This is a genomic window from Novosphingobium jiangmenense, from assembly GCF_015694345.1.
Lineage (GTDB): Bacteria > Pseudomonadota > Alphaproteobacteria > Sphingomonadales > Sphingomonadaceae > Novosphingobium > Novosphingobium jiangmenense.
The window spans coordinates 1-56,993 of record NZ_JADQDC010000016.1 but is presented as its reverse complement, the minus strand read 5'-3'; the positions used below and the strand labels follow the sequence as shown (position 1 = coordinate 56,993).

At 65.7% G+C, this 56,993-nt stretch carries 53 protein-coding genes (1 of these 53 running past the window's edge); 30 read left to right on the top strand and 23 right to left on the bottom strand.

The genetic code is table 11. From position 1 onward, the window contains the following. The 6 genes from I2488_RS17730 to I2488_RS17705 form a co-directional block, all read right to left on the bottom strand. Window positions 1-843, bottom strand: the 5' portion of a protein-coding gene (locus I2488_RS17730; protein ID WP_196277113.1) for a M1 family metallopeptidase. 1,824 nt of this gene lie to the left of the window's left edge; only the first 843 of its 2,667 coding nucleotides appear in the window; it begins with the start codon at window positions 841-843; its stop codon lies beyond the left edge, outside the window. Window positions 844-979: 136 nt separating this feature from the next. After that, window positions 980-2,371, bottom strand: a complete 1,392-nt coding sequence (locus tag I2488_RS17725; RefSeq protein WP_196277112.1) for an ATP-binding protein — start codon at window positions 2,369-2,371, stop codon at window positions 980-982. Between the two features lie 5 nt (window positions 2,372-2,376). Continuing rightward, window positions 2,377-3,114 (bottom strand): response regulator, encoded by a 738-nt coding sequence (locus I2488_RS17720; RefSeq protein ID WP_196277111.1) that lies wholly within the window; start codon window positions 3,112-3,114, stop codon window positions 2,377-2,379. A 6-nt stretch (window positions 3,115-3,120) separates the two neighbouring features. After that, complete coding sequence (locus I2488_RS17715) at window positions 3,121-3,735, bottom strand: EF-hand domain-containing protein (protein WP_196277110.1); 615 nt, start codon at window positions 3,733-3,735, stop codon at window positions 3,121-3,123. Window positions 3,736-3,959: 224 nt separating this feature from the next. After that, window positions 3,960-4,328 carry a VOC family protein gene (locus I2488_RS17710; protein ID WP_196277109.1) on the bottom strand — a complete coding sequence of 123 codons (369 nt, stop codon included), beginning with the start codon at window positions 4,326-4,328 and terminating at the stop codon, window positions 3,960-3,962. Window positions 4,329-4,383: 55 nt separating this feature from the next. Further along, entirely contained in the window at window positions 4,384-6,183 is a 1,800-nt protein-coding gene (locus tag I2488_RS17705) for an aminopeptidase P family protein (protein ID WP_196277136.1), read from the bottom strand. Window positions 6,184-6,246: 63 nt separating this feature from the next. Between I2488_RS17705 and I2488_RS17700 the strand changes: the two genes are divergently transcribed. The 10 genes from I2488_RS17700 to I2488_RS17655 all read left to right on the top strand — a co-directional run bounded on the left by I2488_RS17700 (window position 6,247) and on the right by I2488_RS17655 (window position 19,493). Beyond that, entirely contained in the window at window positions 6,247-8,322 is a 2,076-nt protein-coding gene (locus I2488_RS17700) for a S9 family peptidase (RefSeq protein WP_196277108.1), read from the top strand. Next, window positions 8,319-8,714: an acyl-CoA thioesterase gene (locus tag I2488_RS17695; RefSeq protein ID WP_196277107.1), complete on the top strand. Its 396-nt coding sequence runs from the start codon at window positions 8,319-8,321 to the stop codon at window positions 8,712-8,714. Before I2488_RS17700 ends, I2488_RS17695 begins: the two co-directional genes overlap by 4 nt. Window positions 8,715-8,786: 72 nt before the next feature. Beyond that, the gene (locus tag I2488_RS17690; protein WP_246465749.1) at window positions 8,787-9,551 is read left to right on the top strand and encodes a TonB family protein; all 765 of its coding nucleotides are present in this window, start codon (window positions 8,787-8,789) and stop codon (window positions 9,549-9,551) included. A 177-nt stretch (window positions 9,552-9,728) separates the two neighbouring features. After that, a complete protein-coding gene (locus I2488_RS17685) occupies window positions 9,729-12,116 on the top strand; it encodes a glycosyltransferase family 4 protein (protein WP_246465748.1) in 2,388 nt (795 codons plus the stop codon). A gap of 31 nt (window positions 12,117-12,147) precedes the next feature. Further along, window positions 12,148-13,395 carry a glycoside hydrolase family 130 protein gene (locus I2488_RS17680; RefSeq protein ID WP_343071109.1) on the top strand — a complete coding sequence of 416 codons (1,248 nt, stop codon included), beginning with the start codon at window positions 12,148-12,150 and terminating at the stop codon, window positions 13,393-13,395. Between the two features lie 47 nt (window positions 13,396-13,442). Further along, complete coding sequence (locus I2488_RS17675; RefSeq protein WP_196277105.1) at window positions 13,443-14,483, top strand: mannose-1-phosphate guanylyltransferase; 1,041 nt, start codon at window positions 13,443-13,445, stop codon at window positions 14,481-14,483. Continuing rightward, window positions 14,480-15,283 carry a cupin domain-containing protein gene (locus tag I2488_RS17670; RefSeq protein WP_196277104.1) on the top strand — a complete coding sequence of 268 codons (804 nt, stop codon included), beginning with the start codon at window positions 14,480-14,482 and terminating at the stop codon, window positions 15,281-15,283. The genes I2488_RS17675 and I2488_RS17670 overlap by 4 nt, the downstream gene beginning before the upstream one ends. 139 nt (window positions 15,284-15,422) lie before the next feature. Then, complete coding sequence (locus I2488_RS17665) at window positions 15,423-17,537, top strand: TonB-dependent receptor domain-containing protein (protein ID WP_196277103.1); 2,115 nt, start codon at window positions 15,423-15,425, stop codon at window positions 17,535-17,537. A 76-nt stretch (window positions 17,538-17,613) separates the two neighbouring features. Then, complete coding sequence (locus tag I2488_RS17660; protein ID WP_196277102.1) at window positions 17,614-18,543, top strand: alpha/beta hydrolase; 930 nt, start codon at window positions 17,614-17,616, stop codon at window positions 18,541-18,543. Window positions 18,544-18,698: 155 nt separating this feature from the next. Then, on the top strand, window positions 18,699-19,493 hold the full coding sequence (locus tag I2488_RS17655; RefSeq protein ID WP_196277101.1) for a hypothetical protein: 795 nt from the start codon (window positions 18,699-18,701) through the stop codon (window positions 19,491-19,493). Between the two features lie 37 nt (window positions 19,494-19,530). Here the strand turns inward: I2488_RS17655 and I2488_RS17650 are convergent, their stop codons facing one another. The 4 genes from I2488_RS17650 to I2488_RS17635 form a co-directional block, all read right to left on the bottom strand. Next, complete coding sequence (locus I2488_RS17650) at window positions 19,531-20,649, bottom strand: ATP phosphoribosyltransferase regulatory subunit (protein ID WP_196277100.1); 1,119 nt, start codon at window positions 20,647-20,649, stop codon at window positions 19,531-19,533. 195 nt (window positions 20,650-20,844) lie between these two features. Next, complete coding sequence (gene serA, locus I2488_RS17645) at window positions 20,845-22,431, bottom strand: phosphoglycerate dehydrogenase (protein ID WP_196277133.1); 1,587 nt, start codon at window positions 22,429-22,431, stop codon at window positions 20,845-20,847. 194 nt (window positions 22,432-22,625) lie between these two features. After that, window positions 22,626-23,765: a phosphoserine transaminase gene (locus I2488_RS17640; RefSeq protein ID WP_196277099.1), complete on the bottom strand. Its 1,140-nt coding sequence runs from the start codon at window positions 23,763-23,765 to the stop codon at window positions 22,626-22,628. A 96-nt stretch (window positions 23,766-23,861) separates the two neighbouring features. Then, window positions 23,862-24,419, bottom strand: coding sequence for a TlpA family protein disulfide reductase (locus I2488_RS17635; protein ID WP_343071108.1), 558 nt, complete (start codon window positions 24,417-24,419; stop codon window positions 23,862-23,864). Window positions 24,420-24,444: 25 nt separating this feature from the next. Here I2488_RS17635 and argH point away from each other — a divergent pair, with 25 nt between their 5' ends. Genes argH through I2488_RS17615 form a run of 4 tightly spaced genes read left to right on the top strand, consistent with a single transcriptional unit; the run spans window position 24,445 to window position 28,146 of the window. Continuing rightward, window positions 24,445-25,854: an argininosuccinate lyase gene (gene argH / locus I2488_RS17630; protein WP_214652445.1), complete on the top strand. Its 1,410-nt coding sequence runs from the start codon at window positions 24,445-24,447 to the stop codon at window positions 25,852-25,854. Continuing rightward, on the top strand, window positions 25,851-26,102 hold the full coding sequence (locus I2488_RS17625) for a hypothetical protein (protein ID WP_196277098.1): 252 nt from the start codon (window positions 25,851-25,853) through the stop codon (window positions 26,100-26,102). The genes argH and I2488_RS17625 overlap by 4 nt, the downstream gene beginning before the upstream one ends. Window positions 26,103-26,111: 9 nt before the next feature. Next, window positions 26,112-27,371, top strand: a complete 1,260-nt coding sequence (lysA, locus tag I2488_RS17620; protein WP_196277097.1) for a diaminopimelate decarboxylase — start codon at window positions 26,112-26,114, stop codon at window positions 27,369-27,371. Between the two features lies 1 nt (window position 27,372). Continuing rightward, the gene (locus I2488_RS17615) at window positions 27,373-28,146 is read left to right on the top strand and encodes a precorrin-2 dehydrogenase/sirohydrochlorin ferrochelatase family protein (protein WP_196277096.1); all 774 of its coding nucleotides are present in this window, start codon (window positions 27,373-27,375) and stop codon (window positions 28,144-28,146) included. 55 nt (window positions 28,147-28,201) lie between these two features. On the opposite strand, the gene I2488_RS17610 is transcribed toward I2488_RS17615, so the two are convergent. Together I2488_RS17610 and I2488_RS17605 are read right to left on the bottom strand one after the other, a co-directional pair. After that, window positions 28,202-28,723, bottom strand: coding sequence for a hypothetical protein (locus tag I2488_RS17610; RefSeq protein ID WP_196277095.1), 522 nt, complete (start codon window positions 28,721-28,723; stop codon window positions 28,202-28,204). Between the two features lie 122 nt (window positions 28,724-28,845). Next, window positions 28,846-29,754, bottom strand: coding sequence for an SDR family NAD(P)-dependent oxidoreductase (locus tag I2488_RS17605; protein ID WP_196277094.1), 909 nt, complete (start codon window positions 29,752-29,754; stop codon window positions 28,846-28,848). A gap of 204 nt (window positions 29,755-29,958) precedes the next feature. Here I2488_RS17605 and I2488_RS17600 point away from each other — a divergent pair, with 204 nt between their 5' ends. After that, the gene (locus I2488_RS17600; RefSeq protein WP_196277093.1) at window positions 29,959-31,398 is read left to right on the top strand and encodes an OprO/OprP family phosphate-selective porin; all 1,440 of its coding nucleotides are present in this window, start codon (window positions 29,959-29,961) and stop codon (window positions 31,396-31,398) included. A 48-nt stretch (window positions 31,399-31,446) separates the two neighbouring features. Here the strand turns inward: I2488_RS17600 and I2488_RS17595 are convergent, their stop codons facing one another. Further along, window positions 31,447-32,130, bottom strand: coding sequence for a spermidine synthase family protein (locus I2488_RS17595; protein ID WP_196277092.1), 684 nt, complete (start codon window positions 32,128-32,130; stop codon window positions 31,447-31,449). Between the two features lie 75 nt (window positions 32,131-32,205). Here I2488_RS17595 and I2488_RS17590 point away from each other — a divergent pair, with 75 nt between their 5' ends. The 5 genes from I2488_RS17590 to I2488_RS17570 all read left to right on the top strand — a co-directional run bounded on the left by I2488_RS17590 (window position 32,206) and on the right by I2488_RS17570 (window position 37,320). Beyond that, a complete protein-coding gene (locus tag I2488_RS17590) occupies window positions 32,206-33,204 on the top strand; it encodes a hypothetical protein (protein WP_196277091.1) in 999 nt (332 codons plus the stop codon). 29 nt (window positions 33,205-33,233) lie between these two features. Continuing rightward, on the top strand, window positions 33,234-33,797 hold the full coding sequence (locus I2488_RS17585; RefSeq protein ID WP_196277090.1) for a fasciclin domain-containing protein: 564 nt from the start codon (window positions 33,234-33,236) through the stop codon (window positions 33,795-33,797). A gap of 139 nt (window positions 33,798-33,936) precedes the next feature. Next, window positions 33,937-35,487, top strand: coding sequence for an AMP-binding protein (locus I2488_RS17580; RefSeq protein WP_196277089.1), 1,551 nt, complete (start codon window positions 33,937-33,939; stop codon window positions 35,485-35,487). 14 nt (window positions 35,488-35,501) lie between these two features. Continuing rightward, on the top strand, window positions 35,502-36,794 hold the full coding sequence (locus I2488_RS17575) for a cytochrome P450 (RefSeq protein WP_196277088.1): 1,293 nt from the start codon (window positions 35,502-35,504) through the stop codon (window positions 36,792-36,794). 40 nt (window positions 36,795-36,834) lie between these two features. Continuing rightward, window positions 36,835-37,320: an NUDIX domain-containing protein gene (locus tag I2488_RS17570; protein WP_196277087.1), complete on the top strand. Its 486-nt coding sequence runs from the start codon at window positions 36,835-36,837 to the stop codon at window positions 37,318-37,320. On the opposite strand, the gene dinB is transcribed toward I2488_RS17570, so the two are convergent. Continuing rightward, window positions 37,299-38,417 carry a DNA polymerase IV gene (gene dinB / locus I2488_RS17565; protein ID WP_281390108.1) on the bottom strand — a complete coding sequence of 373 codons (1,119 nt, stop codon included), beginning with the start codon at window positions 38,415-38,417 and terminating at the stop codon, window positions 37,299-37,301. The two genes, I2488_RS17570 and dinB, sit on opposite strands and share 22 nt — an antisense overlap. An 86-nt stretch (window positions 38,418-38,503) precedes the next feature. Beyond that, complete coding sequence (locus tag I2488_RS17560; protein ID WP_196277086.1) at window positions 38,504-38,818, bottom strand: hypothetical protein; 315 nt, start codon at window positions 38,816-38,818, stop codon at window positions 38,504-38,506. A gap of 9 nt (window positions 38,819-38,827) precedes the next feature. Between I2488_RS17560 and I2488_RS17555 the strand changes: the two genes are divergently transcribed. Then, a complete protein-coding gene (locus tag I2488_RS17555) occupies window positions 38,828-40,096 on the top strand; it encodes a multidrug effflux MFS transporter (protein WP_196277085.1) in 1,269 nt (422 codons plus the stop codon). Window positions 40,097-40,105: 9 nt separating this feature from the next. Here I2488_RS17555 and I2488_RS17550 read toward each other — a convergent pair whose 3' ends face one another. The 3 genes from I2488_RS17550 to apaG all read right to left on the bottom strand — a co-directional run bounded on the left by I2488_RS17550 (window position 40,106) and on the right by apaG (window position 43,406). Continuing rightward, the gene (locus I2488_RS17550) at window positions 40,106-42,106 is read right to left on the bottom strand and encodes a putative bifunctional diguanylate cyclase/phosphodiesterase (RefSeq protein WP_196277084.1); all 2,001 of its coding nucleotides are present in this window, start codon (window positions 42,104-42,106) and stop codon (window positions 40,106-40,108) included. Between the two features lie 76 nt (window positions 42,107-42,182). After that, a complete protein-coding gene (locus I2488_RS17545; protein ID WP_196277083.1) occupies window positions 42,183-42,995 on the bottom strand; it encodes a LysR family transcriptional regulator in 813 nt (270 codons plus the stop codon). Window positions 42,996-43,007: 12 nt separating this feature from the next. Further along, entirely contained in the window at window positions 43,008-43,406 is a 399-nt protein-coding gene (apaG, locus tag I2488_RS17540; protein ID WP_039336501.1) for a Co2+/Mg2+ efflux protein ApaG, read from the bottom strand. A gap of 98 nt (window positions 43,407-43,504) precedes the next feature. Here apaG and recO point away from each other — a divergent pair, with 98 nt between their 5' ends. Genes recO through I2488_RS17520 form a run of 4 tightly spaced genes read left to right on the top strand, consistent with a single transcriptional unit; the run spans window position 43,505 to window position 46,978 of the window. Then, window positions 43,505-44,113 carry a DNA repair protein RecO gene (recO, locus tag I2488_RS17535; RefSeq protein WP_196277082.1) on the top strand — a complete coding sequence of 203 codons (609 nt, stop codon included), beginning with the start codon at window positions 43,505-43,507 and terminating at the stop codon, window positions 44,111-44,113. A gap of 23 nt (window positions 44,114-44,136) precedes the next feature. Next, complete coding sequence (gene leuB, locus I2488_RS17530; RefSeq protein ID WP_196277081.1) at window positions 44,137-45,195, top strand: 3-isopropylmalate dehydrogenase; 1,059 nt, start codon at window positions 44,137-44,139, stop codon at window positions 45,193-45,195. Between the two features lie 12 nt (window positions 45,196-45,207). After that, window positions 45,208-46,332: a glycosyltransferase gene (locus tag I2488_RS17525; RefSeq protein ID WP_196277080.1), complete on the top strand. Its 1,125-nt coding sequence runs from the start codon at window positions 45,208-45,210 to the stop codon at window positions 46,330-46,332. Between the two features lies 1 nt (window position 46,333). Beyond that, window positions 46,334-46,978 carry a DUF2238 domain-containing protein gene (locus I2488_RS17520; RefSeq protein WP_246465747.1) on the top strand — a complete coding sequence of 215 codons (645 nt, stop codon included), beginning with the start codon at window positions 46,334-46,336 and terminating at the stop codon, window positions 46,976-46,978. Here I2488_RS17520 and I2488_RS17515 read toward each other — a convergent pair. Then, window positions 46,951-48,273, bottom strand: coding sequence for a phospholipid carrier-dependent glycosyltransferase (locus tag I2488_RS17515; RefSeq protein WP_196277079.1), 1,323 nt, complete (start codon window positions 48,271-48,273; stop codon window positions 46,951-46,953). The genes I2488_RS17520 and I2488_RS17515 overlap by 28 nt on opposite strands. A gap of 83 nt (window positions 48,274-48,356) precedes the next feature. Between I2488_RS17515 and I2488_RS17510 the strand changes: the two genes are divergently transcribed. Then, a complete protein-coding gene (locus I2488_RS17510) occupies window positions 48,357-49,565 on the top strand; it encodes a trans-sulfuration enzyme family protein (RefSeq protein ID WP_196277078.1) in 1,209 nt (402 codons plus the stop codon). Window positions 49,566-49,647: 82 nt separating this feature from the next. After that, complete coding sequence (locus tag I2488_RS17505) at window positions 49,648-50,991, top strand: PAS domain S-box protein (protein ID WP_246465746.1); 1,344 nt, start codon at window positions 49,648-49,650, stop codon at window positions 50,989-50,991. A 4-nt stretch (window positions 50,992-50,995) separates the two neighbouring features. Here I2488_RS17505 and I2488_RS17500 read toward each other — a convergent pair whose 3' ends face one another. The 4 genes from I2488_RS17500 to I2488_RS17485 form a co-directional block, all read right to left on the bottom strand. Continuing rightward, complete coding sequence (locus I2488_RS17500; protein ID WP_196277077.1) at window positions 50,996-51,277, bottom strand: hypothetical protein; 282 nt, start codon at window positions 51,275-51,277, stop codon at window positions 50,996-50,998. Window positions 51,278-51,352: 75 nt separating this feature from the next. Then, entirely contained in the window at window positions 51,353-51,604 is a 252-nt protein-coding gene (locus I2488_RS17495; protein ID WP_039336498.1) for an accessory factor UbiK family protein, read from the bottom strand. 85 nt (window positions 51,605-51,689) lie between these two features. Next, window positions 51,690-52,244 (bottom strand): TspO/MBR family protein, encoded by a 555-nt coding sequence (locus tag I2488_RS17490; protein ID WP_196277076.1) that lies wholly within the window; start codon window positions 52,242-52,244, stop codon window positions 51,690-51,692. Window positions 52,245-52,380: 136 nt separating this feature from the next. Then, window positions 52,381-53,148 carry a TlyA family RNA methyltransferase gene (locus I2488_RS17485; RefSeq protein WP_196277075.1) on the bottom strand — a complete coding sequence of 256 codons (768 nt, stop codon included), beginning with the start codon at window positions 53,146-53,148 and terminating at the stop codon, window positions 52,381-52,383. A gap of 25 nt (window positions 53,149-53,173) precedes the next feature. Between I2488_RS17485 and I2488_RS17480 the strand changes: the two genes are divergently transcribed. The 3 genes from I2488_RS17480 (at window position 53,174) to I2488_RS17470 (ending at window position 56,684) form a co-directional block, all read left to right on the top strand. After that, a complete protein-coding gene (locus I2488_RS17480; RefSeq protein WP_196277074.1) occupies window positions 53,174-53,716 on the top strand; it encodes a hypothetical protein in 543 nt (180 codons plus the stop codon). Between the two features lie 437 nt (window positions 53,717-54,153). Next, window positions 54,154-55,254 carry a branched-chain amino acid aminotransferase gene (locus I2488_RS17475; protein WP_196277073.1) on the top strand — a complete coding sequence of 367 codons (1,101 nt, stop codon included), beginning with the start codon at window positions 54,154-54,156 and terminating at the stop codon, window positions 55,252-55,254. 887 nt (window positions 55,255-56,141) lie between these two features. Continuing rightward, window positions 56,142-56,684 carry a hypothetical protein gene (locus I2488_RS17470; RefSeq protein WP_214652444.1) on the top strand — a complete coding sequence of 181 codons (543 nt, stop codon included), beginning with the start codon at window positions 56,142-56,144 and terminating at the stop codon, window positions 56,682-56,684. Window positions 56,685-56,993 lie beyond the last annotated feature (309 nt).

Genomic DNA, 56,993 nt, shown 5'->3' with positions numbered 1-56,993 from the left:
CTGGCCGAAGTATTCCGAATAGTACGGGATCAGCGGTGCAAGCTCGTCAAGCGCGAAGCGGGCCTGTTCGCCGCTGCCCTTGGGAGCGACGATGCCGGCCTGGACGCCGGGCATGGCTTCCTTGGTCAGGCGCTCCCAGTCCCCTAGGCCGAAGAACAGGAGGTAGGACGACATCTTCGGGCTGGTGCCGAAAGTGACGCGCTTCATGCCGCCCGCGAGCGGCTCTTCCTTGGCGATCGGCATGTTGCTGACGGCCATCTGCGTGGCGGGGACGACTGCGGAAAGATCGAACGTGGCCTTGTAGATCGGCTCGTCGAACATCGGGGCAAAGCGGCGGGCGTCGGGCGCTTCGAACTGGGTGAACAGGCCGCGCACGTCCTTGCCGGTGACCTTGTCCGGGTAATCGAGCGCGAAGAGGCCGTTGGCCTGGGTGTTGATGATCCCCGAATAGCTGGTGTCGAGGCGGTACTTGCCGGGCTTGAGCGGTGCGGCGGCGGTGAAGGTCGCGGTCTGGCTCTTCTCGTCCATCGTCACGGTGACGGGCATGGTGGCGCCGCCCTCCGGCGTGAGCGTGGCGTTGGCGATCTTGAGGTCGAGCGCGTGGAGCGTCAGCGCGGGCGTGGCTTCGGTGACTTCGAGATCGACCGAGGAGGTACCGGTGAAGGTCAGCGCCTTGGCATCAGGGGTGATCGCAATGGTGTAGTGCGAGGGGTGCGCGACGCGGGGCAGGTCGGTGTGGACGCCTGCTGCGGCCGAGGGATTGAGCTGCGCCTGCGCCGTGGCGGGCGCGGCAACCGTCGCAACGGACAGGGCAAGAGCGGAAACAAGTGAAATGGTACGCATGCCGAACATGACTCCCCGGCGCAATGAAGATTGGTTGCACTAGCAACCGGTCGACGGACAAGCGACTCCTTTCGACGAACGACAGGCGCGCTCCGACGAGTGTCGGTTGACTATTTGTCCGGGGATGAGCGGTGGCTTAACCGACCGGCAGGCGCAATGTGGCCGTCAGGCCAGTGATGGTGCCGCGCGGCCCGCGTCGATTGCCGAGGGTAAGCGTGCCACCGTGCTGATCAGCGATGGCGCGGGCGAGCGTGAGGCCAAGGCCGGTGCCGCCGGTGCCGCTGTTGCGCGAGGCCTCGAGCCGGGTGAACGGCTCCATCATGCGGGCGATTTCGTGTTCGGGGATGCCGGGGCCATCGTCCTCGATGCGCAGCACTGCCTCACGGCCTTCGCGGGCGAGCGTGATCCGCGCGCGCTCGCCATAGCGCATGGCGTTGGAGACGAGGTTGCGCAGGGCACGCCGCATCCAGGTGGCGCGGACGGGGAGGACGATGCGGTCGGTATCGCCAAGCTCGACCGGCTCGCCCATGTCCTCGAACTCGCCGATCACGTCGGCGACGAGGGCGGAGAGCTCGGTGGGTTCAAGGGGATCGGACGGACGGCCGACCCGGGCGAGCGAGAGGATGTCGTCGAGCGAGCGGTTGATGTCTTCGATCGTCGCGGCCATGCGGGCGCGTTCGACATCGTCCTCGACCGCCTCGATCCGCACGCGCAGGGCGGCGAGCGGGGTCTTGAGATCGTGCCCGATTGCGCCGAGCATGACGTCCTTCTCATCGAGCATCGCCGCGATGCGCGCTTCCATGGCGTTGTGCGCCACGATCAGGCCCTGGATATCCTCCGGGCCATCGGGCTGGAGCTGGCCATCGAGCGTGCGGTTGCCGGCGAAATCCTCGACCCGGCGGGTGAGGGCCTTCAAAGGCCGTGCCATGCGGCGCAGGATCAGTGCCATGGTGCCGACGAGCACGAGGTAGAGCACGATGGTCTGGCCCACCAGCGGAGCCAGCACGCGCAACTCGCCGCCTTCGGTAAAGACGCGGGTGGAAAGCCACTGGCCAGTGCCGGTCTGGACCGAGGCAATGACGAGGCGGGGCATCGGCTCGTTCGAAAAGGCGGCAAGTTCACGCCGGTGGCGCTGCATGAACTGCAGGCTGGGGAGGTCGGTCCGGGGATCTCGCTCGAACACGATTACCTGCTTGGGATAAAGCCCCTGTGCCGCGAGGACTTCCGCCAATTCATGTTCCACGCGCGGCAGTCGCGGTTCTCCGGCGCGCTGGATCGGCTTTGCCGAGTGTTCAAGCCGGAATGGCGGCGGCACCCGCTCGTCATCGTCGCGGTGCTTGCGCCTGCCGTCGGGCATGGGGCCAAGCAGGCGGAAGGCTGCGGAGCTGACCATGTTGGATTCGCGCCGGTGGTTCTGTTCCTTCCAGATCAGCACGGCGGAGATCGTCTGCGCCACCAGCAGCGCAAGCGCGATGGCCAGCAGGACCTGGCCCTGCAGGCTGCGCGGCCAGAGGCGGATTGACTTCACCTCGGTCAGGCCTCTTCACTGGTCGGTGCGCGCTTGCGCACTTCGGCGGCGAGCATGTATCCGCCGCCCCATACCGTCTGGATCAGCTGGGGATTGCGGCTGTCGACCTCGACCTTGCGGCGCAGGCGCGAAATCTGGTTGTCGACCGCACGGTCGAACAAGTGCGCCTCGCGGCCCTGGACCATGTCGAGCAGGCGGTCGCGGTCGAGCACCTGGCGGGGATGGTCGAGGAAGGCCATGAGCAGGCGGAACTCGGCCGAGGAAATGGCGACGTTCGCGCCTTCGCGGTCGATCAGGCGGCGCTTGAGCGGATCGAGCCGCCAGCCTTCGAATTCGTAGATCACCGCGTCCGATACTTCGCTCGACTGCTTGGTCGCGCGGCGCAGGACCGAGCGGATGCGGGCGACGAGCTCACGCGGGTCGAACGGCTTCACCACGTAGTCGTCGGCGCCGATTTCCAGCCCGACGATGCGGTCGGTCGATTCGCCCTTGGCGGTGATGAAGATGACCGGCAGCCGCTTGGCCTCGACGAGGTGGCGGCAGAGCGACAAACCGTCCTCGCCCGGCATCATGATGTCGAGCAGGACAAGGTCGCAGCCCGCTTCGAGCAGGCGGCTGCGGGCTTCGGCAGCGGTTCCGGCCTGCGTGACGACAAACCCCTGCCGGACCAGATAGTCCGCCAGGGGTTCGCGCAGCGCAGGTTCGTCATCGACCAGGAGCAGTCGGATCGGCGCTTCGTTCATTATGCGTCAGTCTGCCGGAGGCGGCGGCGGAGGTCCATCGCCCATTGCGCCCATGTGTCCTTCATGCGGGCCGCGCATCTTGCCCACCATGGCCTTCATCGCAGCGCGACGCTCTTCCGGGGTGATCTTGCCGTCCTTGTTGGCGTCGGCCATGTCGAAGTGCGCCTTCACGCCAGCATCGAATTCGGCGCGGGTGACGGTGCCGTCCTTGTTGGCGTCGGCCATCATTGCCATGTGGCCGCCCATCATCATGCCGCCCATGCCGCCGTGACGACGACCGCCGCGATGGCCCTTGTGGTCACCGTCCGGGCCTTCGGGACCCTTCATCTGCTGGTGATGGGCAATGAATTCAGCCTGGCTGATCGAACCGTTCTTGTCGGTGTCGATCTCGGCGAACTTCTCGGCCCACTTGGCGCTCTGGTCAGCCTTGTCGAGCTTGCCGTCCTTGTTGACGTCGAGCTTGGTCCACATCTCGTCGGACTTGGCCTTGGCTTCGGCCCAGGTGATGGTCTTGTCGCCGTCGGCGTCCATTTTCTGCGCGAAGGCAGGCGAGGCGGCGTAGAGCGCGAGCGAGGCCGTGGCCGTCACTGCGGCGACGGCCGCTATCTGGAATGTCTTCATTGGTCCGTTCCCGTCAGGAGAGAGGGAGGAGACTGCGGCCGCCTTGCTCAGCAAGGAGAGGGGGAGGGATGCCTTGCTCAGGGGGGACTGAAAGCCGGCGACCGCAGTTCCTGTAGTCCCTATCTAGGCGCAGCTTGTCGCGCGACTATGCCGGGGACGCGGGTTTATTGTCGCAATTTGTCGCGCCTGCCGATCGCCGTTCATGCGGGCGCAAGCGCGGGCGGTCAGCCCATCACGAAAGCGTTGAGCTTGTTGCCATCGGGATCGCGGAAATAGGCCGCATAGAAGCCGCCGCCGCGCAGGCCCGGCGCGCCTTCGCAAGTGCCGCCGTGCGCCAGTGCGATGGCGTGGAGGCGACCGACCTGTTCCTTGTCCTTCGCTTCGAGCGCGACCATCACGCCGTTGCCGACCGTTGCGGGCTGGCCATCGAACGGTGCCATCGCGCCGATGCCCGCCCCGCCACCCGGAGCGCCCCAGGCAATGCCGGTTTCGAACTCCATCATCCGGCCCACGCCCATTTCTGCAGCGATGGCATCGTAGAAGGCGGCAGCCTTCGCCAGATCATTGGTGCCGACAGTGACGTATCCGATCATCGCATTGTTCCTTATCCGTGAGTCGATAAGGAACAATACGTGAACAATGAGGCCGTCACAAGGGCGCGCAGGCGGCCTCGAGCCAAGCCAGATCGTCGCCGGACAGCTGCGGAGCGAGCACTTCGCGCACCTTGGCGTGATAGGTGTCGAGCCACTCGCGCTCCTCGGGCGAAAGCAGCGCGACATCGACCAGATCGCGGGCGATCGGCGCGAAGGTAAGCGTCTCGAAGCCATAGAACTCGCCCTCCGCTCCGGCGATGTCGCGCTTCTCGACCAGCACGAGATTTTCGATGCGGATGCCGTACTCGCCGGTCTTGTAATAGCCCGGCTCGTTCGAGAGGATCATGCCTGGCATCAGCGGCTGGCCGGTGCCCGCCTGTCCGCCGCTCGCCTTGGCGATGCGTTGCGGGCCTTCGTGGACGGCGAGGAAGCTGCCAACGCCGTGGCCAGTGCCGTGGGCGTAGTCGAGCCCTGCCGACCACAGGAACTGGCGGGCGAAACTGTCAAGCTGGCTACCCGCCGTGCCCTTGGGAAAGACGGCGCGGGCAAGCGCGATGTGGCCCTTCAGCACGCGGGTGAAGCGGTCCTTGACCTCCGCGTGCGGCGCATCCGGGCCGACCCAGACGGTGCGGGTGATGTCGGTGGTGCCGTCAACATACTGCCCGCCCGAATCGACGAGGTAGACGCTGTTGGGCTCCAGCGTGCGGCTGGTCTCCTCGCTGACCCGGTAGTGGACTATCGCGCCGGTCGGCCCGGCGCCTGAGATCGTGTCGAAGGACAAGTCGCGAAGCAATCCGCCCTCGGCCCGGAAGGCTTGCAGGCGGTCGGCTGCGGAAAGTTCGGTGACCGTGCCCTTGGGCGCCTCGACTGCGATCCAGCGCAGGAAGCGGGCGATGGCCGCGCCATCGCGGGCCTGGGCGGCGCGGTGCCCCGCCTGCTCGACCGGGTTCTTGATCGCCTTGGGCAGGACGACCGGGTCGGTCACCGCAACGGCTTCGGCGCCTGCCTGATGGAGCGCTTGGAAGATCGCGGCGACCGAGCGTTCGGGATCGACGGCGACCTTGCGGCCTTTCATCTCGCCAAGAGCATGAAGGAAGGCGTCGCGCGGGTGGACACGCACGGCATTGCCCAGATGCGCAGTCAGTTCAGGCGTGACCTTCTCGGGCGCGATGAACAGATCCGCCGTGCCATCGGCATTGGCGATCACGAACGACAGCGCAACCGGCGTGCGATCGACGTCCGACCCGCGAATGTTGAGCAGCCACGCCACCGAATCGAGCGCGGTGATCACCGCCGCGTCATAGCCGTTGCTGCCGAGCCATTCCGCGACGGCTGCGCGCTTTTCGTGCGCGGACTGTCCGGCGTGTTCATCGGCATGGGGCACGGCCACGGCAAGCGAGCGTTGGGGCTGATCCTCCCACACCGCATCGACCGGATTGTGCGCCACCGGGACCAGCGTCGCATCACGCTTGTCGAGCGCGGCGCAAACGGATTCGACCCAGCCTTCGGAGTGCAGCCAGGCATCGAAGCCGATCTTCGCGCCTTGCGGCACGTGAGCGGCCAGCCATTCGCCGACGCTGGTCTGCGGCACCGACTGGTACGACCACAGCTTGCCATCGACCTGATCGCGCACCTGCAGGGTATAGCGCCCGTCGACGAAGATCGCCGCCTCGTTGGCGAGGACAACTGCCGTGCCCGCCGAACCGCCAAAGCCGGTCAGCCATTCCAGCCGCTTGGCATAGGCGCCGACGTATTCGCTCATGTGCTCGTCGGAGATCGGGATGACGAAGCCGTCGAGGCCGTCCTTGGCAAGCTGCTTGCGCAAGGCGTCGAGGCGGGCTTCGTGAGTCTGCATCAGCATGGGATAAGGTCCTGAATGTGGGCGGCCCGCCTTGCGGGCATCATGTGCGCAACATAGATGCGAGGGATGAGCATTGCCACACCTCCTGTCGCCGCCAAGATCCCGCACAGCTTCTCGCACCACGGCCTGACCGTTTCCGACGACTACGCCTGGCTGCGCGATCCCGGCTATCCCGAGGTGACCGACAAGACCGTGCTTGCCCATCTCGAGGCCGAGAACGCCTGGTTCGAGAGCCGCATGGGCGAACGCAAGCCGGTGATCGACGCGCTGTTCAAGGAAATGCGCGCGCGCATCAAGGAGGCCGACAAGTCGGTCCCGCAGAAGGATGGCGATTTCCTCTACTGGATCGAATTCGAGGAAGGCGCCGAATACAAGAAGTGGTGGCGCCGTCCGGTGGGCGCGGCCGACGATGGCAGCGCGGACGAACTGATCCTTGATGAAGTGGCGCTGGCCGAAGGCAAGGACTACTTCCGCCTCGGCGCGATTGCCGTGTCGAAGGACGGGACGAAGCTGGCTTGGTCGGTTGACGACAATGGCTCGGAGCGCTTCACCGCGCGGATCAAGGTAATCGCGACCGGCGAGATCCTCCCCGACGAAATCCCCGGTACGCTCTCCGGCCTGATCTGGGTGAAGGACGACACCGGCCTCGTCTACAGCCTCGCCAACGAGAACTGGCGGACGGACAATGCCCGTCTGCACTGGATCGGCCAGCCGCTGGAAAATGACGTCGAACTCTATCACGAGGACGACGAGGGCTTCCGCGTCGGCGCTTCGCTTTCGGCGAACGAGAAGTGGCTGATCATCTCGACCGGGGACCACGAAACCGGCGAAGTGCGGCTGGTTCCGGCGGACGATCCGCTGGCCGAGCCGCTGCTGGTCAAGCCGCGGCAGAAGGGCGTGGAGTACGATGTCGATGAGCGTGACGGCGTGCTCTATATCCACGCCAACGACACGCACGAGAACTTCCGTTTGGCGACGGCGCCGCTGTCCGATCCCGGCAACTGGACCACGTTGATCGAGGGGACGGACGATTTCTATCTCACCGGGTTCGACCTGTTCCGCAATTTCTACGTCACCGAAGGCCGGGTGCGCGGGCTGGATCGCATCGAGGTGCGCTATTACGACGATCCTTCGCGGGTCGAACCGATCGAATTCCCGGAGGCGAGCTACGAAGCCTCATTGGGCGACAATCCCGAGTGGGACATGTCGGTGCTGCGCGTCGGCTATGAATCGATGGTCAGCCCGGCGTCGTCCTATGACTACCACGTGGCCACCCGCAGCCTGACGCTGCTCAAGGTGCAGGAAATCCCGAGCGGGTATGACGCCTCGCTCTACGAAACCGCGCGGCTGGAAATCGCTGCCCGCGACGGCACGATGGTTCCGGTCAGCGTGGTCTGGCGCAAGGACCGCAAGTCCGGTGGGCCGCTGCATCTCTATGGGTATGGCGCCTATGGCATCGCCATTGGCCCCGGCTTCTCGACCACGCGCCTGAGCCTCGTCGATCGCGGCTTTGCCTATGCCATCGCGCATATCCGGGGCGGCGATGACCTTGGCCGCGCGTGGTACAAGGCCGGAAAGCTGGAGGCGCGGACCAATACCTTCAACGACTTCGTGGACGTGGCGAAGGGCCTGATCGAGCGCGGCTTCACGCAGGCCGGCAAGATCAGCATCTCGGGCGGCTCGGCCGGGGGCGAGCTGATGGGTGCGGTGATCAATTCCGATCCCGAGCTGTGGGGCGCGGTCGTGGCGCATGTGCCGTTCGTCGACGTGCTCAACACCATGCTCGACGAGGACCTGCCGCTCACCCCCGGCGAATGGCCGGAATGGGGCAACCCGATTGAGGACAAGGCCGCGTTCGAGCTGATCCACTCGTACTCGCCCTACGATCAGGTCAAGGCCCAGGCCTATCCGCCGCTGATGGTGACGGCGGGACTCAATGATCCGCGCGTGACCTATTGGGAGCCCGCCAAGTGGGTGGCCAAGCTGCGCGAGGTGAAGACCGACGCCAACGAGCTGATCCTAAAGACCAACATGGGCGCAGGGCACGGCGGCAAGTCGGGCCGGTTCGAGAGCTTGAAGGAAACAGCGGAAGAGTTCGCCTTCATCCTGTGGCAGCTGGGGGTGGAGGCTTGAGCAACCGCCACACCTTGACCTTCACCGCAGGCCCCGAGCACATCGACGAGCTCGGCCATGTCAACAATGCGGTGTGGGTAAACTGGATTCAGGACATCGCGACCGCGCACTGGTCGGCGGTGGCGGCGGCGGAGCACCAAGACGCTTACGTCTGGGTCGTGACGCGGCACGAGATCGATTATCGCGGCAACATCGTCGCGGGCGAAAGCGTGACCGCCGAGACATTCATCCCCGAGCCGCCGACCGGCGCGCGCTTCGATCGGCGGGTCGATTTCCGCAACGCGGCGGGCAAGGTCATTGTCAGCGCCAAGACCACCTGGGCGATCATCGACCGCGCCTCGGGCCGCATCCTGCGCGTGCCCAAGGACGTGGCGGCGCCGTTCCTGCCCTAGGTTTTCGCCCGGGCCTTTCCATTCTGCCGGAATGGTTGCAACCATCGCGCGCCGGCACGCGTTTGGCTGCAGATGCAAGGGCAGTACGTGGAAACGACGAGTGGTGCAGTCACGCCGTCAGGGCGCTATCGCGACCGCCAGCGCAGCGGGCGCGATCGGCTTGTGCCAACTATGCTGGCTGCATTGCTGCATATCGCGGTGCTGTGGGGCGTGATCCACGGTTTCGGCGGCGTCCCGGCGATTACCGATCTCGCCAAGGAGACGTTCACCACCAGCACTTTCGACGTGCCGCTGGAAGAGCCAAAGCCCACGCCTACCCCGACCGCGCCCGAGCCAGCCGGTGCATCGGGCGAGGAGGGGAAGAAGGCCAAGCCCAAGCCGGTCGTCGCCAAGGCCCGCGTCCCCTCGCGGCAGGAGAACGCGCCCCCCGTTGCCTCGACCGGGAAGGACACGCGCTCGGGCGCCACCGCCCAGGGGCAGGGCACTGGCGGGGGTGGCGAGGGGATGGGCACCGGCAGCGGCGCAAGCGGCAATGGCTCCGGCGGCGGCCTCGCCCGCAAGGCCGAGAAGATCGCCGGCGATATCCGATCGACCCGCGACTATCCGGTAAAAAGCCAGCAGGAACGCATCGGCAAGCGCGTGGTTATCCTGCTGACCGTGGGCGCTGACGGCCGCGTGTCGGCGTGCCGTATCTACCGTGCGAGCGGGGTGCCCGAAGCCGACGCGGTGACCTGCCGTCTCGCCACCGAACGTTTCCGCTTCCGTCCGGCCACCGACGCCGATGGCAATCCCGTTTCTTCGACATATGGCTGGGAGCAGCGCTGGTTCGCGCCATGATGCTGCGCTGCAGCACTGCTTTCGGTATATCCTGTGTTATACAAGCAGTTGGATTGAAGAACTTTTACGACAACCTGCGTTATTCATACGGCGTATTTGTTGCATTGCAATGCAACCGGATTGCCCGCCCCGCGTTGGTTCATCGACAGTACAGCAACCGCGCAACGCGGCTCTGCGATGAACCTTCGGAAGAACCCGCACGCCATGACTCTCATCGACAATGCCTTTGGCACCGGCGACGCTACCGCTCCCGGAGTCCTCTCCTTCCTGCGGCGCGGCCAGAAAGCTCCGTGCCGCATTGCCCTGATTGGTGGCTACACCCCGCGCAAGTGCGGCATCGCCACCTTCACCACCGACATCTACGAGCAGCTTCGCGCGCATCATTCCGATGTTGCCGTTGATCTGCATGTGATCGACGATCCTCGCTCGCCTCTCGCCTACGAGGGTGTCCGAGGCCTGATTCGGTCTGACAGCGCAGAGGATTATCGCGCCGCCGCTCGCCGCATGAACGAGGACGCGGTCGACGCGGTCTGGCTGCAGCACGAATACGGCATCTTCGGCGGCCAGGACGGCGACATGGTGCTCGAACTGGTTGACCGCGTCGCCGCGCCGCTGATCGTCACCTTGCACACGGTGCTGGCCGAGCCTTCGGCGCACCAGCGTGAAGTACTCGAACATATCCTGCGCCGCGCCTCGCGTGTGATGGTCATGTCGCAGCATTCGATGGGGCTGCTGCAGGAGCTTTACCACGTTGCGCCCGAACGTGTTGCCGTGATCCCCCACGGCGCGCCCGACCGCCCGTTCGGCCGGGGTGAGGCCTACAAGGCGCGGATTGGCCATCAGGGCCGCCGCGTGATGATGACGTTCGGCCTGCTCGGTCCGGGCAAGGGTCTGGAAACCGTGATCGAGGCGCTGCCTGCCGTGGTGGAGAACCACCCGGACGTGATCTACCGCATCGTCGGCGCCACGCACCCGAACCTCGTTGCCAGCGAGGGCGAACGCTATCGCGAAGGCCTGGAGAAGCTGGCGCAGGACCTTGGCGTCGCGGCCAACATCGAATGGGACAACCGCTTCCTCGATCTCGACGAACTGCTCGACCAGCTCGAGGCCTGCGACATCTACCTCACGCCCTATCCCAACATGCAGCAGTCCACCTCGGGCACGCTGAGCTATGCCGTGGCGCTGGGCAAGGCGGTAGTCTCGACGCCTTACGTCCACGCCCGCGAACTGCTCGCCGATGGCGTGGGCGTGCTGGTGGAACCGCGACAGGCAGACGTGATCGCAGCGGCCGTCAACCGCCTGCTCGATGATCCGGACGAGTTGCGCGCCGTGCAGAAGCGTGCGTGGGACAAGGGGCGCGAAACGATCTGGCCGCGCTTTGCCGCTGCCGCGCGCGCGCTGGTCGAAAGCGTCGTCGTACGCCCGGCGCGTTCGATGCCTTTGCTGGCCACGCCCGGCTTCTCGGGCGTTGCCGCGATGGGCGATGCCACCGGCATGCTCCAGCATTCGATCGGCACGGTGCCCGACCGTCGCCACGGCTATTGCCTCGACGACAACGTGCGCGCGCTGATGCTGATGGGCGCGGCGGATTCCGTGCCTCTGGCCGAGCGCCAGCGCTGGGCCACGGTCTATGCCTCGTTCATCCAGCACGCGTGGAATCCGGAAGCGCAGGCCTTCCGCAACTTCATGAACTTTGACCGCACCTGGTGCGAACCGATCGGTTCCGCGGACAGCAATGGCCGCACCGTCTGGGCGCTGGGTCGGGCAATGAACGACGCGCCTGACGAGGGTCTGCGTTACTGGGCGTCGCAGTGGTTCGACATCGCGCTGGCGCCGGTTGCTGCAATGGATGCGCCGCGCACAGTCGCCTTTGTCATGCTCGGCTGCATCGAGGCCTTGCGGGCCAACCCGTCGCACGGCGCAGCGCGGGAAAGCCTGCAGCACGGCGGCGAGCTTCTGGCCAGCCTGCTGAACGAGGCGCGGCGTCCCGACTGGGCGTGGTTCGAAGCCATGCTCAGCTATGACAACCCGCGCCTCTCGCAGGCGCTGATCGGGGCAGGTCAGGTTCTCGGGCGCGATGACTGGACTCAGTCCGGCCTGTCGTCGCTGCGCTTCATCGCACGCCAGCAGGTTTCGGCACAGGGGCATTTCCGCCCTGTCGGCTCGGAAACCTTCGGTCGGCCTTACGAGAACATGCCCTTCGACCAGCAGCCGCTCGAAGCGTGGGCGGCGGTCGATGCTGCGGCTGCGGCCTTTGCCGCGACCGGCGACGCGACCTGGCTGCGCCATGCCGAAACCGCCTATCGCTGGTTCCTTGGCGGCAACGATCGTGGCGAGGTGCTGGGCGATATCGTCTCGGGACGTTGCCGCGATGGGGTGACACCGCAGGGCGTCAACCTCAATTGCGGGGCGGAATCGATCCTCGCGTTCCAGCTGGCGCATTATGCCATGGTCGCGCTGGCACAGCGTCCGCTTGCCGGGAAGACGCGTCAGGAACCGAACGCGCCCGATACCATTGCCATGAAGATCAACAGCAAGGGTACGCAACAGCTTGCGGGTGCTTGAACAAAGGCTTCATGCCGATCCATCGCGGGTCGTGCTCCGTCCGTTTCATCTTGGCTGGCAGGGGCCCGGCGGTTCCGGCGCGCGTGCGCGCAAGCTGGTCGACGATGTCATCTCGCTCAGCAGCAGCGAGGCGGACGAGGAGTACGCCCGCGTCCTGCACGATTTCGAGGAACGCCACTGGCAGACCGAGCAACTGTTCGAGGAACGCTATCGCCAGATGGAAGCCGTGCTGGGCTTTGACGGTTCGGAACTGTCGAGCCGCCGCAAGCGGCTGATCGGGGCGTACTTCTGCCACGAGTATACCTACGCCGCAGCCGCACTGATGAACCCCAGCATCGTCCCCCATCCCGACCAATCGGGCATGACCGGCGGTGCCGTGCGCTTCGTCATGAGCCTGCGCGCCGTGGGGGAAGGCCACATCAGTTCGATCGTGTTCCGCGAAGGCATTGCCCTGCCCGATGGCGCGTTCGAGCTTTGGCCGCAGAGCCACTTTGCCACGGCCATGCTGCCCGACAACAGCCTGACGGCCTGTGTTGGCGATGACTGCGCGGTGACCCTGCACCGCCATGCCGAAAGCACCCTGTCCAACAGCGTGATCTTCCCGGTGACCGAGCAGCAGCGCGGCGGGCTGGAGGACCTGCGCCTTGTGCGCTTCGATCATGGCGGTGGCGATTACGAATGGATCGGCACCTACACCGCCTATTCCGGCGCCGAGATCCGCTCGGAACTGTTGCGCACGCGTGACTTCCGCTCGTTCCTGCTCGAACCGATCATCGGGCGCGCCGGGCGCAACAAGGGCATGGCGCTGTTCCCGCAGAAGGTTGGCGGGCAATACTGCATGGTCGGGCGACAGGACGGCAAAAACCTGTTCCTGCTGCGTTCAGACAAACTTGAACGATGGGACGATGACGGCGTCCTGCTGATGGAGCCGGAATTCCCGTGGGAGTTCGTGCAGATCGGCAACTGCGGCAGCCCGATCCTGACCGATCAGGGCTGGTTGCTGCTTACGCACGGCGTCGGCGCGATGCGCAAGTATGCGCTCGGTTGTGCGCTGCTCGATCGCGATGATCCCTCGAAAGTCATCGCCCGGTCGAGCAAGCCGCTGCTGACGGCAATTGACGCAGACCGCTTCGGCTATGTGCCCAACGTGGTCTACACCTGCGGCGCGTTGCTGGTCGGCGAGCAGCTGCTCGTGCCCTACGGCATTTCCGACAGTGCTGTGGGATTTGCCACCACCTCGATTGCCGAGATGCTGGCAAGAATGGACGCGACCCGCTAGAACCCGCGCTCCCTTGCGGGGCCGCCAATGCAACAACAAGGCTGCTGATGACTGACATAGTACCCGTGATCCTGTGCGGCGGCAGCGGCACCCGGCTGTGGCCCCGTTCGCGCAAGACGCGGCCGAAGCCCTTCCTGCCGCTGGTGGGCGATGAAACCCTGTTCCGCGCCACAGTGATGCGCTGCCCTCCCGAAGAGGGCTTCGGCGATCCGGTTGTCGTCACCGGCGCTGCGCATCTCGACCTTGTCGAGGAGCAATTGCCTGATCCGGCGCGGACGCGGGTGATCGTCGAGCCGCAGGGGCGCAACACCGCCGCCGCGATCGCGCTGGCGGCACTGACCCTGCCGCAAGACTCCGTCATGCTGGTCTGTCCCAGCGACCACCATATCGGGGATTGCACCGCCTTCCGCGCTGCGGCCAGCAACGCCGCAGCATTGGCCGAGCAGGGCTGGCTGGTATCGTTCGGCATCGTGCCCACCGCGCCGGAAACCGGCTTCGGCTATCTCAAGCAAGGATCGGAAATCGAAGGTTCGGCGGGGATGCGGGTCGAGCGCTTTGTCGAAAAGCCCGATCTGGCGCGGGCCATGGAGTTCCTTGCGAGCGGCGAATACGCATGGAACGGCGGCATCTTCGCCTTCCGCGTCGGCACGTTCCTCGAGGAACTCGGGCAGCACCGCCCTCGCATCCTCGAGGCGGTCAAAGCGGCGGTGGCCGCAGGCAAGGCCGACGGGATGCGCTTCTATCCCGACAGCGATGCCTTTGCGCAGGTGCCGAGCGAGTCGGTCGATTACGCGGTGATGGAAAACACCACGCGTGCGGCGATGGTGCCCGCCGTGATGGCATGGTCCGACATCGGCAACTGGCAGGCGCTGCACGAGGCGCAGGCGTGCGACGAAGCGGGCAATGCCGTCCGTGGACCGGCGGAACTGAAGGATTGCAGCAACGTACTCGTTATGAGTGACGGCCCCCGCGTTTCGGTGGTGGGCGCGTCGAATCTCATGATCGTCGTCGATGGCGACGAAGTCCTCGTCTGCACGCCCGAAGGCGCACAGAGCGTGGGCAAGCTTTCAGGAGCCGCGAACCAGTGAAGTTGCTGCCCCGGCGATTGGTCGAAAAGCCGTGGGGCAAGAACGATCTGCCTGCGCCGTTCGAAGAGTTTTCCGGAAGAAGCATCGGCGAAATCTGGTTCGAACCGCCGCCGGAACTGCCCTCGATCCTGGTCAAGTACATCTTCACCAGCCAAAAGCTGTCGGTGCAGGTCCATCCCACCGATGCGCAGGCGCGGGAACTTGGCGAGACCGACCGCGGCAAGGAGGAGTGCTGGCTGATCCTCGATGCCGAGCCTGACGCGAAGCTGGGCATCGGATTTGGCCAGCATCTCGATGCACAGGCCATGCGCGCCGCAGCCCTGGATGGCAGCATCGAAGGCCTGATGGACTGGTACCCGGTCAAGCGCGGGGACTTCTTCTTTATCCCGGCGGGCACCGTCCACGCCATCGGCGCGAGCATCAGCCTGATCGAGATCCAGCAGAACAGCGACATCACCTATCGCCTTTACGACTACGGTCGTCCGCGCGAACTGCACCTCGACCAGAGCGTGGCCGTTGCGCAAGGCGGGCCGCACGCTCCCTCGCTGCGTCGCCATGACGTGCTCTCAAAGTCGGGCACTCTTGCGAGCGGCAAGTATTTCACCGCCGATTGCGTGATCGGTGAACCTGCGCCCGAGGTTCGTTCCGCCTATGACGCGCCGTGCCTGGTGATCCCTGTCGACACAGCCGTGTCTCTTTCCGGTGAAAGTGTGGACGTAGGTCAATGCGCGCTGGCTGACACTGCGCAGAACGTCCGATTCTCTACATCAGGCACCTGCCTGCTCGTCCGCCCGGTCTAGCATTTCCTGCCGCCCCGGCAAAAAGGGTGGCGAATTCATGTAATGTTATGTTGTAACATGCGCAGCGTGGCGATATGGAGCCGCCAACGCCGCACGGTCAAAGGGCCGGTGGCAAGGTCGCATAAAGCAAGGACATTCCATGCGTCTTACCGCTCTCCTCCTCGGTGTCGCCGCAATTGCCACCCCGGCCATGGCCCAGCAGGCCCCGGCCCCCGCCGCTGACGACCAAGGTGACACCCACGCCCAGACGCCGACGCAGATCGTCGTGACCGCTGCGTTCAATCGCGACCGCGCGGACATCATCTCCGGCGTCTCGGTCCTGCAGGGGCAGGAACTGGCGCAGTCGATCCGCCCGACCATCGGCGAAACGCTTGATCGCACCCCCGGCGTCTCGGCAACCTCGTTCGGACCCAACGCCTCGCGCCCGGTGCTGCGAGGTCTTCAGGGCGAGCGCGTCCGCATCCTGACCGACGGCATCGGCGCCTTCGACGTGTCCAACACCAGCGCCGACCACGCCGTGGTGATCGACCCGCTGCTGGCCGAGCGCATCGAGGTGCTGCGCGGGCCTGCCACGCTGCTGTTCGGTTCCTCGGCCATCGGCGGCGTCGTCAACGTGATCGACAAGCGCATCCCCCGCGTCGTGCCGGACGAGATCGCCCACGTCGATGCCATGGCGACGTACGGCACGGCAGCGGACGAACGCTCGATCGGCGCGGCGGTTGACGTGCCGGTGGGCAAGCAGTTCGTCGTCCACGCCGATGGCAGCTACCTCAAGACCGGCAACTTGCGCGTGGGCGATTACGTGCTCGCCCCCTCGGCCCGCGCCGTCGCCCTCGCTAATGCCGGGACCGAGACGCAGGAGCAGTTGGACGAAGGCATCGACTTTGCCCGCAACGCGTCGCTCAAGGGTCGCCTGCCCAACTCCGCCGCCGAGACCTGGACCGCAGGCGTTGGCGCGGCGCTGATCACCGATACCGGCAACATCGGCGTTTCCTACAGTCACTACGACAGCCTCTACGGCATCCCCACCCGCTATGCGATCCGCCCGGGCGAAGAGCAGGAAGCCCCCCGGCTCGACGTGGCGCAGGATCGCGTCGATCTGCGCGCCGAGGTCGAAACCGGCGGCGGTTTCCTCAAGTCGATCAAGGCCCGCGCCGGGTTTGCCTCATACCGCCACTTCGAACTGGAGCCCGATGGCGCGATCGGCACCGCGTTCTACAACAAGGGCCTCGAAGGCCGCGTCGAGCTGGTGCAAGCCGATCGCGGCGCGTGGAAGGGGGCGAGCGGCGTCCAGTACTTCGCCCGCGATTTCAACGTGATCGGCGATGAAGCCTTCCTGCCCAAGAACTCGACCCAGCAGCTGGGGCTTTTCACGCTGCAGCAGCTGGATCTCGGCGCGCTCAAGCTCGAAGGCGGCGCGCGCTATGAGCACACCGTGCTCGAAGCCAAGCCGTTGCCTGACCAGCCGCAGTTCTTCAATGGCAAGCGCACCTTCGATACCGTCTCAGGTTCGGCGGGCGCGTCCTATGGCTTTGCCGACGGCTGGCGCTTCGGCGTCAACCTCAGCCGCACCGTGCGCGCGCCCTCGGCGGAGGAGCTTTTCGCCAACGGCCCGCACGCAGGGACGCAGGCGTTCGAAGTCGGCAATCCGGACTTCAGGACCGAACGCGCCTGGGGTCTGGAGGGCGTGCTGCGCGGCTCCGGCCCTGGCTATACGCTCGAAGCCTCGGTCTATCACAACTGGTTCGACAACTTCATCTACGAGAGCCTGACCGGCGCGGTCGAGGATGGGCTGCCGGTGTTCCAGTTCACCCAAGGCAAGGCGCGTTACTACGGCTTCGAACTGCAGGGCACGGTCACGCTGGCCAAGCTCGGCGGGTTCGACGTGGTGGCCGATGGCGTGGCCGATTATGTCCATGCCAAGATCGAAGGCGTCGGCCCCGCACCGCGCATTCCGCCGTTGCGCCTGCTCGGTGGCTTGGGCCTCAAGGGCGAGAAGGTGGACGTGCGCGGCGAAGTGGAATGGAGCGACAGCCAGCCGCGCCTCGCCAATTTCGAGACGCCGACCGCCAGCTTCACACTGGTCAACGCCGAAGTGAACTTCCGCCCGTGGGGCAACGAGCGCCCGCTCTCCTTCGCGCTTTCGGCCAACAACATCTTCGACGTCGACGCCCGCCGCCACGCCTCCTTCCTCAAGGACTTCGCCCCGCTGGCAGGCCGCGACATACGTGTGAGTGCGAGGGTGAGCTTTTAAGGTCAACGGTTCATCGCCGATAAAGCCGTGGCCCAGCAGCTTTCCCGAAGGATCAGGGAAACGGTGAGGTCACGGCATGAAGCGGATCGGAATCGCAGGCGCTGCTGCGCTGGTCATTCTCGGGGCAGGGCTGGCCGAAGCGCGCCCCGGCGACCGATTGCGCGAACGCATCGCCAAGCGCATGGAACAGCGCGCCGAAGGTTCGGCCAGGCGTGAACGAGCGCCCGGTGCGCAGACCTTGTCCTATGGCACTGACCCGCTGCAGGTCATGGACTTCTGGGCTCCTGTGGGCGCGAAGAATGCGCCGCTGGTGCTTTACGTCCACGGCGGCGGGTGGAAGCGTGGGAGCAAGGATACGGCGATGGGCAATGCCCTGCCCGGCCACTTGCGCGATCAGGGCTACGCCTTCGCCTCGATCAACTACCGTCTCGTCCCCGCCGCCACAGTCGAGCAACAGGCGAGCGACGTGGCGCAGGCGCTGGCGTATCTGCTGGCGCGGGCGGACAAGCTGGGCATCGACCGCAGCAAGGTCGTCATCACCGGCCACAGCGCGGGCGCCCACCTCGTCGCGCTGGTGGGGACCGACGAGCAATACTTGCGCAAGGCGGGCCTGTCCTTCGCCGACATCGACGGCGTGATGCCCAACGACGGCGCGGCCTATGACGTGCCCAGGCAGATGGAGCAGGCCGGCCGCATGATGGCCGATACCTACAAACAGGCCTTCGGCACCGACCTGGCGCGGCAGAAGGCGCTATCCCCGGTATTCCACGCCGCCGCCCCCAACGCCCCGCGCTTCTTGTTGCTGCACGTCCAGCGCAAGGACGGCGTGGCACAGGCGCAGGAACTCGGCGCGGCGCTGAAGCAGGCGGGCGTGAAGGTGGAATACGGCAGCTTCCCCGGCACCGGCTTGCAAGGCCACGCCGAGATCAACCGCAAGCTGGGCGAACCGGACTATCCCGCGACGCCGGTGATGGATGCGTGGTTGAAGGGGGTGTTTGGGGGGTGATCGTCCCGAGCGCAACTCTATGCGATTTTGCCCAAGATATTGTCGAATAAGGGCGTGCGCCTCGCTGGTTGAACTTCGTGCCCCAGCTATGTAACGGTCAATCCGACGACGCAGCACGCCGATGCGGTTGGCGTTTTCCACTATAGGAGGCCGCCATGTCTGTTGAGATTATTCGGGTGGAAGAGCCGGAAATCATCAGTTGGTCAAAGCAGATTTTGGATGGTGCAAAACGGCAAGCAAAGGATCGGCCATATTTAGCCCTTCCCATTGTGACGGTGGTGGGTGTAGCCGCTGCGCCTGTGATTGCAACAACGGCAGCATCCGTTTCGTTAGCTGCTGCGGGCGGGCTTGTTGCGGCGGGCGCGTGGGAGCTGTTTTGGGGGCCGGAAACTCCGCCTCCGGTTACCTATCTCCCAGCTGAAATTGCTAGTCATACACAAGATATACATGGTCAGCCGCTTAGGCGGGGTATCACTTACATGCGCCATCCAAGGCCAAGCGAGCTATCCCGAATCATTAAATCAACTGATTTCCACAGCTATATTATGAGTCAGCAAGTTTCAGAAATAATTCACTACTTGAGGGCGGAGACTCATTTAAAATCTCTGAGTATTTTAATTCGATCTGCGGATAGAACTCATGTCGTTGTGGGCGGTAAATTGGAAAAATTGCCCGTAAATATCAAAGCGGAATCGAGAAATGCTAACGAAAGACGCATGACGCTGACTTGCGACGATGAAAATCGGATAGAGCATTTGCCGAGTTATGTTTGGCTAAATGATTTTCCTGAAGTTGTTGCTGCAACGCGTTATGCTCGACGTGGGAAAATGCAGTTTTCCCAATCGACAGATATGAGCTTCGGAATGACTGGAAATTTCGCAAAATATGCGAACTTTAGTGCTGGTTGGCTTTCTACCTTTGTCATCGAGGTTGAGGCCAGTTTTTCATGAGTGCTCTGTCGCAGAATGTCCTTCTAGGCGTCTGCCTTCAAACCTTCTCCGGCCCGCTCTTGCCCAACACATGCGTGCATCCCAGCGCCTGCGCGCTGTCCGCATCGCTGAGCGCGGCAACCGTGCGCCAGCCAATCGAGCGCAACCGGGCCGCTTCATCACGGTCATGCCCGAGCGGCAGGAACACGCGGTCTTCCGGGGTTTCGCTCGCCGAGAGCAGGTCGATAAGCGCGTCCGGGTAGAGCGAAAAGCCGGTCGCCGCCTCATCCTTGCCGTTCCCGGCAATGCGATAGGTGCCGCCGCGTCCCACCGGCCCGCGCGCGCCTTCGGCGTAGAGGGTGAAGCCGAACCAGGTCTGGTATTCGAAGCCGTGGCGCTCGCTCGGGTCGAGCGTCAGGCGGGCCGCGCCGTTCAGGCTCGCGGCAATCTGCTTGAGCGAGGCGATGCGCGAGGCGAGCGCGCCGCCCGCGTCGATCTCGCAAAGCTTCTCGATGGCGCTGTCGAATTCGCCGGTGGCGTAGAGCAGGGGCACGTAGGCCTCGCCGCCGACATCGCGTAAGCCCCCCGCATCCTTGGTATCGAGTTCGCGGCGCACCGCCTCGATCTGTTCGGCTGCCAGCGGGAAGGCCTTGGCGGCGAGCGTATCGACCAGATCGGGCAGGGTGAAATCGACGCTGACGCCGCGCGCGCCTGCGGCCTGCAGCGCCTCGACGGCGAGGGAGACGATCTCGGTCGCCGCCGCCAGATTGTCCGCGCCGACCAGTTCGGCACCGCACTGCAGCTTCTCGCGCGCGGGGTTCAGCCCGTCGCTCTTGATGGTCAGGACCTGCCCTGCGTACATCAGGCGCAGCGGGCGCGCGGCTTCGGCCAGGCGCGTCTGGGCGATGCGGCCGATCTGCGGGGTGTGGTCAGACCGCAGGCCCATCATCCGCAGGCTCGACGGATCGGTGAAGCGGAACATGCGGCGTGACTGGATGCCCGCCATGCGCGCGGCGAGGCTCTTTTCGAACTCGATCATCGGCGGCAGCACGCGGTCATAGCCGTGGCCGTGCATCACGTCCTGAATGCTGCGCATCACGCGCGTGGTGGTCGCCGCCTCGGCAGGCAGGCGGTCCTCAAGCCCCTCGGGCAGCAAGCTGGAATCGACGTCGGTCATGTGCGGGCGCTTAGCGGGTGAGCCTGCAAAAGCAAAGGGCGGGCGCATTTCTGCACCCGCCCAAGTTGTTTGCGAAACCACCCGTTGTAAACCCACCCCCGGCCCCTCCCTTAAGGGAGGGGAGCGAGACTTATCGAGCCGCAGGCGCGATTAGTCGCAGCGGGGAGGGTTTCCGACGGCGTCGTCGCAATCCAATCAGACGAAGTTCAGCGCCTTGACCACGCGCACGCCTTCGATGTCGCACGCCTGCTTGAGCACGTCCTGCGGGACCGGGCTGTCGAGCGAGAGCAGCAGCACTGCCTCGCCACCGGCTTCGCGGCGGCCGAGGTGGAAGGTGCCGATGTTGATGTTCGACTGGCCGAGCAGCGTGCCGATGCGGCCGATGAAGCCCGGCGCGTCGGAGTTGACGATGTAGAGCATGTCGCCATCAAGGTCGGCTTCGATGCCGATGCCGAAGATCTCGACGAGGCGCGGCTGGCCGTTGCCGAACAGCGTACCCGCAACCGAGCGTTCGCCTTGGCTGGTGCTGACGGTGACGCGCACCAGCGTGCGGTATTCGCCTTCGCGATCATGGCGCACTTCGCGCACGTCGAGCCCGCGCTCCTTGGCGAGGAACGGCGCGTTGACCATGTTCACGCTCTGCGAATACTGGCTCATCAGACCGGCGAGGACTGCAGCGGTGATCGGCTTCTGGTTGAGCTGCGCGGCGGCACCTTCAACCTCGATGGCGATCTTGGTCAGGTTGTCGTGCGCGAGCTGGCCGACCAGCTTGCCGAGCTTTTCAGCCAGCGCCATGTACGGCTTGAGCTTCGGCGCTTCCTCGGCCGAGAGCGAGGGCATGTTGAGCGCGTTGGTGACGCCGCCCGAGACGAGGAAGTCGGCCATCTGCTCGGCCACCTGCAGCGCGACGTTGACTTGCGCTTCGTTGGTGCTCGCCCCGAGGTGCGGGGTGCAGATGAAGTTCGGCGTGCCGAACAGCGGCGATTCCTTGGCGGGTTCGGTCTCGAACACGTCAAGCGCGGCACCTGCCACCTGGCCCGAATCCAGCGCAGCCTTGAGCGCGGCTTCATCGATCAGACCGCCACGCGCGCAGTTGATGATGCGCACGCCCTTCTTCGTCTTGGCGATGTTCTCGGCCGAGAGGATGTTGCGGGTCTGGTCGGTCAGCGGCGTGTGCAGCGTGATGAAGTCCGCCTTGGCCAGCAGCGTATCGAGATCGGCCTTTTCGACGCCCATTTCCACGGCGCGCTCAGGCGTCAGGAACGGGTCGAAGGCGACGACCTTCATCTTGAGGCCGAGCGCGCGGCTGGCGACGATCGAGCCGATGTTGCCCGCGCCGATCAGGCCGAGCGTCTTGCCGGTGACTTCAACGCCCATGAAGCCGTTCTTCGGCCACAGGCCCGCCTGGGTCTGCGCGTTGGCTTCGGGGATCTGGCGGGCCAGCGCGAACATCATCGCGATGGCGTGTTCGGCAGTGGTGATCGAGTTGCCGAACGGGGTGTTCATCACCACCACGCCCTTGGACGAGGCGTAGGGGATGTCGACGTTGTCGACGCCGATGCCGGCGCGGCCGATGACCTTGAGGTTGGTGGCGGCATCGAGGATTGCCTTGGTCACCTTGGTCGACGAGCGGATGGCAAGGCCATCGTATTCACCGATGCGCGCGATCAGCTGTTCCGGCGTCTCACCGGTGATCACGTCGACGTCGCAGCCCATCTCGGTGAAGATGCGGGCGGCATTGGGGTCCATCTTGTCGGAAATGAGAACCTTGGGCTTGGTCATAAAATCCTCGTCATTCTCGCGAAGGCGGGAATCCATGTCCCGGCGTCGCGTAAGGCGTGAGGTTGAAACTGGTTCCCCGCCTGCGCGGGGATGACGAATTATAGGTAAGCGCTTGGCCGAGGGAGGCCCCCGAGTTTACCCTGAGCGGCTGGCTTGCCAGCCAGCCGAAGGGCGGGGGCGCAGCCTCAATTCAATTACGCCGCGGCCAGTTCGGCCTTCGTCGTCTCGTAGGCCCAGTCGAGCCACGGGCCGAGGTCGGCGATGTCCTCGGCGTTGACGGTCGCGCCGCACCAGATGCGCAGGCCAGCGGGAGCATCGCGGTAACCGGCGATGTCGTAGGCTGCGCCCTGCTTTTCGAGGAGGGCAGCAAACTTCTTGATGAAGTCTGCGTCCGCGCCTTCGACCGAGAGACATACGCTAGTCTTCGACCGGGTCGCTTCGTCAGCGGCGAGGTGCGAGAGCCACGAGCGCTCTTCGACGATCTTGTCCAGCGCCGCCGCATTGGCATCGCTGCGCGCCTTCAGGCCTTCCAGGCCACCGAGACCCTTTGCCCATTCCAGCGCGAAGATCGCGTCTTCGACCGCGAGCATCGAGGGAGTGTTGATCGTCTCGCCCTTGAACACGCCCTCGGCCAGCTTGCCCTTGGAAACAAGGCGGAACACCTTGGGCAGAGGCCAGGCGGGGGTGTAGGTTTCGAGCCGTTCGACCGCGCGGGGGCCGAGGATCAGCACGCCGTGGCCGCCTTCGCCGCCAAGGACCTTCTGCCAGGAGAAGGTGGCAACGTCGATCTTCGACCAGTCGATATCGTAGGCGAAGACTGCCGAGGTGGCGTCGGCGAAGGAAAGACCCTCGCGGTCCGCCGGGATAAAATCGGCGTTCGGCACGCGCACGCCCGAGGTGGTGCCGTTCCAGGTGAACAGCACGTCATTCGACCAGTCGATCGCGTTCAGATCGGCGATCTGGCCATAGTCGGCGCGCAGCACCGTGGGATCGAGCTTGAGCTGCTTGGCGGCATCGGTGACCCAACCTTCACCGAACGATTCCCAGGCGAGCGTGGTGACCGGGCGAGCGCCGAGCATCGTCCACATCGCCATTTCGAAAGCGCCGGTGTCAGACCCCGGAACGATACCGATGCGGTGCGTATCGGGCAGCTGCAGCACTTCGCGCATCAGGTCGATGCAGTACTGAAGGCGCGTCTTGCCGATCTTGGCGCGGTGTGACCGGCCCAGCGATTCGGTGGCGAGCTTTTCGGGGGAATATCCGGGCGGCTTGGCGCAGGGACCGGACGAGAAGAACGGGCGCGCAGGCTTGCGAGCCGGAATCGTAGCAGACATGTAGTCTCTCCTTACAGAGAGCACGCGCGGCGTTGGGACCGCGTGGCCCGCCGGCCGCTCTAGTGGCGCGCGCCGATATGTCAAATGATGTTTGGTCTACTGACCCAAAGTCTCGGCCAGCATCGCGGCAGTGCGCGGACCGGACCAGTCGTGCGCGCCGATCATGCGCCAGACTTCCTTGCCGTCCTTGTCATAGAGCACGGTCGTCGGCAGCATCCCCGTCTCATAGAAGAAGCCGAGGTTGTTCTCGGTATCCAGCCAGGGTTCGAGGGCGGCGAACTTTTTCTCGGCATAGAACGGCGATACCTTGGCCGCGCCCTCGATGTCCTGCGATACGGTCAGGACTCGCAGCTTTCCGGCATTGTCCGCCGCCAGCTTGTCGAGCATCGGCATTTCGAGGACGCAGGGCCCGCACCACGTCGCCCACAGGTTGATCAGCACCGGCTTGCCCTTGAGATCGCGCAGCTTGAGCGATTTGCCCGACGGGTCGGTAACAGTGAAGTCGGGCATGTCCTTGCCGCGATTGGCGATGTCCAGCGTGCCGTTGAATTCGCCCTTCGCGGCAGATTCCTTAGGCGCCGTGCTGCTCTGCGGTTGCGAGTCGCTTGCTGCTTGCCTATCGCACCCGGCGACGGCAAGGGCCGCCAGCAGCATAACAACCTTTGGCGAACGGACGGACATGAGCGACAATTCGGGCTCCAACCAGATGTGGGGCGGGCGCTTCGCAGGCGGTCCCTCGGCGATCATGCGCGAGATCAATGCCTCGATTCCCTTCGACAAGGCCTTGTGGCGGCAGGACATCGCCGCGTCAAAGGCCCATGTGGACATGCTCGGCGCGCAAGGCATCGTCTCGGCGGAAGACGCGGCGCTGATCGCCGATGGCCTCGACAAGGTCGCGGCAGAGTACGAGGCCAACGGAGTCCCCGAGAACTGGGACCTCGAAGACATCCACATGACCACCGAAAGCCGCCTTGCCGAACTGATCGGCCCGGCGGCAGGTCGCCTCCACACCGCGCGCAGCCGCAACGATCAGGTCGCCACCGACTTCCGCCTGTGGGTGCGCGATGCGATGGATCAGGCTGAGCTTGGCCTCAAGCAGTTGCAGGTCGCGCTGGTCAGCCGCGCGGGCGAACACGCCGCCAGCATCATGCCCGGCTTCACCCACCTCCAGACCGCGCAGCCGGTGACGCTCGGCCATCACCTCATGGCCTATTACGAGATGATCGGGCGGGACCGTTCGCGCTTTGCCGATGCGCGGGTGCGGATGAACCGCAGTCCGTTGGGCGCGGCAGCGCTGGCCGGGACCGGCTTCCCCATCGACCGTTTCCGCACGGCAGAGGCGCTGGGCTTCGACGGGCCGACCGACAACAGCCTCGATTCGGTGTCCGACCGCGATTTCGCGCTCGATTACCTGATGGCCGCCGCGCAATGCTCGCTGCACCTTTCGCGTCTGGCCGAGGAGTTCATCATCTGGGCGAGCCAGCCCTTCGGCTTCGTCACGCTGCCGGACAGTCTTTCGACCGGCAGCTCGATCATGCCGCAGAAGAAGAACCCCGACGCCGCCGAACTGGTGCGCGGCCATTCGGGGCGGATCGCCGGTTGCCTGACCGCGCTGATGATCACGATGAAGGGCCTGCCGCTCGCCTATTCGAAGGACATGCAGGACGACAAGCCGCCGGTGTTCGAAGCCGCCAGCCTGCTTGCCCTGTCCATCGCGGCGATGACCGGGATGGTCGCCGAAGCGAAGTTTCGCACCGACCGGATGCGCGCCGCCGCCGAGCTGGGCTATGCCACCGCGACCGACCTTGCCGACTGGCTGGTGCGGCAGGCCAACATTCCGTTCCGCGAAGCGCACCACATCACCGGCTCTGCCGTGAAGCTCGCCGAATCGCGCGGCATCGCCCTCGACCAGCTGTCGATCGACGACCTCAAGGCCATCGACCAGCGCATCGACGACCGCGTCTATGCCGCGCTTTCGGTCGAAGCGAGCGTGGCCGCGCGTTGCAGCCATGGCGGAACCGCGCCGGACGAGGTAAGGAAGCGCGTGGCCCAGGCGCGCGTGGCGCTGGGGCTGGAGGAATCGGCTTGAGCCAATCGCGCAACATTCTGCTCGCAGGCCTTGGCGCACTCGCTCTGGCGGGATGCGGCAACAAGGCCGAGCTGAAGCTGGCGCCGGACCAGACACCGCCGCCGATCCCCTATGGCCGCGAGGTGCAGCCGGGCGCTGACGACCTGCTCAAAACCCCCGCGCAGGCAGCCCCTGCGCGCAATGTCGAGCCGCGTCGCCGCTCGCAGGATCGCGAAGACGATCCTTTCGACCTGCCTCCCGAAGACTGAGATTTTCCGATGGACCATTTTGAACTGAACGACGGCGTGCTCTGCGCCGAGAACGTGCCCCTGCCGGTGATCGCGGCGGAAGTCGGCACCCCCGTCTATGTCTATTCGCGCGCCACGCTGACCCGCCATGCTCGCGTGTTCCGCGATGCGCTGGGGATCCTGCGCGATGCGAAGATCGCCTTTGCGGTGAAGTCCAATCCCAACCTTGCCGTGCTCAAGGTCTTGGCCGCCGAAGGCTATGGCGCCGATGTCGTCTCGGGCGGCGAGATGGAGCGCGCCCTGGCGGCAGGCATGGCCCCCGATGGCATCGTCTTCTCGGGCGTCGGAAAGACCGCTGCGGAAATGCGCCGCGGGATCGAGGCCGGGATCGGCCAGTTCAACCTCGAGAGCGAGGAAGAAGGCCTCGAACTCGCCGAGATCGCCGCGTCGATGGGCAAGGTTGCGTCGGCAGCGCTGCGCGTGAACCCGGACGTCGATGCCGGAACCCACGGCAAGATCTCGACCGGCAAGGCCGAGAACAAGTTCGGCGTTCCGTTCGACCGCGCCGCTGCGATCTATGGCCGTCTCGCCACCACGCCGGGCCTCAACATGCGCGGGTTGACGCTGCACATCGGCAGCCAGCTATCGAAGCTCGAACCGCTCGAAGCCGCTTTCAACAAGGTCGGCGGACTGATGGAAGAGATCCGTGCGGCAGGCCATTCGGTCACGCACATGGACCTGGGCGGCGGCGTGGGTGTGCCCTACAAGGCGGGCGAAGTGTTCCCGCAGCCTGCCGAGTATGCCGCGATGGTCGCGCGCGTCACCGGCAACTGGGGCGTGACGCTGATGTTCGAACCGGGCCGCGTGATCACCGGCAACACCGGAGTGCTGGTGACCGAGGTCATCCGCGTCAAGGAGGGTGCGAGCAACCCCTGGGTCGTGGTCGATGCCGCGATGAACGACCTCGCCCGTCCGGCGCTCTACGATGCCTGGCACGATTTCGCTGCCGTGGAGCCGACGGGCGAGACCTTCACCGCCAACATCGTCGGCCCGATCTGCGAAAGCTCGGACACCTTCGCCATGGCCCGCGTGATCGACAAGGTCGGTCGCGGCGATCTCGCCGTGTTCCGCACCGCCGGCGCCTATGGCGCGACGATGGCCAACACCTACAACTCGCGCCCGCTGGTGCCCGAAGTGATGGTCGATGGCGACAAGTGGGCCGTGGTGGCCGACCGCATCGATCCCGCCACGATCCTTGCGGCCGAGCGCGTGCCGGACTTCCTCAAGTAAAATGCAGTCGCTCCCCCTCTTCCACCGCATCGCGGGCCAGCCGGTGATTCTGCTGGGCGAGGGGGAGGCCGCTGCGGCCAAGCAGCGGCTGATCGAGCGCGCGGGCGGGGTGATCTATCGCGAGATCAACGCCGGGATCGACGACGGCGCGCGGTTGGCTTTCATCGCGCACGACAATCCCGACATGGCGCAGGGCGATGCGATCCGGCTGCGCTGCGCCGGCCTGCTGGTCAACGTGGTCGACCGGCCCGAACTGTGCGATTTCACCACGCCTTCGATCCTCGACCGCGATCCGGTCCTGATCGCTGTCGGCACGGGCGGGGCCTCGGCAGGCCTTGCCAAGATCCTGCGGTTGCGGCTGGAGCGCCTGTTGCCGCAGGGGCTGGGGGCATTGGCCCGCGCGCTGGAGGAGGCGCGCGAGGGGATGCGCAAGCGTTGGTCCTCGGTAGCAGACCGCCGCCGCGCCCTGGATGCGGCGCTGGACGAGGGCGGGGCACTCGACCTGTTTCGCGCCGGGAGCGAGGCGAAGGTTGGCGCGTGGGTGGCGTCTGGGGCGGAAGGACAGTCCGGTCGGTTCGAGATCGTGCTGACCTCGAACGACCCCGAAGACCTGACCCTGCGCGCCGCACGGCTGCTTGGGCAGGCGGATGTGGTGGTGCACGACGCTGACGTTGCGCCGGAAATCCTGTCACGCGCGCGGGCCGATGCGGTGCGGGTACTGGCGGGGGGGGATGTGCCTGAGGGTGGGATTGTGGTGGTTTTGCGGTCGGGGTGACGCGACTTCCACTTTCAAGCCAAGGGTAAACGCACTCCAAGGCGTTTGATCAGTCTCAAGTCTCTTCGATTGAAATGCTAAAGTCGGCAAAATCTGGTGTTAGTTTCCTGAAGTCCACTGACTTGCGCAAATAGCCGATACCGGCGGACATTCTTTCCAGAGGAGGTTTGTCAAAGAAATCATCGCTGAAAGTTTGTCGCCAGCTATCGGCACTCTCGGGCAAGAATGAGGCTAAGGCCTTCAGATTTTGGAAAAACCCTTCGGCATCAACGAACGCCCCGTTCACTTCATACATCTCAAGGCCGGGAAAGTTTGCTAATGGCGCGGAGAAGACGAGGTTGGTGTAGTCGAAGCGCTTCGACGGAGGCTTCATCGGTTTTACGGCGTCAGCGAAAACGGTGAGTACCTCCCCAAAGATCATCCGATCCTTGGGAGTGCCAAGCATCAGTCTTTTCGACCGGGGCATGAACAACTTCAACACAGCGTCACGCGAGAGCACGATGCAGTCGAAGTGTCTAAGCGAGATTGTCTCGAGCTCGGCCAGTTCTGCCAGTCTTGCTGTGAGCTCTCTTTGCATCTTAGAAGACTGCGCACGATGCGGGTGCAAGTCAACAGTCGGGCAGCCCCCTTTTCAAGAGGCATTTGGCAGCCTGACAGGCATCCCGCCCCTGCAGTTTGCAGAAAGCGGGACGGACCGGCTCATCCCTTCATCGCCGCCTGCAACTGCCCGATGATCACCTGGCTCTGCTCCGCGCCTGATTGCGGGGCGAAGTCGCCCGTGCGGTCGCTGATCTTGTCCCAGTTGGCGGCGAAGCCTTCGACGGTGCGTTCGCCCGGTGCCAGCAGGACGCCCTTGTTCATCGTCACCCACGCGCCGTGGTATGCGCCGCCCCCTGCGCCGACGATGGCGTTGGTGGGGGCATCTTCCGAGACGAGGAACAGGGCGGCGGGGACGACGTTTTCGGGGCCAAACAGCTTGAAGGCTTCCTCGGGGAAGATGTCCTCGGTCATGCGCGTGGCGGCGACGGGGGCCAGCGTGTTGACCTTGATGTTGTTCTTCGCGCCTTCAAGGTAGAGCGTCTTGGTGAGCCCGGCGAGGCCCAACTTGGCCGCGCCGTAGTTGGCTTGGCCGAAATTGCCGAACAGGCCGGTGGACGAGGCGGTCATCAGGATGCGGCCGTAGTTCTGTTCGCGCATCAGGTCCCAGCAGGCCTTGGTGGCGAAGGCCGAGCCGATCAGGTGGACGCGCACGACCATCTCGAAATCGGCCGGGTCCATCTTGGTGAAGCTCTTGTCGCGCAGGATGCCGGCGTTGTTGATCAGCACGTGGACGCCGCCCCAGCGCTCCTTGGCCTTGGCGACCATCTCGACCATCTGCTCGTATTCGCTGACCGAGCCGCCGTTCGACATGGCCTCGCCGCCCATGGCCTCGATTTCCTCGACAACCTTGAGCGCAGCGTCGGAATGGCCGGTGCCATCGCGCGATCCGCCCAGATCGTTAACCACCACCTTCGCGCCGCGGCGGGCGAGTTCAAGCGCGTAGGCGCGGCCAAGTCCGCCACCTGCGCCAGTGACGATCGCGACGCGGCCTTCGAACGAAATGGTCATGTCTGTATCTCTCCGGGAGCGCCCTAACCGGGCGATTAACATGGGTGTCAGCGATGCCACGGCGCGGGCTGGAACGCAACGGCAGAGGCGTTTCGGGTGGTTCGCGATAAACCAGCAAAAAATCCGTCAATAAAATGTAACACAACGGACATATTTGGCCGCAGACCGAAATCTGGCCGTAGACCGAAAACCCAAGGATTCGCCATGAAGCTCGTAACCCGCGTCTCGATCACTGCCCTTGCCTGTGCCGCAGGCTGGGCTCTCCCGGCCGAGGCCGCGACGTCCAACGCCGATCTTGCCGCGATGCAGGCCCAGCTCCAGCAAATGCAGGCGCAGATGCAGAGCCAGATGGAAGCGATGAACGCCATGCAGGCGCAGATCCAGGCGCTGCAGGGCCAGCTGGCCGAAGCCAGGGCCAAGACCGACGCCACGGCCACCGCTGTCGCTGCGATCCCTGCACCGACCGTCTCGGGCAAGCCGCCGGTGGCGATCAGCTGGGATGGCGGGCCGAAGATCGAAGCTCCGGCGGACCCGAAGAACCCCAAGGCCGGCAAGTGGAGCTTCAAGCCGCGCGGCCGCCTGCAGATCGATACCGCCTCGGTTTCCGCGCCGTCGTCCATCGGCAGCAAGAGCCTCGGCCTCGCCACCGAATTCCGCCGCGCTTACTTCGGTTTCGACGGCACGATTCCCGGCAACTTCGGCTATCGCATCGAGGCTGACATCGCCAACAGCAGCATCGATCCGACCGACGTCTACCTGACCTACACCGGCATCAGGAACCTGACGCTGACGATCGGCCAGCACAAGCCGTTCGAATCGATGGAGGACACCGAGTCCGACCTGTTCACCAGCTTCATGGAGCGTGCCGCGTTCAACACCGCGTTCGGGTTCGAACGGCGCCTCGGCCTGTCGGCGCAGTACCAGAAGGGCATGGTCCTGGCGCAAGTCGGCGTGTTCACCGACAACGTGACCGACCTCAACGCCGATACCGACAACAGCTATTCGATCGACAGCCGCTTTGCCCTGCAGCCCAAGCTGTTCGGCGGGCAGGCGCACATCGGCGGTTCCGCGCACTATCACGACCTCAACGACAGCAGTGCCACGGTGCGCTATCGCGCGCGGCCGTTCACGCACACCACCGACATCCGCTTCGTCGATACCAAGGCGATCAGCGCGCTGTCGGAAACGAACTATGGCGTGGAACTGGGCTGGACCGGCGGACCGGTGCACTTCACCGCGGAATCGCAGTGGATGAAGGTCGACCGCCCTGCCGGCATCGCCGACCCCACCTTCAACGGCGGCTATGTCGAGGCGGGCGTGTTCCTGACCAAGGGCGACACGCTCCCCTACAAGGCGAGCGAGGGCACCTGGACCCGGATCAAGCCGAAGAACGGCGTCGACAAGGGCGGCATCGGTGCGGTGCAGGTCAACGCCCGCTACGACTGGCTCGACCTCAATGACAACGGCGTTCTGGGTGGACGACAGGAACTGGTCGGAGCATCGCTGCTGTGGGTGCCGACCGACTACGTGCGCTTCATCGTCGACTACGGCCACCTCTGGCTGAAGGATGCGGCGGTCGCGGCGGGGGCCGATCGCAACTACAACGCCGATGTCGTCGGCATGCGCGCGCAGTTCGACTTCTGATCAAGCAGACAGGGGCGCGGGCGGGGAGGCCCGCGCCTTGCAGGACCGTCAGACGCTGGCAAACCAGATGACGTGCTTGGCGCCTTTGCCATTGGTCCGCGCGCGCACTTCCACCTCGTCCACGTCGAACCCGGCGGCCTTGAGGCGCTGCGTGAAGTTTGCGTCCTTCGCCGCCGACCAGATCGCCAGCACGCCGCCGGGGCGCAGGGCGTCCATCGCGGTGCGAAGCCCACGCATCGTGTAGAGCCGGTTGTTGCCGGCGCGCACCAGCCCGTCCGGCCCGTTGTCGACATCGAGCAGGATCGCATCGTAGCCGGTGCCGCCCACTGATAGCGCATTGGCCGAGATCACGTCGGCCACGTCGGTCATCACCAGCCGCACGCGCGGATCGTCGAGGCAGCCGGCTTCCAGTTCCGCCATCGGCCCCTTCGCCCACTGGATGATCTCGGGCACCAGTTCGGCGACGGTGACCTGCGCATCCTGGGGAAGCTTCTCCAGCGCAGCGCGCAAGGTGAAGCCCATGCCATAGCCGCCGATCAGCATCGCGGGACGCTGCGCCTTGGCGATGCGGGCGATGCTCTGCGTCGCCAGCGCGATCTCCGAGCCGTTCTGCCGCGTGCTCATCAGTTCGTTGTGGCCGAGCACGATCATGAAATCGCGGTCGTGCTTGTAGAGCTTCAGCTCTTCGCCATCGGGCACCCGGGCCGTGCCGAGAAGTTCGCGTGCTATCATGGTCCCGCCCTAGGCTCCGGGAACCGCAGCCACAAGGCGCACGTTGGCTCAAGCGACGGTTTCGGAGACAAGACGATGCGCAAAGTGATGCTCATGGCCGGTGTCGCGGCCCTCGCGGCCAGCGTCCCGGCCTTCGCCCAAGGCAACGGCAAAGGCAACGGTGGGGGCAATGATGGTGGCAACCATGGTGGTGGCGGCCCCGAGAAGGCGCAAAAGGCGGATCACGGCCCTCAGAAGGCCAAGGGTCCGGACAAGCGCGCCGAGATGCGACCCGAGAAGCCCCGCAGAAACGACGCCCGGCCCGAACAGGCCATGCGCGGCAATCCCGGCCAGGGGCCTGAGCGGAATGATGCTCCAAGGAACTACGAGAAGGCCGAGCGCCAGGTCGACCGCGACTATGCCCGCCGCGCTGATCGCGGAGATGAGCGCACCGTCGTCCGCGTCACCAGCCGCCAGTGGCAGGACGGCCGCTATCGCTATGATGACCGCCGTTTCCTGATCCCGGTCACCAGCGATTGCCCGCCGGGCCTTGCGAAGAAGAACAACGGCTGCCTGCCCCCGGGTCAGGCCCGGCAGATTCAGGCGCCGCGCAGCTGGGGTGACTGGTATCCGGTGCGCTACCTCGGCAACGACTATGACTGGCGCTACGGCAATGGCTCGATGTACCGCATCGGCAGCGGCGGCCTCGTTTCCGCGATCGTCCCGCTGCTTGGCGGCGCGCTGTTCGGCGGGCAGGTCTGGCCGACGCAGTACACCGACTATGCCGTGCCGAGCTATTACGACCGCTATTACGGCTTCGACGATGGCTACGACTATCGCTACGCCCAGAATGCGATCTTCGAGGTCGATCCGCAGTCCAACATGATCGAGGGCATCGCCGCGTTGCTCACCGGTGATCCGTGGGCGGTCGGTCAGCCGATGCCTGCCGGGTACGATCTGTACAACGTGCCGCCCGACTGGCGCGGCCGCTACGCCGACACGCCGGACAGCTGGTACCGCTACAGCGACGGCTACGTCTACGAAGTCGATCCGACCACGCAGCTGGTCCGCGCCGTGATCGAACTGATCGCCTGACCCGCAGCGAAGACTCGAAGGGGATTTCGATGGTACGCCATACGATCATGGGGACCGCGCTGGTCGCCGCACTCGCGCTCGCAAGTTGCGGCAAGAACGATGCTGCGCCCGATGCCAAGGGCACTGCCGCCGTCGCCGATGCTTCGAGCAAGGACCTGTTCGACGCGCTGGGCGACAGCAGCGATCTTTCGGAATCAGCGAGGCTGGTCAAGGCCGCCGGGCTGGAGAAGACGTTCGAAGGCGTCGGCAGCTATACCCTGTTCGCGCCGACCAACGCGGCGATCGAGGCCCTGCCCGAGGCCGACCGCAAGGCGCTGGACAGCAACGAGGGCAAGGTCCAGCTCGTCGCCCTGGTCAGCCAGCATCTCTCGCCCGGCTACATCGGCCGCACCGATCTCGACCAGGGCTTCGAACGCGGCAAGGGCACGGTGCGCCTTGCCAGCCTTGGCGGCCAGCCGCTCACGCTCACGCGGGACGGTGACGTCATCCGTCTCGGCAGCGGCGAGGACGCACCCAAGCTGGTCGGAGCCCCGATCGTCGCGCGCAATGGCGTGATCTACCCGATCGACCGGGTTCTGCCGGTGCCAAAGTGACGCATTGAAAGGATCGGGCAAGAATCCCATCAAGCTCGGACAAACGCAGGCGCAAATGGCGGTTGCACCTCTTAATTGATCGGTTAAGCTTCTTGGCAAAAGGCGGCCTGAGTCCGCCAGTTGCGAGAGGAACAGGCCGGTGCATTTCCACCCCAAGTATCATGCCGCCCGCAATCCCGATCGCGCCGCCGTCATCATGGGCGGCAGCGGCGAAGTGGTGACCTATGCCGGGCTGGAAGCCAAGTCGAACCAGTTCGCCCAGTTGCTGCGCTCGCGGGGGCTGCAGATCGGCGATACCATTGCGCTGTGCCTCGAAAACCGGGCGGACTTCTTCGCCCTCGCCTGGGGTGCGCAGCGCGCGGGGCTGGTCTACGTGGCGGTCTCCAGCCGCCTCGCCGCGCCCGAGATCGCCTATATCGCCCACGACAGCGGCAGCCGCCTCCTGATCGGATCGGCCTACACCGCGCCGGTGCTGGACGAGGTGGCCAAGCTCGCGCCTGAAGTGCCGCAGCTGCGTTTCGATACCGACGGGCCGCTCTCGCTCGATGCCGCGCTCGCCGCGCAGCCTGCGACCCCGATCGCAGACGAGCGCGCCGGGTGCGACATGCTCTATTCCTCGGGCACCACCGGCAAGCCCAAGGGTGTGCGCATTCCCCTGCCCGAGGACCCGGAGATCGGCGCGGTGAACTCGCTGATCGGGATCGCGAGCCAAGCCTTCGGCATCACCGGCGATGCCGTCTATCTCTCGCCCGCGCCGCTCTATCACGCCGCGCCGCTGCGCTGGTCGATGACCATTCACCGCATGGGCGGCACCGTCGTTGCGATGGAGAAGTTCGATCCCGAGCATGCGCTCCAGCTGATCGAGAAGTACAAGGTCACCGACAGCCAGTGGGTTCCGACGCATTTCGTGCGCATGCTCAAGCTTCCGCAAGAGGTGCGCGCGAAGTACGATACCTCGACTCTGACCTGTGCGATCCACGCCGCCGCGCCCTGCCCGGTTCCCGTAAAGCAGGCGATGATCGAATGGTGGGGCCCGGTGATCCGGGAGTACTATGCCGGCACCGAGGGCAACGGCTTCACCTTCATTGCCAGCGAGGACTGGCTGCAGCGCCCCGGCTCGGTCGGCCGCGCGATCCTCGGCACGATCCGCATCTGCAACGAGGAAGGCGATGAGGTGCCGCCGCGCACCGAGGGCCAGGTGTTCTTTGAAGGCGGCAATGCCTTCACCTACCACAACGATCCCGACAAGACCCGCGATGCCACCAACAAGCACGGCTGGACCAGCCTTGGCGACGTTGGCTGGATCGACGAGGACGGCTTCCTGTTCCTGACCGACCGAAAGAGCTTCATGATCATCTCTGGCGGCGTGAACATCTACCCGCAGGAGATCGAGAACCTGCTCGTCACCCACCCCAAGGTCGCCGACGTTGCGGTGATCGGCGCGCCCGACCCGGACATGGGCGAAAAGGTCGTCGCTGTGGTCCAGCCGCGCGACATGGCCGAGGCTGGCCCCGCGCTTGCGGCGGAACTGACCGAGTGGCTCGCGCCCCAGCTCTCGCGCGTGAAGATGCCCCGCCAGATCGACTTCCGCGAGGAGCTGCCTCGCGAGCCGACCGGCAAGCTGTTCAAGCGCCTGCTGCGCGATGAATACAAACAAGCGTACGAAGCTGCGCAAGCGGCCTCGGCCTGAGGAGAGCGAGAGCGATGGCAAGCATCCCTGTGGTCCCGGCCGAGGTCGGCCGCGCCGTGATCGATCCGAAGTCCTACGGCGCGTGGGACCCGCTGCTCGACCAGTTCGACGCCTTGCGCAGCACGGCCCCCGTTTCCCGCGTGGTCGCGCCGGGGGATGAGCACGAGCCGTTCTGGCTGGTCTCGGGCTTCGACGAGGTGATGAAGGTCAGCAAGGACAACGCGACCTTCCTCAACAATCCCAAGTCCTCTGTCTTCACCCTGCGCATCGGTGACATGCTGGCGCGTTCGATCACCGGCGGCAGCCCGCATCTGGTCGAATCGCTGGTGCAGATGGACGCGCCCAAGCACCCCAAGTTGCGCCGCCTGACGCAGGACTGGTTCATGCCCAAGAACCTGTCGAAGCTGGATGGCGAGATCCGCAAGATCGCCAACGAGTCCATCGACCGGATGCTGGCTGCCGGGGGGGAGGGCGATTTCATCCCGCTCGTCGCCGCGCCCTATCCGCTGCATGTCGTCATGCAGATCCTCGGCGTGCCGCCTGAGGACGAGCCGAAGATGCTGTTCCTGACCCAGCAGATGTTCGGTGGGCAGGACGAGGACATGAACAAGTCCGGCATCAAGGACCTGCCGCCCGAACAGATCTCGCAGATCGTTGCGGGCGCGGTGGCCGAGTTCGAGCGCTACTTCGCTGGCCTTGCTGCCGAACGCCGCCAGAACCCGGGCGAGGACGTCGCCACCGTCATCGCCAATGCGGTGATCGATGGCGAGCCGATGAGCGACCGCGATACGGCAGGCTACTACATCATCGTCGCCAGCGCCGGGCATGACACGACCTCTGCGTCCTCCGCAGGAGCGGCACTGGCCCTTGCCCGCGATCCGGACCTGTTCGCCCGCGCCAAGGCCGATCGCAGCCTGCTGCCGGGCATCGTCGAGGAAGCGATCCGCTGGACCACCCCGGTCCAGCACTTCATGCGCACCGCCGCGCGCGACGTGGAACTGGGCGGTCAGCAGATCGCGGCGGGCGACTGGCTCATGCTCAATTACGTTGCCGCCAACCACGATCCGGCGCAGTTCCCCGAGCCGCGCAAGTTCGATCCGACGCGCCCGGCCAACCGCCATGCCGCCTTTGGCGCAGGTTCGCACCAGTGCCTCGGGCTGCACCTCGCGCGGCTCGAGATGCGCGTGTTGCTCGACGTGCTGCTCGACCGCGTGGACAGCCTTGAGCTTGCCGGAGAGCCGCGGCGGGTTAACTCGACCTTCGTCGGCGGATACAAGGCGCTGCCGCTGCGCTGGAAGGCGGCTTAACCGGGGTGACAACGCGCAGCACCGGCCCCACAATGCGCCGGTGCTGCATTTCCTCCCCGGCCCGCTCCACCGCCTGCTGCTGCGCTCGGCCCACGCCGTGCGGCTGTGGTACTGGCGCGCGACGCGCAAGCGGGTGCGGGGCTGCAACGTGATCGCGGCCAACGCTGCCGGAGAAGTCCTGCTGGTCCGCCACAGCTACCACGCTCGCGAATCATGGATGCTTCCCGGCGGCGGGCTCGGGCGGGATGAGGGGCCGGAAGCGACCGCAGCGCGCGAATTGCTCGAGGAAACCGGCTGCCGCCTCGAAACACCGCGCCACCTCGGCACCGTCTTGCTGGACCGCAAGGGCTGGACCAACGCGATCGAGCTTGTCGCCGGAACCACCACTGACGAACCGGTCGCGGATGGCCGCGAGATTGCCGAAGCGCGCTTCTTTCCGGCAAGGGCGCTGCCGGACAACACGGTCCGCTCGGTGCGCGAGATGATCGCCCGCTGGCTGGCCGATCAGAACGGCAACTCGGCCTGAAGCACCGGGGGCGCGGCGCCCTCGTCGCCTTCCTCCGCCTCTTCGCCCTCCAGTGCCGAGAGCGTGAGGCCCATCAGCCGGATCGGCTTGGGCAGCGGCAGTTGCGCATCGAGCAGGTCGCGCGCCAGCGCTGCGAACTCGTCCTTCCCGGTAATCGGGCGGGGCAGGGACCTGGCCCGGGTGCAGGGCGTGAAGTCGTTGAACTTCATCTTCAGCGTCACCGTCCGCCCCTGCACGCCACTGCGCTCGATCCGCTCCCACACGATCTCGATGATCCGCTCCAGCGTCTCGCGCAGCGCAGGGCCCGAGGAAATGTCCCGCTCGAATGTCCGCTCCCCGCCGACAGACTTGCGCGGGCGATCCGCCTTGACCTGCCTGAGGTCGATCCCCCGCGCGGCGCGGTAGAGGTAGTCGGCCGAGCTGCCGAAGTTCTCGCGCAGGAAGGCGAGGTCCTTCGCGCGCAGGTCGGCCCCGGTCTCTATGCCGAGCCTGGCCATCTTCTCCGCGCCGCGCGGCCCGATGCCGTGAAAGCGGCGCACGGGAAGCCCCGCGACGAACTGTGCGCCTTCGCCGGGGCGGATCACGCAGAGTCCATCGGGCTTGTTCTGGTCGCTGGCGAGCTTGGCGAGGAACTTGTTGTAGGATACCCCGGCGCTCGCGGTCAGCCCGGTCTCGGCCTTGATGCGCTGGCGGATCAGCTCGGCGATGCGCGTGGCCGAGCCGATCCCGCGTATGTCGTCGGTCACGTCGAGGTAGGCCTCGTCGAGCGAGAGCGGCTCGACATGCGGGGTAAAGTGCAGGAACACGGCGCGGATCTGCTGGGATACGGCCTTGTAGACGTCGAAGCGTGGGCGACGGAAGATCAGGTCCGGGCACAACTGCACCGCCCGCGCCGATGGCATCGCCGAGCGCACGCCGAACTTCCGCGCTTCATAGCTCGCCGCAGCCACCACCCCGCGCCCGGACGACCCACCCACCGCCACCGGCAGGCCCCGGATCGCCGGATCGTCGCGCTGTTCGACGCTGGCGAAGAAGGCGTCCATGTCGACATGGATGATCTTGCGCAGCGCCGGGGTCGATTCTGGTTGGTAGGTCAAACCGTAGGCCCGTTTCGCGCGATACCTCTCCGGTGGGAGACACGCCAAGGCCCAAGATTACCGCACGAACGGTCCGCGCGCCAGTGTCAGGGCAGTCTGGCAAGGGGTTTGCGGCGCTTCACCCAGGTCTTTGGCCGCAGGCGCTCGATTTCCGTTCCGCAGAAGCGGCAGGTGGAGATCGTGCTGAAACCGAGTTCGATGACCTCGTCCCGTTTTGGCCGATGCCTGCCAATAAAGCAGCGCAAATTCATGGCATTGTCCTCCCGTCCGGCGGGGAGCACTACGCATTTCCACGAGGGGTGCAGTGTAAGAATACGACTGGAGTGGTGATTCTGGTCCGGCCCCTGCGGAAGTGTCGCATCGCAACATAAAGTGTGGGATTTGAGGACGATCTCGTCCAAAGGGTGGTCATGCCCTCAAACGATTCCAGTTCCCTGCGCGCCCCGCGCACGATGGGCGAGCGTGAAACCATTGCGATGATGGCGCTCGTCATGGCGCTTCAGGCGCTTGCCGTCGACGCGATGCTGCCTGCCTTGGGCGACATCGCCGTCGACCTTGGCGTGTCCGACCCTAATCGTCGCCAGCTCGTCGTCGGGACCTTCCTGCTCGCCTCCGGCTTTGCCTCGCTGATCCCCGGTTCGCTGGCCGACCGCTATGGCCGACGGCCGGTGCTGCTGAGCTGCATCGCGATCTACGTGCTCTTCTCGCTTGCCTGCGCGCTGGTCACCTCGTTCGACGCGCTGCTGGCGATGCGCGTGGCGCAGGCGATGGGCTGCGGCGGGCTGGCCGTGCTGCCCGGCGCGATCATCCGCGACCGCTTTTCGGGCGACCAGATGGCCAAGCAGATGTCGATCATCTCGGTCGTGTTCCTCGTCGTGCCGATGCTGGCGCCGAGCATCGGGCAGGTCGTGCTGCTGTTTGCGGGCTGGCGCTGGATCTTCGTGTTCCTCGCGGTGATGGCCGTGGGCATGGGGGCGTGGGTCTACGTGCGCCTGCCCGAGACGCTGCACCCCGAATACCGCCAGCTCATCCGGCCGATGACGATTGCTCGCAACATGGCCGGGGCAGCCACCAACCGCTCGGCCATCGGTTACGTGCTCGGCGGCTCGCTGACCTTCGGGGCGATGATCGGTTACGTGAATTCCTCGCAGCAGCTGGTCGGCGAACATTTCGGCGCGGGCAAGATGTTCCCGGTGCTGTTCGGCTTTTCCGCGCTGATGATGGCCTTTGCCAACTTCTCGAACTCGCGGATCGTCGAGCGTTTCGGCGCGCGCCGCGTCTCGCACACGGCGGTCATTGCCTTCATCGCGGTGAGCGCGCTGCAGACCTTCTTCTCGAGCCGCGATGGCGAGACGCTGTGGCAGTTCATGCCGCTGATGATCACCAACATGATCCTGATCGGCTTCATCGGTGCGAACTTCGGCTCGATTGCGCTGCAGCCGTTCGAGCGCACCGCCGGCAGCGCCAATTCGATGCACGCTTTCCTGCGCATGGTGATCGGCTCGGTCATCGGCATCTTCGTTGGCCAAGCCTATGACGGGACGGCCCACCCCCTGGCGCTTGCCCTGCTGAGCGCGGGCGTACTCAGCCTGCTGCTGGTGCTCTACAGCGAGAAGGGCAAGCTGTTCCGCCGCCTGCACCCGCCGGGCACGCCGCGCCCGATCGTGCTGGAGCACTGATGGAAAAGGTCAGGCCCGCAGGCTGACGATATTGTCGGCGATCAGGGCCAGGGCATCGGTGGCGTCCATCGGCCGGCCAAGATGATAGCCCTGCATGAGGCGCACGCCGAGCGCGCGGGCTGTCGTCGCCTGTGCCTCGTCCTCGACGCCTTCGATCGTGCAGTCGATCCCGAGCTGCCAGGCCAGCGAGACGATGGTGCCGACCAGTGACCGCGCGCCGGGATCGCTGGCCAGCGCCCGGGACAGTTCCTGATCGATCTTGATCATGTCGAGCGGCAGGCTGTGGACCTGGCTGAGGCTGGACCAGCCGGCCCCGAAATCGTCGAGCGCGATGCGGAAGCCGCGCGCACGGAAGGCGAGCAGTTGCGCCTCGGCGCGCCGGGGATCGTCCATCAGCGCGCGTTCGGTGACTTCGAGGATGATCGCGTGCGGCGGTGCGCCATGCTCCTCGACCAGCCGGGCAAGCGCATCGGCGGTGCCGGTGCGCATCACGTCGCGCGGTGACAGGTTGATCGCCAGCCAGCGCCCGTGTTCCCATGCCGGGCATTCGCGCAAGGCGCGGCCCATGACCATGCGGGTGAGTTCGCCGGTACGCCCGGTCGCCTCCGCCAGCGACATGAACTGCCCCGGCGCCAGCCAGCGTTCGCCATCCGGGCTCCACCGGACGAAGGCCTCGAAGCCGATGATTCCGCCCCCCTCGGCATCGACCACCGGCTGGTAGACCAGCTTCAGCCGGTCGCCGAGGTTGCTGTCGTTGAACAGGCGGGTGATGGCGGCGCGATCCTGCAGTTCGGCCTCGTCATCGGGGCTGAAAACGACCACGGCGCCGTCCGACAGCTCCTTGGCCTTGTAGAGCGCGGCATCGGCGCGTTCAAGGCAATCGCTGACGCTGCGCCCGTCCATCCGGTGAACGCCGACCGAGCCCGAAAGACGCAGGACGGCACTGCCATGCCGGACCGGCGCGCGCAGCAGTTCGGACAAGTCGGTGGCGATGGTCCGCACCGCCACGTGATCGAGCGCGGGATCCAGCACGGCGGCAAATTCGTCGCCGCCAAGCCGTCCGAAGCAGCGCACCCGCTCGAGGCTGCCCAACCGGTTGGCCACGGCCTGAAGCACCGCGTCGCCCGCAGCGTGGCCATAAGTGTCGTTGACATGCTTGAAGCCGTCGAGGTCGATCAGGGCCAGCCAGGCGCGCAGCTCGCCCGCGCCGCTGCGGGTGATCTCTTCCTCGAGCCGTTCGAGAATGGCGCGGCGGTTGAGCCCGCCGGTCAGCGGATCGACCGTGGCGTGCATCATGTTCTCGTGCGCCAGCCGCGCCGCTTCGCGCTCGCGCCGGGCGAGCTGCTGGCGCGACAGTTCCAGCCGCACGAAATCGCGGTGATGCCCGTTGGTGATCAGCAGGAGCAGCGAGGTCACCACCACTTGCACGAGCATGACCATGACTGCGTTGGGGTGGCCGCTGAACACGATCTGGCCGGTCGTCGGGATCGTCGTGGCGATCGCGATCCGCAGGGCGGTCAACGGCGAGTGGCCCAGCCCGAGAATGCCCGAAAACAGCGTGACGGCAATGATGTAGTGGATGAACGACTGGGCCGCCCAGTCGCCATAGAGATAGAGCGCCATGCACCACAGTGCGAGCAGGAACCCCGCTGCAGCGCCCAGCCAGCTCATCGCCGCCAGATCGCGCCGGAGCAGGTCGAGCGGGCGCCGGTCCACTGCTGTCGGTCGCCAGTAGGCCGCGCGCCACAGCGCAAACCCGCCCAGTGCAACGGGGCCCAGGCTGATCAGCCAGACAGGGGCGATGGCGCGAAAGCGGAAGGCCACCAGCAGCAGATCGAAGAACACCACGATGTAAAGCAGCGGCAGGCGGTGTGACAGGCTGCGCGCATAGGCGAGGGTGAAGTTGTCGCCCTCGCGCTGCTGCCAGCTGGAAGTCGACGGGCGCGCACCGCGCAGCAGGCGGCTGAAAGGCCGTCCCCTGGCGATAGAGCTGCGCATCCGCGTGAACATGGCAGCATGACTACTGCCAAGCCAGTTAACGGTGCGTAAGGGTCGGTTCCGAAACGGCTCTATCCGCCGCGCAGAGTCAACGCTCCGGCGCTTCGCCTGACAGCGCGGCGACCAGCGCCTTGACCTTTTTCTGGCGCCATTGCGGCAAGGGCGCGACCAGCCAGTAGCCGCGCCGCGAAGGCTGCGGCTCGCCCTGGACCACTACCCGGCCCATGCCGATGGCATTGTCGACCAGCTGATAGGGCACGTGGGCGCGGCCGAGGCCGGCGCTGGCCGCGCTGATCGCGGTTCCGGCATCGCCGACCGAGAAGCCGACGTCGCCGCCGCCCGGTGCAGGATCGCCCGGCCAGCCGATCCACGGGCAGTCGGGCGCGGCATCGGGCGCGGCCACCGTCACCATCAGCGGCTGGCCCAGGGGGATGCCTTCAAGTTCGCCCGGCCCCTCGGCCCACCGCACGGCAAGGTCGAGGTTGGCCTCGGTAAAGTCGATGTCGGCATCGCCGCCGACCAGCGAGAAGCGCATCTGCGGGTTGCCGGCCCGAAACGCGGCCAGCCGGGGCGAGAGCCACGCGGCGAAGAAATCGCGGGGGCAGGCAATGGTGTAGACGTGGCTCGATTGCCCGGCCTGCATCGCCTGCACGCCTTCCTCGAAGCGGAGGAAGCCTTCGCGGATTGCGTCGAGCCCGGCAATCGCCTCGTCCGTAAGTTCCAGGCCCTTCGAAGTGCGGCGGAACAGCACCACGCCGAGCAGGTCTTCGAGCGCGCGGATCTGCTGGCCGACAGCGGCAGGCGTCACCGCCAGTTCGTCCGCCGCGCGGGTGAACGACAGGTGCCGCGCCGCGGCATCGAGCACGCGCAGGCCGTTGAGGGGAAGGTGCGTCCGCTTCATAGCGAGACGGCTTTAGTTGGCAGGGGCCGGGGCCGCCAGCGGAAAGAACGGAATCGCCACGTCGAACAGCGAACCATCGGCGCGCTGCATGGTGTAGTGGCCTTCCATGCTGCCATGATGCGTGCCCAGCGGGCAGCCCGAGACGTAATCGTGGCTCTGCCCCGGCTGGAGCACGGGCTGTTCGCCGACCACGCCATCGCCATCGACGAAGTTGATCATGCCGCGCCCGTCGGTGATCCGCCAGTGGCGCGAAAGCAGCTGCACCGGCTGGTCGCCGTCGTTCTCGAGGCGGATGTGATAGACCCAGAACCATTTGCCTGCTTCCACCCGCGACTGTTCGGGCAGGAAGTTCACGGCGACTCGCACCGTGACGCCTTCGGTGATGGCGGCATGCTGGAAGAGCTGCTTCATGCCCTCCAAACTATCGCAAACCGCGAGATGTTCCAACGCCGATGTGCAACTTTGTGCCGCTTGCCCTGCACGCCGGGACGGTTCACAGCCTTGGCGCAATGCTGATCCGCACGCCCGCCATTCTCTGCTCGGTCCTGCCCCATGGCGAGCATGGCGCGATCATCCGCGTGCTGACGGCAGAGCATGGCCTCGCCGCCGCCTATGTGGCCGGTGCGCGGGGGCGCGAACTGCGGCCCGTGCTGATTCCCGGCAACCTGCTGGAGGTGGAGGTCCGCGCGCGCGCTGCCTCGCAACTCCCATCGGCGCGAGTCGAACTGGTCGCCAGCCGCGGACCGTGGCTGTCCGAACCGCTGCCGAGCGCGGGGATCGGCTGGGCCTGCGCGCTGACGGCCGCAGCCTTGCCGGAAGGCCATCCCTATCCGCTGCTGTGCGATTCGCTGGCCGCGCTGCTCGATGCCATCTGCCACGCGCCCTCGGCCCGAGGCTGGGCGCGGGTGCTGGCAGGCTACGAAGTGCTGCTGCTGCGCGAGGTCGGCTATGGCACCGCGCCCGCGCCGCCACCGGATGAACCCTGGCCCGATCTGCTCGCCCGGCTGGAGCGGCAGGGCAAGGCCATCGCCAACCGCCTGCTTGCCGATCGCACGCGCGATGTTATGGGGGCGCGCGCGATTCTGCTCGACCGCCTGAGACGCATGGGCGGTGAGTGAGCGTACGGACGAAGGGGTTGTTCATGAAGATTGCGGTTCTGCCCGGTGATGGCATCGGTCCCGAAGTGACGCGTGAAGCGGTCCGCGTGATCGAGGCGCTCGGCCTCCCCGACATCGAGATGAAGGAAGCCCCGGTCGGCGGCGCGGCCTACAAGGCCTATGGCCACCCGCTCCCGCCCGAGACGCTGGAGATCGCCAGCCTTTCCGACGGCATCCTGTTCGGCGCGGTGGGCGATCCCGATTGCGACTCGCTCGAACGCCATCTGCGTCCGGAGCAGGCGATCCTCGGCCTGCGCAAGGCGCTGACCCTGTTTGCCAACCTGCGCCCCGCCAAGGTCTTTGCCGGGCTCGAGAGCCATTCGGCGTTGCGTCCCGAAGTGGCCGGCGCGATCGACATGGTCATCGTGCGCGAGCTGAATGGCGACGTCTACTTCGGCGAGAAGGGCTTCCGCACCGCCGCCAATGGCGACCGCGAGGGCTATGACGTGATGTCCTACAGCGAGAGCGAAGTGCGCCGCATCGCCCACGTCGCCTTCCGCACCGCAATGGGCCGCGCCAGGCGACTGTGCTCGGTCGACAAGGCCAACGTGCTGGAAACCAGCCAGCTGTGGCGCGACGTGGTGATCGAAGTGGCCAAGGAGTATCCCGAAGTCGCGCTCGAGCACATGTACGTCGACAACGCCGCGATGCAGCTGGTCCGCGCGCCGGGCAAGTTCGACGTGGTGCTGACCGGCAACCTGTTCGGTGACATCCTGTCGGACCAGGCCTCGATGTGCGTCGGCTCGATCGGCCTGCTCGCCTCGGCCTCGCTGGGCGAACGCCAGACCGCGCACGGCACCTTCGGCCTTTACGAACCGATCCACGGCTCGGCCCCGGACATCGCCGGGCAGGGCCTCGCCAACCCGATGGCGACGATCCTTTCCGCCGCGATGCTGCTGCGCCACTCGCTCGGCCTTGCCTCTCAGGCGGACCGCGTGGAAGCTGCCGTGGCGAAGACGCTGGCCGATGGCGTGCTGGGCCGCGATCTTGGCGGCACGGCGGGGACGACGGAAATTGGTGACGCGGTGCTCGCAAGGCTCTAAGGGCCGCATCCGATGCTCCAGCTAGCCGTAATTCTTCCGACCTATCGCGAGCGCGCCAACATCGCGCCGATGGTCGCGCGTCTCGACGCTGCGCTCCAGGGCGTGGCGTGGGAAGCGATCTTCGTCGATGACAACAGCCCCGATGGCACTGCCGACGAAGTGCGCCGCATCGCGCTCTCCGATCCGCGTGTGCGGGTGATCGAGCGCATCGGCCGCCGCGGCCTCGCCTCTGCCGCGATCGAGGGCATGTGCGCCACCGCCGCGCCGATCGTTGCGGTGATGGACGCCGACCAGCAGCACGATCCCGAACTGCTGCCGAAGATGCTCGCCGCCGTCGAAAGCGGCGAATACGACCTCGCCTATGCCTCGCGCTTTGCCGAAGGGGCCAGCACCGAGGAATGGGGCCGCCCGGACCGGGTCAAGGCCTCGGGCCTTGCCAACCGCATCGCCAACAAGGTGACCGGGGTGGAACTGTCCGACCCGATGAGCGGCTACTTCATGCTCCGCGCCGAAACCCTGCGGGCGGACGCGCATCGCCTCTCGGGCGTCGGCTTCAAGATCCTGCTCGATATCCTTGCGACGGTCGACCGCCCGCTCAAGGTCAAGGAATTCCCCCTCAACTTCGTCGCCCGCATCGAGGGCGAGAGCAAGCTGGACCAGACCGTCGTGTTCGAATTTCTCGTGGGCCTTTACGACAAGTGGCTCGGTCGAATCATCCCGACGCGCTTTGCACTGTTCGGCACGGTCGGCGCGATGGGCGTGGCGGTGCAGCTGGGCGCACTGTGGGTGCTGCTCAAGGTCATCGCGGGCGAGCGCTTCGTCTACGGCAACTGGTCGGAAAGCGCGACGTTCAACACCGCCAACACGCTGGCGGCGATCATCGCGATGACCTTCAACTTCGTGCTCAACAACGAGCTGACCTATTCCGACAAGCGCCTGCGCGGCTTCGGCCCGCTGCTCAAGGGCTGGGCGCAGTTCGGCCTGACCTGCTCGCTGGGCCTGCTCACCAACGTCGGCTCGGCGGCGGTGCTCAAGACCATCGGCTTCCACAGCGTGATCGCGGTGATCGTCGGCATCGTGCTCGGCTCGGTGTGGAACTTCGCGCTGTCCTCGCGCTTCGTCTGGGGCAAGTACTGATTTGCGCGCGGTCGCGGGGCTTCCGGGACCGCAGGCGCTTCTGCTCGGGGCTACCGCAGCGGGCGCGCTGTTCAGCCTGATCGACACGCCCTATCCGGCGCTCGCCCCGCTGCAGAACCTGCCGACACTGGTGATCGTCGCCGGGCTCTGGCTCGCCTTGCGCCGCTGGCCGATGCCGACAAGCGCGGTCGTGTGCATCGCGCTGTTCATGGCGCTTCACACCATCGGCGGGCGCTACATCTATTCCTACGTGCCCTATGAGCGCTGGCTGGCGGCGCTTGGCCTGCCTTCGGTCGACCACGCGCTCGGCCTGGGGCGCAATTCGTGGGACCGGCTGGTGCATTTCGGCTTCGGCCTGCTCTGGGCCTGGCCGATCGCCTGCTGGCTCTCGCGCCATCGCGGCCTGTCATCCGCGCTTGCCACCTACATCGCGGTCGAGTTCGTGCTGGCCGGCAGCGCGATCTACGAGATCTTCGAGTGGCAGCTGACCGTGATCATGGCCGGGCCTGACGCCGATGCCTACAACGGACAGCAAGGCGATGTCTGGGACCCGCAGAAGGACATGGCCATGGCCGGGCTGGGTGCCCTGACCACGGCGGTCTGGTTAAGCCTGCGCCGTCATTTCCAAGTATCCAGCCAGGTATAGTCCCGGTACGAATCCTTCCTCGGCAGCTCTCCCGCAGAAAGGATCGGGTAGAAGCCGATGAACAGGCCGAACGAGAGGACCAGCGTTACCTTGGTCGGCCAGCGCAGGCCGAGGTCCCACCATTCGCCCAGCACCAGCGCCAGCGCGGCCAGCAGGAAGCAGCTGGCCAGCATGTAGTGGTAGTAGAACTGCACCGGCTTGCCGTTGATCGCCCAGAAGCCGACGAGCAGGACGTAGGCGGCGAAGACCAGCAGGTGCAGCTTCTTGCCCCTGAAACCGTCCCACGCGCAGAACAGCAGCGCGGGCAGGCCGGCCAGCATCGTGAAGGGATTGCCGATCATCAGCACCCCGCGCTGGGCGCCGTCGACTTCCTCGTAGAGGAACCAGATCGCCCGGATGTTGGCGACCCACTCCCACCACACGCTCATGTAGGTGTGGGGCTTCTTCACGCTGTCCTGCAGTTCGAGCATGTAGCTCTGCCAGTGCCACAGTGCGCCGACGGTCATGGGCTGCTTCTCGTAGAAGAAGGCGGGGAGGAACGTGGTGAAGTAGACGATCACCGGCACCACGCCGAGCCACACTGCCGCTTCGAGCAGCGAGACGCCGGGGACCGGCCCGGCATCGCGCGAGGCCCACAGCAGCCCCGTCCGCCGACCGCGCAGCGCCTGCCAGCGGTTGAGCGCGAAGACCAGTCCGGGCAGGGGCAGCAACAGCGCGCCGTTCCACTTGGCGCCAAGCGATATGCCCATGAACACGCCCGCCAGCAGCAGGTGCCCCCGCGCCCGCGAGACCTTGGCCGTAGGATTGCGCCACGCCAGCGCCCATTGCCAGATCGCCAGCGCCATGAAGCCTGCCATCGCCATGTCGAGCAGAGCGATGCGCGCCATCATGAACCAGATGAAGTCTGTCGCCAGCAGCAGGCCGAACAGGATCGTGGCGCTGCGCGACAGGCTGGACCACCACATCGCCCGCACCATCGCCCACAGGCCGAGGCCGCCCATCACCGCCGAGGGAAAGCGCCAGCCGAATGGCGTATCACCAACCAGTTGCATCGACCAGGCGATCAGTTGCTTGCCGACCAGCGGGTGTTCGGGATTGAGCCGCGAGGTGAGGTCGATCAGCCGCCGCGCTGCGGGGAGATAATGGATCTCGTCGAACATCGGCTTGGACGGGATGCCGAGCCGGTGCAGCACGAGGAAGAAGAACGCCGCCGCGATGACCGCGCACCACAGCGCGGGGTCCTTGTCACGAACGGGAGTGCCATGCGACGCAGGTGTCTGGAATTGTGACGTCATCTGCCCTGACCGATAGGCCGCACGCGGCCGCTTCGCAATCCCGCCGCTTGCGCTTGCTCCCCTTGAAAACTAAGGCAGCGCGCATGAAACGCACCACTGGTCAGGACCGCTCGATCACCCGCAACTGGCGCCCCGCAACGCAGGCCGTTCGCGGCGGCACGTGGCGTTCGGAAATGGGCGAGACGTCCGAGGCGCTGTTCCTCACCTCGGGCTTTACCTACGACGATGCCGCAACGGTTGCCGCGCGCTTTGCCGGCGAGGCCGAGGGCATGACATATTCGCGCCTGCAGAACCCGACGGTGCAGATGCTCGAAGAGCGCATCGCCCTGATGGAAGGGGCCGAGGCCTGCCGCACGCAGGCGACCGGCATGGCCGCGATGACCACCGCGCTGCTCTGCCAGCTTTCTGCCGGAGACCACATCGTTGCCGCCAAGGCTGCGTTCGGATCGTGCCGCTGGCTGGTCGACAACCTGCTGCCCCGCTTCGGCGTGGAAGGCACGACGATCCATGCGTCCGACAATGCCGCGTGGGAAGCCGCGATCAGGCCCAACACCAAGGTATTCTTCTTCGAAAGTCCGGCCAACCCGACGATGGACGTGGTCGATCTCGAGTTCGTCTGCGCGCTCGCCAAGAAGCACGGCATCACCACCGTGGTCGACAACGCCTTTGCCACCAGCGCGCTGCAGCGCCCGATGGACTTCGGCGCCGATGTCGTCGCCTATTCGGCCACCAAGATGATGGACGGGCAAGGCCGCGTCATGGCCGGCGCCGTGTGCGGATCGGCGGAGTGGATCAACAACGTCCTCCTGCCGTTCCAGCGCAACACCGGCCCGAACATCGCCGCGTTCAACGCGTGGGTGGTCCACAAGGGCCTCGAGACGCTCGACCTGCGCATCCACCGCCAGAGCGAGAACGCGCTGAAGGTGGCGAGCTTCGTCGAAGGCCGCGTGCCGCGCCTGCTCTATCCGCACCTGCCCAGCCACCCGCAGTATGAACTGGCGAAGAAGCAGATGAAGGCTGGCGGCACGATCTTCTCGTTCCACCTCGATGGCGGGTTGAAGCAGGCCCATGCCGTGCTCGATGCGCTGCAGCTGATCGACATCTCGAACAACATCGGCGATTCGCGCTCGCTGATGTGCCACCCGGCTTCGACCACGCACTACGGCGTCGGCCCCGAAACCCGTGCCGACATGGGCGTGGGCGAGGGCATGCTGCGCCTCAACGTCGGGCTTGAGGATCCGGACGACCTGATCGAGGATCTGGATCAGGCCCTGCGCGCCGCCGGTCTTTGATCGAGGTTAAGCAAAGCTTCCATTCCGGTTGCATCCCGCCCGCCTTGCCCTAAGAAGGCAGGCGGGGGTCGCAACGGAGCAATTGTCATTGCTGGCCGAGGCCCATCTCTCTGCGATAATCCAGTCTTCCGATGATGCGATCATCAGCAAGGACCTGCAGGGGACCGTGCTGAGCTGGAACCCTGCGGCCACCCGCATCTTCGGCTTTACCGAGGCAGAGATGGTCGGGCAGTCGATCCGCCGCCTGATTCCCGACGAGCGACAGGCCGAGGAGGACGACATCCTTGCGCGGATCGCCCGCGGCGAGCGCGTCAGCAGCTTCGACACCATGCGCCAGCGCAAGGACGGCACGGAGATTGCCGTTTCGCTGACCATTTCCCCGATCTGCGACAAGGCCGGCAGGATCATCGGCGCGAGCAAGATTGCGCGCGACATCACCGCGCGCGAGGAAGGCCAGCGCGCCTTGCGGGCCAGCGAAATGCGCTTTCGCATGCTGGCCGACAACATCAGCCAGCTGGCCTGGGTTGCCGACGCGACCGGCGCGATCGGTTGGTACAACAAGCGCTGGTACGACTACACCGGCCTGGCCGAGGGCGAAACCGACGGCTGGGGCTGGGACAAGGTCCACCATCCCGAACACCTCGCGCGGGTTCGCGAGCATTTCCGCATGAGCATCGAGACGGGACAGGAATGGGAGGACACCTTCCCGCTGCTCCGGGCCGACGGCCAATGGCGCTGGTTTCTCTCGCGCGCCAAGCCGATCCGCGACGGCGGCGACCATATCCTCTACTGGTTCGGCACCAACACCGACGTCACCGACATGATGGAGAAGGAGGAGCAGATCCGCGTCCTCCTGATGGAAGTGAACCACCGCTCCAAGAACCTGCTGGCGGTGGTGCAGGCGCTGGCCCGCCGTTCGGGCTGCAAGGACGCCGATTTCCTGCGCCGATTCGAAAGCCGCCTTGCCAGCCTTTCAGCCAATCAGGACCTGCTGGTCCGGCGCGGCTGGTCGACCATCCTGATGGACGAACTGGCCGAGGCGCAACTCGCCATCCTCGGGCGCGACGCCCGTGCGCAGATCGAGTTGCGAGGATCGTCCATCCCGCTCAGCCCGCGCAGTGCCGAGATAATCGGCATGGCGCTGCACGAACTCGCCACCAATGCGCTCAAGTATGGCGCCCTCTCGTCCCCGCAAGGCAAGGTGCTGCTGTGCTGGGAAGAGAAGGCCGACCGCTTCGTGATCGACTGGAGCGAGAGCGGGGTGCCGCTGGTCTGCGTGCCCACGCACCATGGCTTCGGCACTACCCTGATGCGCAACATCCCGGCCCGCAGCCTCAACGCCGAAATCACGCTGGACTATGCGCCAACGGGTTTGCGCTGGCGACTGGACTGCGCCGTGAGCACGGCCCGCTCGCTCGAAAGCTGAGCCGTCAGGCTGCGCGCCGACCTTCGCATCCTTCGACCGCCGGTGCGGCTTCGGCGAAAGATTGCTGCTTGTCCTCGGTAATCAGGCGGTTCTCGGCGCGGCCCATCGTCCAGTTCTTGCCGAGCCGGACCTTGCTGTTGGGCGCACACCAGATCTCGCCGGATTCGTCGAGCGCGGTGACCCAGATCAGGTTGTGCTCCTGGCCGTAGTCGATCATGCCGATCGCATAGCCATCGCCCTTGCCGAGCACGTGCAAGGGGATGGTCGGATTGAGTTGGGTAAACACGGATGTCTTTCCTGCAGCGCGCCCGAAGGCGCCAACTTGATGCAGGTTAAATCCGCAAAGCCGGGTTGGAGTTCCTTACTCGCCCTTCGAGGCAGCTTCGAGCGCGGCGATGCGGGCCTTCAGGGCTTCGACTTCCTCGCGCGCGGAGGCGGCCAGTTCCTTGACAGCGTCGAACTCTTCGCGGCTGACGAAATCGAGGCCCCCGAAGATCTCCTTGGCCTTCTCGCGCGCGTTCTCGCCCGCTTCGCGGCCCATGCCGGCAATCGTCCCCGCCGCGCTGTTCAGCAGCTTGACGAAATCGGCGATCATCGGGTTTTCACTCTGCATGGCTCGGGTCCTGACTGGCGCAAGAATGGCGCTGATGTTCCCGCTATGTGGTCTGCCGCGCGAGCATCCGCAAGGGCCGGGAAGGTCAGATTTCCACCCGCTCCGTCTTTGCCGTGCCGAATGCGCCGTCAGCCTCGGGGTTGAGCCGGCCGAACTCGAACGTCAGCACCGAAGCGAAGCAGACCCAGGCCAGGTAGGGCAGGAGCAGCATTCCGGCGAAAGGGCGGATGCGCCAGAACAGCACCACCGTCAGCACGATCGCCACCGCCATGGCCACGGTGATCCAGAACGCCGCCGTGATCTGATGAAGGGCGAAGAAGGTGGGCGACCAGGCGAGGTTGATCAGCAGCTGGACGACGAACATCGCCACCGCCAGCCCGCGCCCCGCCGCTCCGCGTGCGGAAAGCACCATGGCCAGCGCCAGCCCCATCAGCACGTAGAGCACCGACCACACGATGCCGAAGGCGGCCGGGGGCGGATAGATCGACGGCTTGACCAGTGCATCGAACCACGGATTGCCGGGGCCGCTGCCCGCCGCCTGTCCCGACAGGAAGCCAAGCGCGACGACGAGGGGAATGGTGAACAGCGACCAGCGCAGCAGGCTGGCCCGAAGCTGTCCCGAAGAGGCAAGGTAATTCATGGCACCTGCAAGCGACTGCGCCAAACGCGCGATTCGCCGGGGATATTGGCGAGGGTGCGCGCGCTCTGCAATCGGAAGTCGAACCGCGTTGTATCCCGCTTGGAGACACAAACCGGGGAAAACTCAGGTCCCGACCCTAGCTGCGCCGCGCGGAAACGAGAAATTCGACGTTGCCTTCCGGCCCGGTAATCGGGCTCTTGACGATGCCCTGCACGTCCCAGCCATCGCTTTCGAGCCATTCGCGCACTTCGCCGCAGACCCTTTCGTGCAAGGCGGGATCGCGCACCACGCCGCCCTTGCCGACTTCGGCCTTGCCCACTTCGAACTGCGGCTTGATCAGCGCGACCAGCCGCGTTGGCCGTGTTGCCAGCGCGAGCGGCACTTCCAGCACCTTGCGCAAGGCAATGAAGCTGGCATCGCAGACCACCCAGTTCGCGGGCCGGTCGATATGGGCGGGGGTGAGGATGCGCGCGCTGGTCTGTTCGAGCACGGTGACGCGCGGGTCCTGCCGCAGCTTCCAGGCGAGCTGGTTGGTGCCCGAATCCACCGCAAAGACGTGTTCGGCGCCACCCTGCAACAGCACGTCGGTAAAGCCGCCGGTCGAACTGCCGATGTCCATTGCCGTCACGCCCGCAGGATCGAGCCCGAAGTGCTCGATGGCGTGGGCGAGCTTGATTCCGCCGCGCGAAACCCACGGATGATCGCGGCCGCGCACGTCGAGCGGGGCATCGGCGGCGAGCGCCTGGCCTGCCTTGGCGATCTTGGTCTCGCCCGAGAACACCAGGCCGGCGAGGATCAACGCCTGGGCGCGGGCCCGGCTTTCGACGAGACCGCGATCGACCAGCAACTGGTCGACACGCTGCTTGGCTGCGTTGGGCTGTTTCGGGGGGCGGGTTGAGGTCACGGCGCGTTCCTTCCATAACTGTTGCATGAAGATCAACCACGCACACCGCCCCCGCCTCGTTTTCTCCGGTGCGCTGGCTCTCACCCTTTCGGCCTGCGCCGCGCCGACGATGGTGCCGCAGGCCGCGCCGCCGCCTGCCCCGAAGCCGACGCAGGCACCGCCGCCACCGCCGCCCGCGCAGACGTACAAGGACTGGCGCGATGCACCCCAGACGGTGGGCGACTGGCGTTACGAGCCGGGTGTCGCGCGGTTCGGTCCGGGGCAGGCGACGCTGTTTGCGCTTGCCTGCAACCGGGCGGCGGGCACGATGAGCCTGATCCGCACCGGCAGTTCCGCGGTGTCCTTGCCGATGACGGTGGTGACCACCAGCGACACCCGGCCGCTCTCTGCCGATCCCGCGCCGCAGGGGCAGCCGCAACTGGTCGCCACGCTGGCGGCGCGCGATCCGCTGCTCGATTCCATGGCGTTCAGCCGGGGGCGGTTCGTGGTCGAAGTGAACGGCTTGCCGACGCTCTACCTGCCGGCCTGGGCCGAGGTTGGCCGCGTTATCGAGGATTGCCGGAAGTAGCGCGGGGCAATGGCGCAAGGCGGTTTCAGCCGAGACCGGATCGCAGGCGCGAAACCCGAATTCTGACGACAATTTTTTTTCGCACAAGTCTTGTTGTTTTGCCCCGGATGAATCACATTCGAGTCAAGGCCGGAGACAACGCACTTCCGGTCCAGCAGGCCCAAAAACCTGCGACTTTGGCTCAACAGCGCGAAAGGAGGTGATCCGATGTCTCATGGTTCAGCAGAGAGGTCGGTACAGTCCCGCGCGAGGCATTATCGCTGAGTTTCGATTTAAGCGATAAAGGCTTCGTGGGCGGCACTTCCGGCCGCTGACCATGCGAAGGGCCGCTTCGGATTGACCGACGCGGCCCTTCACATTTATTACATTCCCCTTGCCTTTCGCGCAATAATAGTTCACGGCGCTGCTTCCTCGATTCTAGCGCAAGGACTGCCCAGATGGCGACCACCGCCGAAACCCGCCTCAGCTTCACCAAGCACCCGCATCCGGCTCCGGTTGCGGCGGACGTGCGGGCGCAGGTGCTGGCGAACCCCGGCTTCGGCACCGCCTTCACCGACCACATGGTCGAGATCGACTACACCGAGGGTGCCGGATGGCACGATGCGCGCGTCATTCCCTACGGTCCGATCGCGCTCGATCCGGCTGCCGCGGTGCTGCACTATGCGCAGGAAATCTTCGAAGGGCTGAAGGCCTATCGTCTGGCGGACGGCGGCATCGCGCTGTTCCGGCCCGAGGCCAACGCCGCGCGCTTCAACGCCTCGGCCCGCCGCCTCGCCATGCCCGAGCTGCCCGAAGACCTGTTCGTCGAGGCGGTGCGCCAGCAGGTCCTGGCCGACAAGGACTGGTTCCCCACCGTCGAGGGCGGGTCGATGTACCTGCGCCCGTTCATGTTCGCATCCGAGGCGTTCCTCGGCGTGCGTCCGGCCAAGCAGTACAAGTTCATGGTCATCGCCAGCCCGGCCGGCAACTACTTCAAGTCCGGCGCGCCAGCGGTGTCGATCTGGGTTTCGGACTACACCCGCGCGGCGCCGGGCGGCACCGGTGCGGCCAAGTGCGGCGGCAACTATGCGGCGAGCCTCGTGCCCACAGCCGAAGCCTTCTCGCGGGGGCATGACCAGGTGCTGTTCCTCGACGCCGCAGAGCGCAAGTGGATCGAGGAACTGGGCGGCATGAACCTGTTCTTCGTGTTCGACGACGGCTCGATCCTGACCCCCGAACTGACCGGCACGATCCTGCCCGGCATCACCCGTTCGAGCCTGCTGACGCTGGCGGCGGAAGAAGGCCTGACCGTGCGCGAAGGGCGCTACAGCCTCGACCAGTGGAAGGCCGATGCGGCGTCGGGCAAGCTCGTCGAGACCTTTGCGTGTGGCACGGCGGCGGTGGTCACCCCGGTCGGCAAGGTCGCCAGCCATGAGGGCGAATTCACGATCGGTTCGGGCGGGCCGGGCCAGCTGACGCAGAAGCTGCGCCAGAAGCTCGTCGGCATCCAGCGCGGCGAGATCGCCGACACCCATGGCTGGGTGACGCGCATCGCCTGACGGCGGGGCGGCTAGGGGGTGCGCTGAGTTGCCCACCCCGCTGCGACTAACTTCACTGCGTTCAGTAAGTCTCGCGGCCCTCCCGCCTGCGGGAGGGCAAGACGCTGCGCTCGTTCCCCCCTCCCGCAGGCGGGAGGGGTAGGGGGTGGGCATCCTTCGACAAGCTCAGGATGAGCGGGATACGCGATATGAGGGAACATCCGCTGGCGAGTGCGGACGGTTACGCCGGAGGGATAAGCACAGATCGCGCGACCGGTGCGGGTGCCGTCGTGGCACGCGCGGGGAGGGCGCGGGACCGGTTGCGAATGGCCGGGGGGCGGTTCCGGACCCCTTGTCGGCTCAGCCTGAGGGCGGACATATGTGAGAGGACGAAGCTGTGGCAGCGGCTCGCGGGCTGCCTTGGCTTCTGGCAAGCGGCTGCGTGAAAAGAACCTGTCGTTTGTGCTGACAAGTCGCACAATCATGGCGGGTTCCGCATCCGCAGCGTCGCTCAGGGTTCGGCGCCGTGCTATCAGCCCTGGGGTGTCCTGTCTGTCCTTGGGTAACGACAGGGTTTGCCCGGTGGGTCTTGGGCTTAACGCCCCTCGTTTAACCCAAGCGCACCTGCCGCACCGATCGCGCCGGAGGCCTTCACGATGTGTCAGCGTCCGAAGGGAGAGGAGCGGGTTGGCCTTTTGCCCTCTCCTGACCTGTGGTGGGGCATATAACCTATATGGTTCGTTTTGTCAAGGTGCTTCTGGACGGCCTGTGCCGCATCGCCTTCAAATGGTGCGGCCAAGACGTCCCAGCCCGCCGCGATGCAGCCAAAGTTTAACCTGTGTCTGTGCTAAAGAGGCGCGATGACGGGACAGAGTTCGCGACGTGCAAAGGTACCGGCAAGCTTCTTTGTGAAGCTGCTGCTGCCATTTGCTTTGCCCATCTTGGTCACCGCGGTCATTGCCGTGTCGATCGGCAATGACTGGCCGCGCAACATAGCTCCACCCTCAGGGCTCAAGCTGGCTGGCTTTTGCGCGACGGCCATCACTGGCTTCCTCGTTTGGTGCCTTGTGGTCCGCGGTGTCGAAGACAATCGCGCGCACAAGTTTGCGGCGATCCTTTGCGTTGTTACCAGCGTGATGGGATGGCCGGTATGGTCCGTCGGCGTCTTGCCAAGTGTAAATGGCCTCGCTCTTGGCGTTGAAGAAACCGTGCCGATGACCTTTGTCCGGACGGAGTGGACCCACAAAAGCAAAAGCAGAGACCGTTATCACTGGGTTTGGTTGAGAACGGAAAGGCAAGCCGCGCCGATTGCTTCGGGACGCTATTTCATCTCGGCGGACACCTATCGCGATCTGAGCTCCCGCCAACCGGAGATGGTGGAGGTACAGGTTGCTCGTGGGCTCTTGGGAGCAATGGTCGTAACGGCGTACGGCCGGGACAAGGCGCCCTAGAGCGCTCTCATCAATCGCCGCCTCACTTTCGGACAGTATGGCACGGGGCTATGACGCATCTCCCCTCCGTCATTCGCTGCGCGAATGCCACCTTGTATCTTGGAAATGGTGCATGATGCGATTGCGGGTTGGGTCGCTAGCGACCCAACCCGCGCCGTTCGCGAGCCCGTAGCCACCTTGGCTGCCTAGACCGCTGGGGAGCCTGGGCCCGGACGGATCTTCATCAACCCGCACGGTTGCGAGGGGTTTGTACCCCGCACGCGCAAGGAAGGGAACGAAGATGGCGTCTCATGCGGTGTTTGTCGGGAT

Coding starts and splice junctions, on each gene's coding strand:
- I2488_RS17720 (WP_196277111.1), bottom strand. CDS start 3,114: ATGAACGAAGCGCCGATCCGACTGCTCCTGGTCGATGACGAACCTGCG.
- I2488_RS17715 (WP_196277110.1), bottom strand. CDS start 3,735: ATGAAGACATTCCAGATAGCGGCCGTCGCCGCAGTGACGGCCACGGCC.
- I2488_RS17710 (WP_196277109.1), bottom strand. CDS start 4,328: ATGATCGGATACGTCACTGTCGGCACCAATGATCTGGCGAAGGCTGCC.
- I2488_RS17705 (WP_196277136.1), bottom strand. CDS start 6,183: ATGCAGACTCACGAAGCCCGCCTCGACGCCTTGCGCAAGCAGCTTGCC.
- I2488_RS17700 (WP_196277108.1), top strand. CDS start 6,247: ATGCGAGGGATGAGCATTGCCACACCTCCTGTCGCCGCCAAGATCCCG.
- I2488_RS17690 (WP_246465749.1), top strand. CDS start 8,787: ATGCAAGGGCAGTACGTGGAAACGACGAGTGGTGCAGTCACGCCGTCA.
- I2488_RS17685 (WP_246465748.1), top strand. CDS start 9,729: ATGAACCTTCGGAAGAACCCGCACGCCATGACTCTCATCGACAATGCC.
- I2488_RS17675 (WP_196277105.1), top strand. CDS start 13,443: ATGACTGACATAGTACCCGTGATCCTGTGCGGCGGCAGCGGCACCCGG.
- I2488_RS17665 (WP_196277103.1), top strand. CDS start 15,423: ATGCGTCTTACCGCTCTCCTCCTCGGTGTCGCCGCAATTGCCACCCCG.
- I2488_RS17660 (WP_196277102.1), top strand. CDS start 17,614: ATGAAGCGGATCGGAATCGCAGGCGCTGCTGCGCTGGTCATTCTCGGG.
- I2488_RS17655 (WP_196277101.1), top strand. CDS start 18,699: ATGTCTGTTGAGATTATTCGGGTGGAAGAGCCGGAAATCATCAGTTGG.
- I2488_RS17650 (WP_196277100.1), bottom strand. CDS start 20,649: ATGACCGACGTCGATTCCAGCTTGCTGCCCGAGGGGCTTGAGGACCGC.
- serA (WP_196277133.1), bottom strand. CDS start 22,431: ATGACCAAGCCCAAGGTTCTCATTTCCGACAAGATGGACCCCAATGCC.
- I2488_RS17640 (WP_196277099.1), bottom strand. CDS start 23,765: ATGTCTGCTACGATTCCGGCTCGCAAGCCTGCGCGCCCGTTCTTCTCG.
- I2488_RS17635 (WP_343071108.1), bottom strand. CDS start 24,419: ATGCTGCTGGCGGCCCTTGCCGTCGCCGGGTGCGATAGGCAAGCAGCA.
- argH (WP_214652445.1), top strand. CDS start 24,445: ATGAGCGACAATTCGGGCTCCAACCAGATGTGGGGCGGGCGCTTCGCA.
- lysA (WP_196277097.1), top strand. CDS start 26,112: ATGGACCATTTTGAACTGAACGACGGCGTGCTCTGCGCCGAGAACGTG.
- I2488_RS17615 (WP_196277096.1), top strand. CDS start 27,373: ATGCAGTCGCTCCCCCTCTTCCACCGCATCGCGGGCCAGCCGGTGATT.
- I2488_RS17610 (WP_196277095.1), bottom strand. CDS start 28,723: ATGCAAAGAGAGCTCACAGCAAGACTGGCAGAACTGGCCGAGCTCGAG.
- I2488_RS17605 (WP_196277094.1), bottom strand. CDS start 29,754: ATGACCATTTCGTTCGAAGGCCGCGTCGCGATCGTCACTGGCGCAGGT.
- I2488_RS17600 (WP_196277093.1), top strand. CDS start 29,959: ATGAAGCTCGTAACCCGCGTCTCGATCACTGCCCTTGCCTGTGCCGCA.
- I2488_RS17595 (WP_196277092.1), bottom strand. CDS start 32,130: ATGATAGCACGCGAACTTCTCGGCACGGCCCGGGTGCCCGATGGCGAA.
- I2488_RS17590 (WP_196277091.1), top strand. CDS start 32,206: ATGCGCAAAGTGATGCTCATGGCCGGTGTCGCGGCCCTCGCGGCCAGC.
- I2488_RS17585 (WP_196277090.1), top strand. CDS start 33,234: ATGGTACGCCATACGATCATGGGGACCGCGCTGGTCGCCGCACTCGCG.
- I2488_RS17575 (WP_196277088.1), top strand. CDS start 35,502: ATGGCAAGCATCCCTGTGGTCCCGGCCGAGGTCGGCCGCGCCGTGATC.
- I2488_RS17555 (WP_196277085.1), top strand. CDS start 38,828: ATGCCCTCAAACGATTCCAGTTCCCTGCGCGCCCCGCGCACGATGGGC.
- I2488_RS17550 (WP_196277084.1), bottom strand. CDS start 42,106: ATGTTCACGCGGATGCGCAGCTCTATCGCCAGGGGACGGCCTTTCAGC.
- I2488_RS17545 (WP_196277083.1), bottom strand. CDS start 42,995: ATGAAGCGGACGCACCTTCCCCTCAACGGCCTGCGCGTGCTCGATGCC.
- apaG (WP_039336501.1), bottom strand. CDS start 43,406: ATGAAGCAGCTCTTCCAGCATGCCGCCATCACCGAAGGCGTCACGGTG.
- recO (WP_196277082.1), top strand. CDS start 43,505: ATGCTGATCCGCACGCCCGCCATTCTCTGCTCGGTCCTGCCCCATGGC.
- leuB (WP_196277081.1), top strand. CDS start 44,137: ATGAAGATTGCGGTTCTGCCCGGTGATGGCATCGGTCCCGAAGTGACG.
- I2488_RS17525 (WP_196277080.1), top strand. CDS start 45,208: ATGCTCCAGCTAGCCGTAATTCTTCCGACCTATCGCGAGCGCGCCAAC.
- I2488_RS17515 (WP_196277079.1), bottom strand. CDS start 48,273: ATGACGTCACAATTCCAGACACCTGCGTCGCATGGCACTCCCGTTCGT.
- I2488_RS17510 (WP_196277078.1), top strand. CDS start 48,357: ATGAAACGCACCACTGGTCAGGACCGCTCGATCACCCGCAACTGGCGC.
- I2488_RS17495 (WP_039336498.1), bottom strand. CDS start 51,604: ATGCAGAGTGAAAACCCGATGATCGCCGATTTCGTCAAGCTGCTGAAC.
- I2488_RS17490 (WP_196277076.1), bottom strand. CDS start 52,244: ATGAATTACCTTGCCTCTTCGGGACAGCTTCGGGCCAGCCTGCTGCGC.
- I2488_RS17480 (WP_196277074.1), top strand. CDS start 53,174: ATGAAGATCAACCACGCACACCGCCCCCGCCTCGTTTTCTCCGGTGCG.
- I2488_RS17475 (WP_196277073.1), top strand. CDS start 54,154: ATGGCGACCACCGCCGAAACCCGCCTCAGCTTCACCAAGCACCCGCAT.